The sequence below is a fragment of the Rudaea sp. genome, from assembly GCF_057139185.1.
Window position 1 is genome coordinate 1 of the sequence record NZ_DBNHDN010000042.1, and the last position, 57671, is coordinate 57671.

At 64.5% G+C, this 57671-nt stretch carries 40 protein-coding genes and 1 pseudogene (1 of these 41 running past the window's edge); 30 read left to right on the plus strand and 11 right to left on the minus strand.

The window, feature by feature from the left end; all coding sequences use genetic code 11:
- Positions 1-499: recombinase family protein (locus AC16HO_RS14065; RefSeq protein ID WP_484335559.1), on the minus strand; the 499-nt coding region annotated here is incomplete at its 3' end.
- Positions 500-512: 13 nt separating this feature from the next.
- Here AC16HO_RS14065 and AC16HO_RS14070 point away from each other — a divergent pair.
- Both AC16HO_RS14070 and AC16HO_RS14075 read left to right on the plus strand, forming a co-directional pair.
- A pseudogene (locus AC16HO_RS14070) lies at positions 513-1421 on the plus strand (YifB family Mg chelatase-like AAA ATPase); the annotation flags it as partial.
- A gap of 120 nt (positions 1422-1541) precedes the next feature.
- On the plus strand, positions 1542-2429 hold the full coding sequence (locus tag AC16HO_RS14075) for a diguanylate cyclase (protein ID WP_395641252.1): 888 nt from the start codon (positions 1542-1544) through the stop codon (positions 2427-2429).
- Between the two features lie 3 nt (positions 2430-2432).
- Here the strand turns inward: AC16HO_RS14075 and AC16HO_RS14080 are convergent, their stop codons facing one another.
- Entirely contained in the window at positions 2433-4835 is a 2403-nt protein-coding gene (locus AC16HO_RS14080; RefSeq protein ID WP_395641253.1) for a serine/threonine-protein kinase, read from the minus strand.
- A gap of 440 nt (positions 4836-5275) precedes the next feature.
- Positions 5276-8449, minus strand: a complete 3174-nt coding sequence (gene putA, locus AC16HO_RS14085; RefSeq protein ID WP_395641660.1) for a bifunctional proline dehydrogenase/L-glutamate gamma-semialdehyde dehydrogenase PutA — start codon at positions 8447-8449, stop codon at positions 5276-5278.
- Between the two features lie 207 nt (positions 8450-8656).
- On the opposite strand from putA, the gene AC16HO_RS14090 reads away from it, so the two are divergent.
- The 3 genes from AC16HO_RS14090 to AC16HO_RS14100 all read left to right on the plus strand — a co-directional run bounded on the left by AC16HO_RS14090 (position 8657) and on the right by AC16HO_RS14100 (position 13904).
- Positions 8657-9658 (plus strand): LacI family DNA-binding transcriptional regulator, encoded by a 1002-nt coding sequence (locus AC16HO_RS14090; RefSeq protein WP_395641254.1) that lies wholly within the window; start codon positions 8657-8659, stop codon positions 9656-9658.
- Between the two features lie 235 nt (positions 9659-9893).
- Positions 9894-13145 carry an alpha-amylase family glycosyl hydrolase gene (locus AC16HO_RS14095; protein WP_395641255.1) on the plus strand — a complete coding sequence of 1084 codons (3252 nt, stop codon included), beginning with the start codon at positions 9894-9896 and terminating at the stop codon, positions 13143-13145.
- Positions 13146-13172: 27 nt separating this feature from the next.
- On the plus strand, positions 13173-13904 hold the full coding sequence (locus AC16HO_RS14100; RefSeq protein ID WP_395641256.1) for a DUF6445 family protein: 732 nt from the start codon (positions 13173-13175) through the stop codon (positions 13902-13904).
- Between the two features lie 33 nt (positions 13905-13937).
- Here AC16HO_RS14100 and AC16HO_RS14105 read toward each other — a convergent pair whose 3' ends face one another.
- Positions 13938-15149 carry a cation:proton antiporter gene (locus AC16HO_RS14105; protein WP_395641257.1) on the minus strand — a complete coding sequence of 404 codons (1212 nt, stop codon included), beginning with the start codon at positions 15147-15149 and terminating at the stop codon, positions 13938-13940.
- A gap of 139 nt (positions 15150-15288) precedes the next feature.
- Positions 15289-18105, minus strand: a complete 2817-nt coding sequence (locus AC16HO_RS14110; RefSeq protein ID WP_395641258.1) for a TonB-dependent receptor — start codon at positions 18103-18105, stop codon at positions 15289-15291.
- A 285-nt stretch (positions 18106-18390) separates the two neighbouring features.
- Here AC16HO_RS14110 and AC16HO_RS14115 point away from each other — a divergent pair, with 285 nt between their 5' ends.
- Positions 18391-20826, plus strand: a complete 2436-nt coding sequence (locus AC16HO_RS14115; protein ID WP_484335560.1) for a glycoside hydrolase family 31 protein — start codon at positions 18391-18393, stop codon at positions 20824-20826.
- Positions 20827-20834: 8 nt separating this feature from the next.
- Here the strand turns inward: AC16HO_RS14115 and AC16HO_RS14120 are convergent, their stop codons facing one another.
- From AC16HO_RS14120 to AC16HO_RS14130, 3 genes are all read right to left on the minus strand, one after another.
- Positions 20835-22301 (minus strand): MFS transporter, encoded by a 1467-nt coding sequence (locus tag AC16HO_RS14120; RefSeq protein ID WP_395641260.1) that lies wholly within the window; start codon positions 22299-22301, stop codon positions 20835-20837.
- A 64-nt stretch (positions 22302-22365) separates the two neighbouring features.
- On the minus strand, positions 22366-24576 hold the full coding sequence (locus AC16HO_RS14125; protein ID WP_395641261.1) for an alpha-L-rhamnosidase-related protein: 2211 nt from the start codon (positions 24574-24576) through the stop codon (positions 22366-22368).
- A 24-nt stretch (positions 24577-24600) separates the two neighbouring features.
- Positions 24601-26223 (minus strand): alpha-glucosidase family protein, encoded by a 1623-nt coding sequence (locus tag AC16HO_RS14130; protein ID WP_395641262.1) that lies wholly within the window; start codon positions 26221-26223, stop codon positions 24601-24603.
- 300 nt (positions 26224-26523) lie between these two features.
- On the opposite strand from AC16HO_RS14130, the gene AC16HO_RS14135 reads away from it, so the two are divergent.
- The 7 genes from AC16HO_RS14135 to AC16HO_RS14165 all read left to right on the plus strand — a co-directional run bounded on the left by AC16HO_RS14135 (position 26524) and on the right by AC16HO_RS14165 (position 31990).
- Positions 26524-27039 (plus strand): DUF2244 domain-containing protein, encoded by a 516-nt coding sequence (locus AC16HO_RS14135; protein WP_395641263.1) that lies wholly within the window; start codon positions 26524-26526, stop codon positions 27037-27039.
- A gap of 78 nt (positions 27040-27117) precedes the next feature.
- Positions 27118-28029, plus strand: a complete 912-nt coding sequence (gene coxB / locus AC16HO_RS14140) for a cytochrome c oxidase subunit II (protein ID WP_395641264.1) — start codon at positions 27118-27120, stop codon at positions 28027-28029.
- 87 nt (positions 28030-28116) lie between these two features.
- Positions 28117-29742: a cytochrome c oxidase subunit I gene (gene ctaD, locus AC16HO_RS14145; RefSeq protein ID WP_395641265.1), complete on the plus strand. Its 1626-nt coding sequence runs from the start codon at positions 28117-28119 to the stop codon at positions 29740-29742.
- A 98-nt stretch (positions 29743-29840) separates the two neighbouring features.
- Positions 29841-29972, plus strand: coding sequence for a hypothetical protein (locus tag AC16HO_RS14150; protein WP_395641266.1), 132 nt, complete (start codon positions 29841-29843; stop codon positions 29970-29972).
- A complete protein-coding gene (locus AC16HO_RS14155) occupies positions 29969-30556 on the plus strand; it encodes a cytochrome c oxidase assembly protein (RefSeq protein WP_395641267.1) in 588 nt (195 codons plus the stop codon). Before AC16HO_RS14150 ends, AC16HO_RS14155 begins: the two co-directional genes overlap by 4 nt.
- Positions 30557-30720: 164 nt before the next feature.
- Positions 30721-31599 (plus strand): cytochrome c oxidase subunit 3, encoded by an 879-nt coding sequence (locus AC16HO_RS14160; RefSeq protein WP_395641268.1) that lies wholly within the window; start codon positions 30721-30723, stop codon positions 31597-31599.
- A gap of 139 nt (positions 31600-31738) precedes the next feature.
- Positions 31739-31990, plus strand: a complete 252-nt coding sequence (locus tag AC16HO_RS14165) for a hypothetical protein (RefSeq protein ID WP_395641269.1) — start codon at positions 31739-31741, stop codon at positions 31988-31990.
- Between the two features lie 269 nt (positions 31991-32259).
- Here the strand turns inward: AC16HO_RS14165 and AC16HO_RS14170 are convergent, their stop codons facing one another.
- Entirely contained in the window at positions 32260-33480 is a 1221-nt protein-coding gene (locus AC16HO_RS14170) for a CaiB/BaiF CoA transferase family protein (RefSeq protein ID WP_395641270.1), read from the minus strand.
- Between the two features lie 134 nt (positions 33481-33614).
- On the opposite strand from AC16HO_RS14170, the gene gabT reads away from it, so the two are divergent.
- The 8 genes from gabT to AC16HO_RS14210 all read left to right on the plus strand — a co-directional run bounded on the left by gabT (position 33615) and on the right by AC16HO_RS14210 (position 46046).
- Positions 33615-34898: a 4-aminobutyrate--2-oxoglutarate transaminase gene (gene gabT, locus AC16HO_RS14175; protein WP_395641271.1), complete on the plus strand. Its 1284-nt coding sequence runs from the start codon at positions 33615-33617 to the stop codon at positions 34896-34898.
- 49 nt (positions 34899-34947) lie between these two features.
- On the plus strand, positions 34948-36747 hold the full coding sequence (locus AC16HO_RS14180; protein ID WP_395641272.1) for an aminotransferase-like domain-containing protein: 1800 nt from the start codon (positions 34948-34950) through the stop codon (positions 36745-36747).
- 107 nt (positions 36748-36854) lie between these two features.
- The gene (locus AC16HO_RS14185) at positions 36855-37760 is read left to right on the plus strand and encodes a carbon-nitrogen hydrolase family protein (RefSeq protein WP_395641273.1); all 906 of its coding nucleotides are present in this window, start codon (positions 36855-36857) and stop codon (positions 37758-37760) included.
- A gap of 3 nt (positions 37761-37763) precedes the next feature.
- Entirely contained in the window at positions 37764-40187 is a 2424-nt protein-coding gene (locus AC16HO_RS14190; RefSeq protein ID WP_395641274.1) for a TonB-dependent receptor, read from the plus strand.
- Between the two features lie 25 nt (positions 40188-40212).
- Positions 40213-41622, plus strand: a complete 1410-nt coding sequence (locus AC16HO_RS14195; RefSeq protein WP_395641275.1) for a tetratricopeptide repeat-containing sulfotransferase family protein — start codon at positions 40213-40215, stop codon at positions 41620-41622.
- Positions 41623-41628: 6 nt separating this feature from the next.
- On the plus strand, positions 41629-42819 hold the full coding sequence (locus AC16HO_RS14200; protein ID WP_395641276.1) for an MFS transporter: 1191 nt from the start codon (positions 41629-41631) through the stop codon (positions 42817-42819).
- Positions 42816-44306: an NAD-dependent succinate-semialdehyde dehydrogenase gene (locus tag AC16HO_RS14205; protein ID WP_395641277.1), complete on the plus strand. Its 1491-nt coding sequence runs from the start codon at positions 42816-42818 to the stop codon at positions 44304-44306. Before AC16HO_RS14200 ends, AC16HO_RS14205 begins: the two co-directional genes overlap by 4 nt.
- Positions 44307-46046: a serine hydrolase family protein gene (locus AC16HO_RS14210; protein ID WP_395641278.1), complete on the plus strand. Its 1740-nt coding sequence runs from the start codon at positions 44307-44309 to the stop codon at positions 46044-46046. It begins immediately after the preceding gene.
- A gap of 58 nt (positions 46047-46104) precedes the next feature.
- On the opposite strand, the gene AC16HO_RS14215 is transcribed toward AC16HO_RS14210, so the two are convergent.
- Entirely contained in the window at positions 46105-48258 is a 2154-nt protein-coding gene (locus tag AC16HO_RS14215) for a serine hydrolase domain-containing protein (RefSeq protein ID WP_484335561.1), read from the minus strand.
- 524 nt (positions 48259-48782) lie between these two features.
- On the opposite strand from AC16HO_RS14215, the gene AC16HO_RS14220 reads away from it, so the two are divergent.
- Positions 48783-50597 (plus strand): hypothetical protein, encoded by a 1815-nt coding sequence (locus AC16HO_RS14220; RefSeq protein WP_395641280.1) that lies wholly within the window; start codon positions 48783-48785, stop codon positions 50595-50597.
- 100 nt (positions 50598-50697) lie between these two features.
- Here the strand turns inward: AC16HO_RS14220 and AC16HO_RS14225 are convergent, their stop codons facing one another.
- Positions 50698-50907 carry a twin transmembrane helix small protein gene (locus tag AC16HO_RS14225; protein WP_395641281.1) on the minus strand — a complete coding sequence of 70 codons (210 nt, stop codon included), beginning with the start codon at positions 50905-50907 and terminating at the stop codon, positions 50698-50700.
- A gap of 71 nt (positions 50908-50978) precedes the next feature.
- On the opposite strand from AC16HO_RS14225, the gene AC16HO_RS14230 reads away from it, so the two are divergent.
- From AC16HO_RS14230 to AC16HO_RS14265, 8 genes are all read left to right on the plus strand, one after another.
- On the plus strand, positions 50979-51704 hold the full coding sequence (locus tag AC16HO_RS14230) for an SURF1 family protein (protein WP_395641282.1): 726 nt from the start codon (positions 50979-50981) through the stop codon (positions 51702-51704).
- Positions 51705-51710: 6 nt separating this feature from the next.
- The gene (locus AC16HO_RS14235) at positions 51711-52292 is read left to right on the plus strand and encodes a hypothetical protein (RefSeq protein ID WP_395641283.1); all 582 of its coding nucleotides are present in this window, start codon (positions 51711-51713) and stop codon (positions 52290-52292) included.
- Positions 52292-53305 (plus strand): COX15/CtaA family protein, encoded by a 1014-nt coding sequence (locus AC16HO_RS14240; protein WP_395641284.1) that lies wholly within the window; start codon positions 52292-52294, stop codon positions 53303-53305. Before AC16HO_RS14235 ends, AC16HO_RS14240 begins: the two co-directional genes overlap by 1 nt.
- A gap of 10 nt (positions 53306-53315) precedes the next feature.
- Positions 53316-54221 (plus strand): heme o synthase, encoded by a 906-nt coding sequence (gene cyoE / locus AC16HO_RS14245; protein WP_395641285.1) that lies wholly within the window; start codon positions 53316-53318, stop codon positions 54219-54221.
- A gap of 163 nt (positions 54222-54384) precedes the next feature.
- Positions 54385-56037: an alpha/beta hydrolase gene (locus AC16HO_RS14250; RefSeq protein WP_395641286.1), complete on the plus strand. Its 1653-nt coding sequence runs from the start codon at positions 54385-54387 to the stop codon at positions 56035-56037.
- A gap of 114 nt (positions 56038-56151) precedes the next feature.
- The gene (locus AC16HO_RS14255; RefSeq protein ID WP_395641287.1) at positions 56152-56553 is read left to right on the plus strand and encodes a DUF2501 domain-containing protein; all 402 of its coding nucleotides are present in this window, start codon (positions 56152-56154) and stop codon (positions 56551-56553) included.
- A gap of 68 nt (positions 56554-56621) precedes the next feature.
- Positions 56622-57101, plus strand: a complete 480-nt coding sequence (locus AC16HO_RS14260) for a glutathione peroxidase (RefSeq protein WP_395641288.1) — start codon at positions 56622-56624, stop codon at positions 57099-57101.
- A 61-nt stretch (positions 57102-57162) separates the two neighbouring features.
- Positions 57163-57671 carry the start of an MFS transporter gene (locus AC16HO_RS14265; protein WP_395641289.1) on the plus strand. The gene runs 781 nt beyond the window's last position, so only the first 509 of its 1290 coding nucleotides appear in the window; its start codon is at positions 57163-57165; its stop codon lies beyond the right edge, outside the window.

A 57671-nucleotide genomic window follows, 5' to 3' on the forward strand; every position in this document is an offset into this window, starting at 1 on the left:
GTCGGGATTCTTCATGGGCTCGCGACATCGCACCGAGTGCGATGAATAGCTTGAAAGTCTCATTGCCCAAAATCTGCTTGGAATAGACTTGCTGATCGTCGAGCGTGACCAAGGTGATTCCTTTCCCGACGATGTCGGCGAGAAGTAGGAATGCATCCATGACCTTCTGGCGACTGAGCCTGTCCATTGACTCAACGATCAGGTAGCTGCCCGGTTCTATCTCCCCCTGATCTACGAGATTTTTGAATTGGGCGAGTGCCCCAAGCTCGGCATTTCTACCTCGGAAGCCCGATACTCCAAGGTCGTTGAAGCTTTCGATCAACTCCAAGCCATGCCGCTCGGCGTATTCGCGCGATCTTGCCAACTGACGCCGCAACGAATCGCCCTTGAGCTGGTCGGGCGTGGACATGCGGATGTAGGAATACGCTTTTGGCTTGGCCTCCGCTTGGGGCTGTGCGCCGCCCCCTGCCTTGCCTTCTACCTTCTTCTGGATCGCCATAGGTACCGACCTCAAACCGCACTACCAAACCACTTTATTCATATATTATAGGCTGTTCGCCGGCCCGCCCGGCGCCGGCAAGACCATGCTCGCAAGCCGCCTGCCCGGCATTCTGCCGCCGCTGAGCGAGGCCGAGGCGCTCGAGTCCGCGGCGGTGCGCTCGGTCGCAGGTCAAGCCATGGATTGCGACAAGTGGCGGATGCGACCGTTCCGCCAGCCGCACCACACCGCCTCCGCCGTCGCGCTGGTCGGCGGCGGTTCGATTCCACGGCCGGGCGAAATCTCGCTCGCCCATCACGGCGTGCTGTTTCTCGATGAGCTTCCCGAATTCGACCGGCGCGTGCTCGAAGTGCTGCGCGAACCGCTCGAGTCGGGCCGCGTCGCGATTTCGCGCGCCGCGCGCCAGGCGGAATTTCCGGCGGCGTTCCAGCTGGTCGCGGCGATGAATCCGTGTCCGTGCGGCTATGCCGGCGATCCGTCGGGGCGTTGCGCCTGCACCCCCGAGGCCATCCGCCGCTATCGCGCGCGCATTTCCGGGCCACTGCTCGATCGCATCGACCTGCAGGTCGAGGTGCCGCGCGTGCCGCTGGTCGAGCTGGGCGACGCCGCGCCGCCCGGCGAAACCAGCGCCGTCGTGCGCGCGCGCGTCGTCGCCGCGCGCGCACGGCAGATGGCGCGTGCGGGGCGGCCGAACGCGGCGCTGAACTCGCGCGAACTGCGCCGCGACTGCGTGCTGCGCGATCGCGACCATGCCCTGCTCGAACGCGCTCTGGACAAGCTCGGGCTGTCCGCGCGTTCCTATCACCGCATCCTGCGCGTCGCGCGCACGATCGCCGATCTGGCCGGGGCCGATGCCATTGCCGCGCCGCATCTGGGCGAGGCGATCCAGTACCGGCGCTTGCACGCACCGGATTCGCTCTGAGCCGCCGGTTTCGGCAAGCATCGTTCGGTTGCCGTCACCGCCGAGTCACGCCGGCGGCTTGCCTCGTCTTGCGCGAAAGTGCGCTGCGCTACAATCGCCACTCACGCTCGGAATTGCCTCGTGCCGCAGAGCAAAGATCAGAACTCCAATACCGATCGCGCCACCGTGCTCGAATCCACGCGCGGCGAACGGGACGAGCACGTTCCCCGTGTGATCGTGGTCAGCGGCATGATGCTGGGTCTGCAGGTGGAGCTCGGCGAAACCGCGGTGACCATCGGCCGCGCCAGCGAATGCGAACTGACGCTGCCGCATCCAAGCGTATCGCGCCAGCATTGCCGCATCTGGCGCGAGGGCGGCCGCTATCTGGTCGAGGACCTGGGCTCGACCAACCGCACCTATCTCAACGGCAAGGTGGTCGAGCGCGCCGAGCTGAGCGACGGCGACCAGATCAGCATCGGCAGCAACGCGATCAAATTCTTCCTCGGTGCCAGCGTGGAGGCGCGCTATCACCATGAGCTGATCGACTTGGCCATCTACGACAGCCTGACCGGCTTCTTCAATCGCCGCCACTTCCGCGGCTTGCTCGACGAAGAGGCGGAAAAAGCCGGGCGCAGCAAACCGTTGGCGCTGATGATGATGGATCTGGACCACTTCAAGCGGATCAACGATCGCCATGGCCACCTGGTCGGCGACCAGGTTCTGGCGGGCATCGCCAGGGTGATTCGCGGTCACGTTGCCGCGGGCGCACCCATCGGGCGACTGGGCGGCGAAGAATTCGCCGTGGCCTTGCGCGCGACGACCCTGCAGGCGGCAGCGGCAATCGCCGAAACCCTGCGTGCGGCCGTTGAGGAGCGGGCTATCGATGTGCGCGAGCAGTGCCTGCCGGTGACGCTGAGCATCGGCGTGGCGGAAAGCCGCGGCGAGGCCTCCGCGGCCGAACTGCTCCGCCTCGCCGACGCCCAGCTCTATCGCGCCAAGCAGGAAGGGCGCAATCGCGTCTGCAGTTGAAGTTCACGCCGCGTCCGGCGGCTTCGGCGGCAGCGCCGCCCGTTGTTTCCGCCATTGCGCTGCTTGCTCGGGCTTGCCCCACCGAGTATACAAATCCACCAGCGCGCCGACGTATTCGGCCATGCGCCAGTGGTTGGCGCCGAGTTCGCTCGCCTTCTGCGCATCACCGGACAGCAGCAGAGGTTCCGCTTCGGCATAACGAGCCGTCCGCGTCAGCAAGCGGCCGAGCTGATAGTCGATCTCGCCCTTGATTTGCGGCAATTCGCCGTGCCGGGCGATGGCGGCCAATGCCTGTTCGTCCAGTTCGATCGCTTTTTGCACATCGCCGGTGTCGGCGAAATAGTTGGCTTCATTGCTCTGCGCGATGATCGTGTTGGGATGATCCGGACCGTAGCGGCGCGAGGCGTACGCATAAGCGCGGTCGTAGTATTGGCCCGATTCGGCGATCTTCTCGGGCGTGCCTTGCTGGCGCAGCGCGCCGGCCAGATTGGAAACCACGTTGTTGGCCACTGCGCTGTCGGTGCCGTACATTTCGATTTCCAGCGGCAGCAGCTGCTTGAGAATTTTCTCGCCTTGCGCGTAGCGCTGCGATTCCAGATACAACACCGCGAAATCGTTCATCGTGTCCAGCGTCTTCGGCGCCTTGTCCCCGTACAAGCGCCGTTCGCTCGCCAGCACCCGCTCGAACAGCGGCTCGGCCTCGGCGTAGTGGCCGGTTTCGCCGAGCAGCACGGCATGGACGTTCAAGGCATCGATGGTGGAAGGGTCATCCGCCCCGAGCACGCGCTCGATCCGCGGCAGCAGTGTCTTCATCTCGGCCAGGGCCTTGGAGCTGTCGCCGGCGTACCAGATGTACTGAACGCGGTCCAGGTTGCTGATCAGCGTCTTGCGGCCGTCCGCGCCTTGGCGCCGGGTCCAGGCCGCGATGTTCTTGTCGATGTTCGTCGCCGCCGCCGCATAGTCGCCATTTTCACTCCAGGCCCGCGCGAGCTGGCGTTGCAGGTCCAGGCTCAACTCCGCATCCGCGCCCAATGTCGACGCCGCCAACGCGTAGGCCTGGCGCAGCAAGTCGAGTTCGGTCTTGAAATCGCTCAGCGCGCGGTAGCTGACGCCGATCGTGCCCTTGATGTCGGCCAGCACTTCGGGCTGGCGGGCCAGCTTCGCGTCGGCATTTTTTGCCGCATCGCCCAGGATCAGGGTCAGCAGGGACTTGTCCATGCCGCGGGCTTTTTCCGGATCCACGCCCGAGAGCACCTGGGTGAGGAAGTCCGATATCTGCCGGCTCTTCGCCGCTTCGATGCGCGCGCGCTGCATGTTGAGCGATGCCGCGGTCGTGCCGGCGATCAGCGCGGCCGCGACCAGCGCCGCGGCCAGTATCGCGCCGCGGTTGCGCCGCGCGAATTCGCGCAGGCGATAGGCGCGCGTGGCCGGCACTGCGGCCAGCGGATAGTGGCGCAGATAGCGGTCGAGATCGTCGGCCATCGCCTGCGCCGACGCATAGCGGCGCGCGCGCTGCGGGTCGATGGCGCGTGCGAGCAGCCAGCGCAAAGGCGAAGGAATCGCAGCCAACGCGCGCACGCTGGCGGCGTCCGCATCCACGCGCTGTCCGAGCGAGGCCCGCAGCGCTGCGTGCAGCGCGGACGGCTGCGCGTCGAGCAAGGCGACGCGTTCGAACAATTGCGCCGGCGCAACGAACTCCAGCAGCATCATGCCGAGTGCGTAGATGTCGGTGCGGATGTCGATTCCGGCAGCCTTGCCCGAGACCTGCTCCGGACTCATGTAGCCGCGCGTGCCCGCGCGCTGCGCCTGTGCCGCGTCGCTGTTGCTGCGCGCCGCGCCGATGGCGATGCCGAAATCGATGATTTTCGGCGCCGCCTGGCCGTCCACGCTCGCGATCAGCACGTTGCCGGGTTTCAGATCGCGATGGATGACACCTTTCTGGTGGGCATGCTGCACGCCCTTGCAGATGGCTATGAACAGTGCGAGCAACTCGCGCAACGGCGGCTTGTGCTGCGCGTACCACGCGGCCAGCGTGAGTCCGTCGATCCACTCCATCGCGAAGAACGGATAGCCCTGGGGCGTGGTCCCGGCATCGTATACTTTTGCAATCGCTGGATGGTCCATGCGCGCCAGCGCCTGCCGCTCGACCAGGAAATACGCCTCGGCCAGGCCGCCGCGCAACTGACTGCGGACCAGCTTGAGCGCAACTGGTCGCTCGATCGGCTCGATCTGCTCGGCCAGATACACCGCGCCCATGCCGCCCTCGCCGAGCAGGCGGTCGATGCGGTACGGGCCGACGCGCTGACCGGCCGCGAACATCTGCGTGCCGCCGCTCACCGCGGCGTCGATGTCCAGTACGGTGGGCTGGTCGGATGCGCTGATGCGGGAACCGGCAGACTGCGACATGCAAAGAGCCCCGCTGATGCTGATGCGGGCGATGCTAACCACATCCCGTCCCGCGATCCACCACGCGCATGGCGCGGGCCTTGCGGCGCGCCGTCGGCGCCAGGTGACGGCTCAGCGCGGCATGCGCGAAAATCCTGGCTGCGATGAATGCGCCGGATCGCATTCAACCCGGTGACGCGCGATCATGCGTCACCCGCCGCGGATTGGCCGTTTTCGTCGATACATCGTTGGATTCGCTCGGGCGATTTGCCGGAGGATTGGGCAGCGGAGTCGGATTGACGATGCGAATTGATGTTGGGGTTCGCTGCGCTCACCCCAACCTACGGGCTACGGGCTCAAATACAACACCGCCCCTGCTGCACCGGCTTCGTTCTGCTTTTCAAGGAAATCTGCTGCGACTACAACTCTTTCCGCAACCGGAAGATTGTACTCAGGCATTTTTACTCGCCCAGAGTCAGCAACGATGCGTTGCCCCCCGCCGCCGTCGTATTGATCGTCAATGTCCGTTCGGTGACGAAGCGCGTGAGGTAGTGCGGGCCGCCGGCCTTGGGGCCGGTGCCCGACAAGCCTTCGCCGCCGAACGGCTGCACGCCGACGACGGCGCCGATCTGGTTGCGGTTGACGTAGCAGTTGCCGACCTTGGCGCGCTGGGCGATGTGGGCGATCGTCGAGTCGATGCGGCTGTGGATGCCGAGGGTCAGGCCGAAGCCGGTGGCGTTGATCGCGTCGATGACTTGATCCAACTCAGCGGACTTCCAGCGGATCACGTGCAGGATCGGGCCGAAGACTTCTTTCGTCAGCTGCGAGAGCGACTTCAGTTCGTACGCGCGCGGGGCGAGGAAGGTGCCGCTCAAAGTGTCGTCGCCGAGTTTCACCTGCTTGATCAGCTTGGCTTCGGCGTCCATGCGCGCGGCATGGTCGGCAAGGCTCTTGCGCGAGGGTTCGTCGATCACCGGGCCGACGTCGGTCGAGAGCAGGGCGGGATCGCCGACCTTCAATTCGTCCATCGCGCCGGCGAGCATGTGGATCACCTTGTCGGCGATGTCCTCCTGCACGAACAGCACGCGCGCGGCCGAGCAGCGCTGGCCGGCGGAATCGAACGCGGAGGCGACGACGTCTTTCACCAGCTGCTCGGGCAGCGCGGAGGAGTCGGCGATCAGCGCGTTCTGGCCGCCGGTTTCGGCGATCAGTGCAGCGATCTGCGCGTTGCGCGCGGCGAGCGTGCGGTTGATCGTCCACGCGGTTTCGGTCGAGCCGGTCATGCACACGCCGGCGATCTCCGGTTGGGTCAGCAGTGCGTTGCCGATCATCGAGCCCTTGCCGGGCAGGAACTGCAGCACGCCGTCGGGCACGCCGGCTTCGTGCAGCAGCTTCACCGCGGCGTGGCCGATCAGCACGGTCTGGTCGGCGGGCTTGGCGATCACGGCGTTGCCCGCGGCGAGCGCGGCGGCGACCTGGCCGGTGAAGATCGCGAGCGGGAAGTTCCACGGGCTGATGCAGACGAATACGCCGCGGCCGTGCAGCGAGAGTTGGTTGGATTCGCCGGTGGGGCCGGGCAGGTTCTCGGGCTGGAACAGCTTGCGTGCGATCGCCGCGTAGTAGCGGCACATGTCGGCGGCTTCGCGCACTTCGGAGATCGCCGCAGGCAACGTCTTGCCGGCTTCGCGCACGAGCAGCGCGACGAACTGCGCGCGGCGCTGTTCGAGCAGGTCGGCGGCGTGTTCGAGGATCGCTGCGCGCGAGGCGGCGGGCAGCGCGTCCCAGGCCGGCTGCGCGGCGACGGCGTTGGTCAGCGATCGATCGATCGTCGCGGCGTCGGCCTGCTGCTTGGTGCCGATTCTCTGGCGCCGATCGGCGGGGTTGTTCACCTCCTGCAGCGGCTCGGCGGACTTTGCGCCGGGCACGAGCGGCGTCGCATTCCAATCCGCCTTCACCGTGCCGACCGCGTCGGCCAGTGCCTTCAATTCGTTGTCGTTGCCGAAGTTCACGCCCATGGAATTCTTCCTACGAATGGATTGCGAATACTGCGAGGGCGCAGAATTCGAGTCGCCAAACAAGCCGACCGGCTGGGGAATGCGGGGATGCGGTTTGCTGGTGAAGCCGCGTACGACCTCAACCGGATCGGCGACCAGGTCCTTGATCGGTGTCGATTCGTCGACGATGCGGTTGACGAACGAAGTGTTCGCCCCGTTTTCGAGCAGGCGGCGCACGAGGTACGGCAGCAGGTCCTCGTGCGAGCCGACCGGCGCGTAGACGCGGCAAGGCACATCGAGATTCTTCTCGCCGATCACTTCGTCGTAGAGATCGGCGCCCATGCCGTGCAGGCGCTGGAACTCGAACGGACGGCCTTTGGCGATGTGGTGAATCGCCGCGATCGTGTGCGCGTTGTGCGTGGCGAATGCGGGATAGAAAGCGGCCTGGCCGTGCTCGAACAGACGCTTGGCGCAGGCGAGATAGGAGACGTCGGTGTTCGGCTTGCGCGTGTACACCGGATAGCCGGCGTGGCCGCCTTCCTGTGCGCGCTTGATTTCCGAATCCCAGTACGCGCCTTTCACGAGGCGCACGCAGAAGCGGCGGCCGGTTGTTTTCGCCTGCTCGGCGAGCCAGTCGATCACGAACGGCGCGCGCTTCTGGTAGGCCTGTACGGCGAGGCCGAAACCCTGATAGCCGTCCAATGAAGGATCGGCATGCACCGCGGCGATCAGGGCCAGCGAGAGTTCGAGGCGATCGGCTTCCTCGGCATCGACGGTCAGGCAGATGCCTTGTGCCTTCGCCAGTTGTGCAAGCGCAAGCAGCTTCGGTTGGAGTTCCGCGTGCACGCGCGCGCGCTTGCCGACTTCGTAGCGCGGATGCAGCGCGGAGAGCTTGATCGAGATCGACGGCGCGTCGAGGATGTCATTGAACGGTCCGCGTGCACCCAAAGCCTTGATCGCATCGACGTAGGCCTGGTAGTAACGCTCGCCGTCGGGCGTGGTCAGCGCGCCTTCGCCGAGCATGTCGTAGGAGTAGCGGTAGGCGCGGTTCTCCTTCTCCTGCGCGCGGTCGAGGCCTTCCTTGATCGTGCGGCCCATGACGAACTGATGGCCCATGATGCGCATCGCCTGGCGCACGGCGAGGCGGATCACCGGCTCGCCCGCGCGGCCGACGAGACGCTTGAATGCGCCGGTGAAATTGCGCTGGGTTTCGTCGGCGAGCGAGATGAATTTGCCGGTCAGCATCAGGCCCCAGGTGCCGGCGTTGACGAACAGCGAATCGCTCTTGCCGAGATGCGATTCCCAATTCGCCTCGCCCAGCTTGTCCGAGATCAGCTTGTCGGCCGTGTCCTTGTCCGGAATGCGCAGCAGCGCCTCGGCCACGCACATCAGCAGCACGCCTTCCTCCGAGGAAAGATCGTACTGGCGCATGAATGCTTCGACCGCTGAAGCGTCCTGTGCCTTGGCGCGCACGCGCGCGACGAGCTCGGTTGCGCGCGCGAGGACGAGGTCGCGCTCTGGTTGAGGCAGTGCGGCCTGGTCGAGCAACTCGTTCATCGCCTCGGTTTCGTCGCGGCAATACGCCGCCGTCATCAGGGCGTGCGCCGCGTCGGGCGGCGGCGGGAGTTCGGGGCTGAGGATTTCGCTCACGGGCGCATCGCAAGGGCAGCTTCAAGGCCATACATTCTATCAGCGCATCGAAGCGCGGAAAGCGGGGGCGGGCACCACTTTGTCGCAATCGGGCGGTGCCTTCGTTGTGCGCCCGACCTTGCCCCTTGCTCGCCGGCCTGCCTATGCTCGGCCGAGGAGGGCCGCGCCATTCGCAGCAAACAGAAAGCGACTTCGCTCGTGATCGCACACTTGGCCGGCGTCTCCCAGCCGACCGTGTCGCGCGCATTGCGCGGCAGCAGCATGGTCAACGAGGCGACCCGCCGACGCATCCTCAAGATCGCGAACGAACTCAACTACAAGGTCGACAAGCACGCCTCGAGCCTGCGCAGCCAGCACAGCGGCACGCTCGCGCTGCTGTTCTTCGAGGATCCGGCGCCGGACGATTCGCTGATCAATCCGTTCTTCGTCTCGATGCTCGCCTCGATCACGCGCGCCTGCGCGCAGCGCGGCTACGATTTGTTGATCTCGTTCCAGCAGCCGAACAACCACGACTGGCAGGCGAGCTACGAGGAATCGAAGAAGGCCGACGGCATCATCCTGCTCGGCTACGGCGACTATCTCGACTACCGCGAACGACTCAAATTCATGGTCGAACGCGGCACGCATTTCGTGCGCTGGGGTGCGATCGCGCCGGACCAGCCCGAGGTCTCGGTCGGCTGCGACAATTTCCAGGGCGGGCGCGACATCGTGCGCCACCTGATCGAGCGCGGCGCGAAGCGCATCGCGTTCCTCGGCGACGCAACCGATTCTTCGCCCGAGTTTCTCGAACGCTACCGTGGTTATTGCGAAGCGATCCGCGAGGGCGGCGGAACGGTCGACGCGAAACTGCAGGCGCGCGCCATTTCCTCGGAACAATCCGGGTTCGATGCCGCGACGGCCTTGTTCGCGCGCAAGGCGAAGTTCGACGCGATCTTCGCCGCCAGCGACCTGATCGCGATCGGCGCGATCAAGGCGCTGCGCGAGCGCGGCCTGCGCGTGCCCGACGATGTACTCGTCGCCGGCTTCGACGACATTCCGCTGGCGGGCTTCGTCGATCCGGGCTTGACCACGGCGCAGCAGGATACCAAGCGCGCCGGCGTCGTCCTCGTCGACACGCTGCTTAAGCTGGTCCACGATGAAGCCGTGGAAAACCAGGTGATTCCGGTGTCGCTCGTGCTGCGCAGGTCGACGCAGCGCTGAGCCTTGCTTCCCTTTTTCCGCCGGGAGAAGGTGCCCGACGGGCGGATGAGGGAAAGGCTTACTACACCCAAAGTGTCGTTGACAAGTGCGAGGCGCTTCCCTCATCCGGCGCTGTGGTTCTCGCGGCTTCTCCCGGTGGGAGAAGAAGGGAAGGGGATGAATTCGTATGCAACGGCTTCCTTGTGCGCTTGCGCATGACTACGCTTGAACGTTCTCGCCGCAGAGAGGGAAGGCAATGCGCAAGATCCTGTTTTTCACCGCCGCTGCGACCGCGGCGCTGGGCCTCGCCGCCATCCTGACCGGCTGCGCGACGCCGCACCTTGACGCCAAGGCGACGGCCACGAATTGCCCCCCGGCGCCGTACAAGGAAACCTTGTTCCTGCGCGGCGCGATGAACGATGGAACCCCGCGCGAGGATTACGCTTTCCAGTGGCGCTGCAATGCGTATTTCCTCAACGTCGATCTCGATGGCGAGCAGAAGTTCCGCATCAACGATGCCAGGCTCGGCGGCGGCATCGCCTTCGGCGGACCTGCGTCCGCGACGACCGCGCTGCGCACGGGCGAGCCATTCGTGCTGAGTGGAGGCGAGCGTACCGCCACGGGCGAGTTGAAGTACGCGTTCGCCGGACCGGCCACGATCAAGCTGGATTTCGGCGCGCGTGCGGCGGGTAAGCCGAGCCTGACGATCGGGCCGAAGAGTTTCGTCGACATCGACGAGAAACCGATCGACGATCCGGTCGCGCGCAGCGTGAAGTTCGACTCGCGCGATCTCATGTACAAATTCCCGTTCGGCGCGGTCACGGCCGGCGAAGAGATCCAGTTCAATCTGGCCGCACAGCCCGGCATCGCGAACCTGACCCTGGTGATCGAGAAGCGTCGCCTCGAAGGCTGGCAGGAAGTGCTCGAATACGCCGAAATCGCGCGCGTGCCGCTGACCAGCGCCAAATACACCGATGCGGCTGGCAAACCGGGCGACTACTGGACCGGCCGCTATCGCTTCGATGCTATCGGCGTCTACGCCTATTACTTCGAATTCGAGGCCGGCGGACGCAGATACCTGTACACCAACAACGCCGATCCGATTCCGTTCACGCGCGAAGTCGGCTCGCAAGGATTGGGTACTGTGGTCAATCCGCCGTCGGATTCCACACGCATCCGTCGCTATCGGCAGACCGTCTACCGCGCCGATTACAAGGTGCCCGGCTGGGCACGCGATGCGGTGTACTACTACATCTTCCCCGACCGCTTCCGCAACGGCGATCCGGGCAACGATCCGAAGCCCGGCGTCGACAAGTTCCACGAGGGCACGGTCGAGTTCCACAAGAACTGGCTCGACAAGCCGTGGGTACCGAAGTCCGGCGACGGTTCGGACGATCTATACAGCAACGACTTCTTCGGCGGCGATCTCAAAGGCATCACCGACAAGCTCGACTACATCAAATCGGTCGGCGCGAACACGCTCTACATCAACCCGATCTTCCGCGCATCGAGCAACCACAAGTACGACACCGCCGACTACCGCGAGATCGATCCGCATTTCGGCACGACCGCGGAGTTCGAGAAGCTCAATCGCGAAGCGGCGCAGCGCGGCATCCGCGTCATCCTCGACACCTCGCTCAACCACGTCGGCCGCGATTCGCTCTACTTCAACCGCTACGGCAATTTTCCCGAGCTCGGCGCCTTCGATCGCGACAGGATCCACCCCGAGTCGAAATATTACCCGTGGTTCACGTTCTATCCCAACGAGAAGAATCCCGACCTGCAGTACAAGGGCTGGGCCGGCATTGCCGACCTGCCCGAACTCGACAAGTCGCAGCGCTCGCTGCGCGACTACTTCTACGGCGGCAGCGACGCGGTGATGCAGCACTGGCTCGGCAAGGGGCTGTCCGGCTGGCGCATGGACGTGGCGCCGTGGGTGCCGGACGATTTCTGGCGCGAGTGGCGCACGGCCGTAAAGACGGCCAAGCCGGATGCGGTGACCGTGGCCGAGACGTTTTTCGACGCGTCGAAATTCTTCCTCGGCGACGAGTTCGATTCGACGATGAACTACATCTTCCGCAGCACCGTCGTCGCCTACGCCAATGGCGCGAAGGCGCGCGACGTCTGGCGCAACATCGAACTGATGCGCGAGAACTATCCGCCGCAGGCATTCTCGGCGCTGATGAACCTGATTGACTCGCACGACTCCGCGCGCGCGCTGTACGACTTCGGCTGGAAGGACGAGCACGCCGATGCGGCGACCGTCGCGCTCGCGAAACAGCGCCTGCGTCTTGCCGTGTTCCTGCAGATGACGATGCCCGGCGCGCCGGCGATCTACTACGGCGACGAAGTCGGCGTGACCGGCGGTGACGATCCGTTCGACCGCGGCACCTATCCGTGGCCCGACCTCGGTGGCAAGCCCGATGAGGCGATGCTCGCCGAATACAAGACATTGACCAAGCTGCGCCACGACAACCCCGTACTGCGCCACGGTTCGCTCGAGGCGCCCGGCTATCTCGACGATCACGTCGTGGTCGTGGTCCGCCACGACGAAGGCCAATGGGCGATCGTTGCGACGAACAACGCCCGTGCGACGCGCACGGTGAAAGTACATTTGCCCGGCCCGATCGCGGTGAGCACGTTCACCGATGCGCTGACCGGCGCCAACCTCGCCGCCGCCGCCGACGGCACGCTCGAATTTGCCGTGCCGGCGATGTTCGGCAGCGTGCTGATCGCGCACGGCACCGCGCAGCCGAACGTGCACGTGCTGGCGCAGAAACTGGCGATGACGGAGCTCGGCCGCGAACGCACGATCCGCATCTACCTGCCGCCGGGCTACGAGAAATCGAACAAGCGCTTTCCGGTGCTGTACATGCACGACGGCCAGAACCTGTTCGACGCCGCGACCTCGTACTCGGGCGAGTGGGGCGTCGACGAAACGCTCAACGAACTGGCGAAGACCAAGGGCCTCGAACTGATCGTCGTCGGCATCGACAACGGCGGCGCCGATCGCATCCACGAACTCAACGCCTGGGACAACGCGCAGTTCGGCAAGGGCGAAGGCCGGCAGTACATGGATTTCCTCGTCGACACGGTCAAGCCGTACATCGACCGTCACTACCGCACGAAATCCGATCGCGCGAACACCGCGATCATGGGCAGCTCGATGGGCGGGCTGATTTCGCAATACGCGATCGAGCAGTATCCGCAGGTGTTTTCCAAGGCCGGCATCTTCTCGCCGGCGTACTGGCTCGCGAAGCCCGCCGTGTTCGACTTCGCCAAGGCGCAACCGCCGCGCAAGGACGCGAAGCTGTATTTCTACGCCGGCGGCAAGGAAGGCGACTCGATGCTGCCCGACATGCAGCGCATGGTCGACCAGTTGCGCGCCGAGGGTCATCCACAGGGCAAGATCGACGTCGTCGTCGATCCCGAGGCGAAGCACCATGAATCCGCCTGGCGCGCGCAGTTCGCGCGTGCGGTGCTATGGTTGTTCGGCCGCAACGGATAGTTCGCTTCGAACGACGGGTTTCGCCTCATGCAGACGCTGGACAAGGTCGCGCTGTTCAACCCGCGGCCACGCATCGAACGGGTGCGTTTGCTCAATGGCCGTTTTTGTTACGTGATCGACGATGCGCTGGTCGATGCGGACGCGCTCGTGCAATTCGCAGTCATGAATCGCGCCGCGTTCCATCCGGTCAATTTCAGTGCCTATCCGGGCCGCTATCTCGGCATGCCCGCGCCGATTGCCCGCCGCCTCGATGAATTTTTCGCCGAGCATTTGCGCTGCGACTTCGATGCGCGTCGTACGGTGCGGATGCAATGCCGGCTGTCGATGGTGACGCTGGCGCCGACCGAGCTGCGGCCATTCCAGTCGATCTGCCACACCGACGGGCAGCACGTCGACGAACGGCACAGCATCCAGGCGTCGGTGCTCTATCTGTTCAAGGACGAGGCTCTCGGCGGCACGAGCTTCTACGAGCCCGCGCGGCCCGTGCAGGAGATGGTCGAACTGTTCCGCGACTCGCAGCAATTGACGGCGCGGGAATTCACGCGGAAATACGGTATCGCGCAAAGCTACCTGTGCGCGTCGAACGACTGGTTCACCCAGGTCGGCCGCATCGCTGCGCGGTGGAACCGAATCGTCTTTTACGACGGGCGCATGCTGCATTCCGGCGATATTTTCGCTCCCGAAAAGTTGAGTGACGACCCAACTGCCGGCCGCCTCACCCTGAACGGTTTTTTTACTTCGAGGCGCAACGCGAGCTAGCGTTGCTTCTCCCCGGCGAAGCTGCCAGACGGGTTACGCGGATTTGAAGATGAGCTCGCGCATGCGTTGCAGCCGGGGTGCGACGATCGGCACGGTCAGCATCGTGCTCGCGATCGCCATCAGCAGCAGGGCGGTGAAGGTCGCGTTCGATATCAACTCCTTGTCGAGCAGGATGTTGACGAAGATGATCATGATCAGGGCTTTGGTCTGCAGTAGCCAACCGATGATCGAGGCTTCTGCGCGCGGCCAACCGAGTGCTTTGCCGGCGGCATGAATGCCGAGCAGCTTGCCGCCGACCGAGGCGGCAAGCAGCACACCCGCGGCGAGGAACACCGCCACACCGCCGACATCCCATTGCGTGCGCAGCCCGGTGGAGAGGAAGAACACCGGCATGAACGCGAGCAACACGTAACGGCGGAACGAATCCATCGCCTCCTGATCGAACCATTCGGCATCCATCACCGCGCCGGCGAGGAAGGCGCCGACCATGTAGTGCAGGCCCGACCAGTCCGCGCCCCAGGTGCAGGCGACGAGCCAGATCAAGGCGACATGCCAGCGGTCGCGCTCCGGCAATGCGCGCATCAGCCTGCGAAACGCGAGCGTCACCAGCGCGAACACGACGAGGAACCCGGCCTGCTTGCCGACGCGCGCCCAGTCCATGAGGATCACCGCGAGCACGCCCCAGATCGCCACGTCATCGAGACTTGCGTAGCGCAGGATGCGCTGGCCGATCGGCTGGCGCAGGATCTCGAGTTTCTCCATCAGCAGGATCAGGATCGGCAGCGCGGTCACCGCGCAGGCCATGCCGACGCCGAGCACGAATTGCCAGTCCAGAGCGCGCGCGCCGATCCAGCCCGGGAACGCCAGCAGACCGATCGCGGCCACACTGCCGAGCACGAGCGGCGTGCCGAGTGCCAGCCCGGCGGTGATGCCCGATTCAACGCGGTGCTCCCAGACCTTTTTCAAATTGAGTTCGATGCCGGCGATGCAGACGAACAGCATCACCGCCCACCAGGCAATGCCGTTGAGCGATTGCACGACCTGCGAGTTGAACACGAAGGCGTAGTAGTCGGCGAAGGCTCTGCCAAGGATGCCGGGGCCGAGCAGGATGCCGGCGATGATCTGCACGACGACCAGTGGCGCGTAGTAGTCGGTGCGACCCACGCGCCAGATCAGGTAAGGCACGCCGAGGATGATCCCCATCGCGATGAGAAAGATTTCGGTCGTGCTGATCGTCGCGTGCATCGGCTCCCCAAATGGCAAATTCACCCCGCGCGAAGTGTCGTTCAATCCGGCTGCGGCGCACAACCCACGGTTTTCGAGGAAAAAAAACCCGCCCGGCACCGGCCGGACGGGGGTTGGAGGGGCGTCAGGGGTAACGCCGTCAGAACTTGTAGTTGACGCCGAGCAGGACGCGGCGGCCGTACACGGTGTATTGGCGCGGCTGTCCGGGGCCGTACGATTCGCGATAGGGCTCGTTGAACAGGTTCTGCACCTGCAGGAGGAAGTTCAGCCCCTCGTAGTTGCCGCTGGGAATCGTGTAGCCGAGCTGGAAATCCGCCACGGTTTCCTTGTCAATCGGGTGCAGCTCGCGGTCGGCGCCGAACGCCTGTACTTCGCCGAGGTACGAAGAGCGATGCGTCGCTGCCATGCGCACGGAGAAGCCAGCCTTCTCGTAGTAGACCGTCGCCTGCGAGACGTACTTCGACAGACCGGGGAACGGCCCGCAACTGCCGGGACCGCCGGGGCAGATGCTGCTGTGCGTATTGGCGTAGCTTGCCAGCACGCCGAAACCCTCCAGCGGCTCCCAGAGGATGTCGAGCGGCATCGAGGCGGTCAGTTCGTAACCGCGCATGTAGCCGCCCGTGCCGTTTTGCGGCACTGAAGCAATACCCTGGTACGAACCCGGCACGATGCCGTTGAACGAGCTGGTCGGCAGACCGGTATAGTCGAACAGGACATTCTGGTTGTAGACGTAGCTCTTGAGCGACTTGAAGAAGTAGGTCGCCGAAACGTAGGCCTTGGTCTCCCAGTATTTCTCGTACGAGAGATCGTAGGCGTCGGCGAGGAACGGCTTCAGCTTCGGATTGCCGCCGCTGCCTTCGATGCGGCAGTGCGGATGGACGATGCCGCTGGATTCGGTGCAGGGGAAAACATTGATGCTGCCGCTGGACTGCGTATTGATGCCGTAGTCGAAATTCGCGCGCATGTAGTCCATGCGCGGGCGCGCGATTTCGCGGCCGGCACCGAAGCGCAGGTAATTGTCCTGGGGCATCGTGAGCACGAGGTTCAGGCTCGGCAGAAAATTGCTGTAGCTCGTTCCGGCATGCACGGGGTTGGCGACGACCGAGCCGGAAGCCTCGGTAGTGGCGGTCGCGTCCGCATGCTGCTTGACGTGGACGTACTGCGCGCCGACGTTGCCGCGCAATGGCATGCCTGCCACTTCGGTATCGATGTCGAACTTGAGGTAGGCGGTGCCGACCTTCTCGTTGACCGTCCAGTCCTTGTTGTAGATGTCCTTGTGGGTGAACTGCTGCAGCGAGTACGTCTGGTGGTAGGCGCAGTCCGGATCCCAGCTGACGATGCTGGGGAAGCCGACGTAGCCAAGGAAGGTCGACGAGGTGAGGCAGCTCGACGGCACGCTGACCGCGACGCCCGTGTGGCCCTGCGAACTGCCGGGCAAGCTCATGAAGTACTCGTCGGAATGACGGGATTTCGTGCGCTCATTGTAGTTGATGCCGACCGCGGCCTTGCTGATCGGGCTGTTGATTTCGCGGCTCAGGTCGACACGCGCGGCCTTCAGCTCGTCGCTGGTTTTCGGAAACTTGAGGTAGCCATCCTGGCCCCAGCCGCCCGAGTCGGTGAGCTTGATCAGGTTCGGATCGGCGTAGTTCAGGCCGACGCCGAAATGCGGCAAGCCCGTGCTCGGATCGACGCTGAAATTCCAGGTGTCGGTCGCGCCGCCGTTCTTCGGGGTGCCGGCATATTCCTCCATCAGCGACTGCGAGCTGTTGGCCTTGCCGTAGCTCAAATCGGCCGAGGCCTCCCAGCCGTCGCCGAAGCGCAGCTTGTTGTTCCAGCCGATCGAGCGGATCTTGTCGTCGTGGTGATCGACTTCCTCGCGCAGCACCGGCTTCACCTTCGCCCACGTTCCGCCAACGAGCTGGCCGTTGGAAACTACCGGGTTGCTCAGCACGGTGCCGTTGCCCCAGGGCAGACCGGCCTCGAATCCGCCGTAGACGAGTTTCTGGTTGAACTTCGAGTAGTACAGGTCGAGCGTGCTGGTGAACTGCTCGTTCGGACGCCATTCGACCGTGGTCATCAACGCATCGCGCGTGCCTTCGGTGGAGTCCGCGTAGACCTTGGTGCCGCCGAGTGCCTGCACCGTACCGCCGGCCGTCATGCCCGGCGTGCCTGCGGGCACCGTGACGCCGGTGTAGCCCCAGGATTCCCAGCGCGTGTCCTGCGTCGGTGATTGCAGGCGCGCGTAGCCGATGGCGAGGCCGAGGGTGTGATCGAGGTACTGATCGATGTACGAGGCGTTCAGGCGATAGCCCTTGGAATCGGTGTTGGCATTCACGCTGCTGTTCGACAATGCTTCGCCGCGCGCGCCGACCTGGACCGTGCGCTTGTTGTAGTCGAGTGGACGCACGGATTGCATCGCGATCGTGCCGGCGATGCCTTGGCCGACCAGCGAGGCTTCCGGCGTCTTGTACACGACCACGCCGCTGAGCAGTTCGGACGGATATTGGTCGAACTCGATCGCGCGGTTGTCGCCCGTCGACACCTGCTCGCGGCCGTTGAGCAGGGTGCCGGAGAAGTCGCCGGAGAAGCCGCGCAGGCTCACCGTCGAGGCGCGACCGGCAACGCGTTGTGCGGCGAGGCCGGGCAGACGCGCGAGCGACTCGGCGATCGAGTTGTCCGGCAGCTTGCCGATGTCCTCGGCCGAGATGACCTCGACGATCTCGTTCGAATTCTGTTTGACCGAGATGGCGCGCTCGATCGCCGCGCGCACGCCGGTGACCGTGATCGTGCCGAGCTCGGCGGAGCTGTCCTCTTTTTTCTTCGCTGCGTCGTCCGTGCCCGGCGTGGTGCTCGTCTGTTGGTCCGGGGCGGGGGCATCCGCCGCATGGACGGAATGCATGCCGCTGACCAGAACCGATGCGACAGCGAGCGTCAGCAGATTGCGTTTGAGTTTCATGTGTTCTCCCCGGAGTTGTCGAGATGGTCGCGGTAGGGTCCGCGCCGTCGTTTTCTGTCGATTTCGTCGATCCGCGTGAACGCCAGTCGCCGGACCATGTTTACGCTTGCTTAACCTCGGCTAGCCTAGTCGCGCCATGGCGGGCTTACAATTTTTTGCATACGTATTCATTGTGTCTGCGCATTCGTATGCGGCAGCTTTCGCCGGGCGGCTGGGCCATCATTCGGGCACGAAAAACGTCGGGGAGAGAGAACAATGCGCGGCAGGAAATGGGGAAGGGCAAGCGTGCCCCTGCTGTGGCTGCTCGTGGCCTGCCCGGTGCAGGCGGCGTGGCAGAGTGTGGGCGCGGCGGCGCAGGCGAAACGATCAGGCGACCACGTATCCTTTGCCACCACGGGCGGCGCGCAGGTGGTCGTGAGTTTCGTCACGCCGGACGTGGTGCGCGTACGCATGGGCGGCGGAGAGTTGGGTCGTGATTTTTCCTACGCGTGGGCTGATGCCGCGCCGGCATCGACAAAATTCGCGTTCGAGGACAACGCCGAGCGCAGCGAGATGCGCGCGGACGGCGGCGCGCGCGTGGTCGTGCAGAAGCGGCCGGCGCTGGCCATCACGATCTACGACGCGCAAGGCCGTGTCGTAGCGGCCGATGATCCGGCACGCCCGATGGCATTCGATGCGGACACGGGCGCGGTCGAGGCATCCAAGCAGCGCGGCGCCTACGAGCTGTACTACGGCTTCGGCGAGCAGGGCCTGGCGCCGATCTCGCGCGAGGGCCAGTTCCTGGTCAACTGGAATACCGACTCGTACAAGTATCCGGTCGGCACCAACCCGCTGTACCAGACGATTCCGTTCTTCATCGCGCTGCGCGACGGCTTGAGTTACGGCCTGTTCTTCGACAACACGTACCGCAGCCATTTCGACATGGGCAAGAGCGATCCGCGCCGCTACAGCTTCGGCGCCGACGGCGGCGAGTTGAACTACTACGTGTTCACCGGCGGTGCGCAGCGCGCGCCGGCGAATGTGCTGCGCGACTACACCGCGCTCACCGGCCGCACCGCGCTGCCGCCGCGGTGGGCGCTCGGTTACCAGCAGTCGCGTTATTCGTACCTGTCGCAGGCCAAGGTCGAGGAGATCGCGCGCACCTTCCGCGAAAAGAAGATCCCGGCCGACGTGATCCATCTCGACATCGATTACATGGACGGCTATCGCGTCTTCACCTGGAATCCGCAGACGTTTGCCGAGCCGAAGAAGATGCTCGCGGACCTGCACGGCGAAGGCTTTCACGTCGTCACGATCGTCGATCCGGGGGTGAAGCTCGATGAGAACTATTCCGTCTACCGCAGCGGCCGCGAGGCCGGCATCTACGTGCGCGACGCGGCCGGCAAGGAACTGCACGAGAAGGTCTGGCCCGGCATCTGCGCGTTTCCCGATTTCACCGACGCCAAGGCGCGCGCCTGGTGGGGCGAGTTGTACCGGAAACCGCTCGGCGAAGGCGTCGACGGATTCTGGAACGACATGAACGAGCCGGCCGTGTTCTCGCCCGACGATTTCAAGCAGCCGGCGCTCACCCAGGGGCCGCAGAAGACCTTCGCGCTCGATGTGCGCCACGACGGCGACGGCGATCCGGGCACGCATGCGCGCTACCACAACGTGTTCGGCATGCAGATGGTGCGCGCCACGTTCGAGGGCCTGCGCAAGCTCGCGCCGGACAAGCGTCCGTTCGCGATCACGCGCGCGGGCTACGCGGGCGTGCAGCGCTACGCGGCGGTGTGGAGCGGCGACAACGACGCCAGCTGGGACCATCTCGCGCTGACCATCCCGCTGCTGACCAACCTGTCGATTTCGGGTGTGAGTTTCGTCGGTGCCGACGTCGGCGGTTTCGCCGCGACCACCACGCCCGAACTCTACACGCGCTGGATGCAGGCCGCCGCGCTGACCCCGTTCTACCGCACGCACTCGGCCGTCGACACCGACCCGCGCGAACCGTGGACCTACGGCGGCGAGTACGAGCGCAGCAATCGCGCCGCGATCGAGCTGCGCTATCGCCTGCTGCCCTACCTGTACACGTTGTTCGCGCAGAACGAGAAGACGGGTGCGCCACCGCTGCGTCCGCTGGCCTTTGACTATCCGCACGACGTCGAGGCGCTGCTGGTCGCCGACGAGTACCTCGTGGGCCGCGATCTGTTGGTGGCGCCTGTCGTGGTCCAGAACCAGCGCGCGCGCAGCGTCTATTTCCCCAAGGGCGAGGCGTGGGTCGACTGGTGGAACGGGACGCGCTACGAGGGCGGCAGGAGCGTGAAGATCGACGCGCCGCTCGATCGCCTGCCACTGTTCGTGCGCGCCGGCGCGAGCGTGCCGACCCAGCCCGTGATCCAGCACACCGGCGAAATGAACAACGTGCCGCTGACGATCGCGGTCGCCGTGGGTGCCGCCGGGACCAGTGAAATCTATCAGGATGCGGGTGATGGCTACGCCTATCGCAAGGGCGCGTCGCGCACGATCAGGGCGACCCTCTCCGCCGACAGGGTGAAGTTGGATATTCCGCCGTCAGCTGCGTACCAGCGCGTCGCCGCAATCGAACTGCTCGGCCTCGATGCGGTGCCGGCGAAGGTCGCGATCGACGGCAAGGCGGTGCATGACATCGTATTCGATGCGGCGAGCAGGCGTTTGCGCATCGCGTTGCCGAGCGAGCACGTCAAGGAAATTTCGTTCGTGCGGTAGATCGCGTCCTACGCAGGTTCCTTCACCCGCAACGTGCACAGCCCGGCGACGATCAGGCTCGCGCCGCCGATCGCGAACGCGCCGATCGGCGCGCCGTCGAAAAAAGTCCTGAGCAGGAAGCCGAGCAGGCTCGCCGCGCAAAGCTGCGGGATGACGATGAAGAAATTGAAGATGCCCATGTACACGCCCATTTTCTTCGCCGGCACGCTGTCTGCAAGCAGGGCATAGGGAATGGCCAGGATCGAGGCCCAGGCGAAGCCGATGCCGACCATCGAGGCGAGCAGCCAGCGCGGGTCGCGGATGACGAGAAACGAGAGCAGGCCGAGGCCGCCGAGGACGAGGTTGATCAGGTGCGTGACGCGCAGGCCGAGGCGCCGCGCCATCGGCGGAATCAGGATCGCCGCGATCGCGGCGAAGCCGTTGTAGGCGGCGAACAGCACGCCGACCCAGTTCGCGCCCTCGTTGTAGGCGGCGCTCGCGGCATCGCGTGTGGCGTAGTGCACCGAGGTGACCGCGCTCGTCGCAAACAGCCACATCGCGAACAGCGCGAACCAGGAAAAGAACTGCACCACGGCGAGCTGGCGCATCGCCGCCGGCATCGCGCGCAGATCGGCGAGCACGTCGACGAGGAAACCGCCGCGCCGCGCGCTCGCGACCAGTTGGATCAGGCCGTAGGCGGCGATCATGCCCGCGATCAGGTAGAGCTGCTTGTCGATGCCCAGATACCACACCACGGCCGCGACGATTGCGCCGGCCAGCGTCCAGACCAGGCCGGTCGAGGCGGAGCGCGCGGAATCGGTGGGGGATGCGTCTTCGTCCGCGGGCCGGGCGTCGGAAAATGCGTGAAGTGCTTCGGGCGGATACTCGCGCGTCGACAGCACGGTCCAGGCGATCGCGCCGAACAGCACGGCCGCGCCGGCGTAGAACGAATACTTGACCGTGTCGGGTACCGCACCCGCCGTGGCCGTGTTGGCGATGCCGAAATGCGCGAATACATAAGGCAACACGCTGGCGACGATCGAGCCGGCGCCGATGAAGAAACTCTGCATCGCGTAACCGGCCGGACGCTGCGGCGTCGGCAACTGGTCGCCGACGAAGGCGCGGAACGGCTCCATCGAGACATTGATCGAGGCGTCGAGGATCCAGAGCAGACCGGCGGCGATCCACAGCGTCGGCGAATTCGGCATCGCCAGCAGCGCCAGGGTGGCGAGGATCGCGCCGAGGAGAAAATACGGCCGGCGCCGGCCGAGCCGCGTCCAGGTGCGGTCGGAGAGATAGCCGATGATGGGCTGCACGATGAGGCCCGTCAGCGGAGCGGCGATCCACAGCACCGGGATATCGTCCACACCGGCACCGAGCGTCTGGAAGATGCGGCTGACGTTGGCGTTCTGCAGGGCAAAGCCGAACTGGATGCCGAGAAATCCGAAACACATGTTCCAGATTTGCCAGAAGCTCAGGGTGGGTTTTGTGGTCATGGTTTGGCGGCAGGCGACAGGGGAGGTCTCCTTCCCTTCTCCCGGTGGGAGAAGGGATCAAGAGCTACGGCAGCGGCACGATGCGCAATTCGCCGTAGTCGGCCTCGTTGAGCGGACCGCTTTCCCCGCCCTGCTCGCCGGTGTAGAGCTTGTTGCGCGACAGGAAGCTCATGTTGAAACCCTGTTCGAGAGTAAAAGTACACTTTTTCCCGGCCTTGGCCGCGAACGCGACGGCGGTGGAGAGTTCCCTGGCGACACTGTGCGGCATCACGATCGGCGCGCTCTGTTTCGCCGCGCCTTCGCAGTCGATCGCGAGCATCTTCACCGCGGCGGTGATGCCGGTGTTGATCGGCCCGTGCTTGTTCTCGTAGTCGAGGCGCAGCTGGTAGCGACCGTCGCGTTTGGCCGTCCAGGTGCGTGGCCAGGCGCCGCCGACATCTTCGAACTGACCCAGATGGACGATCGGCCCCGGCAGCGATTCGAGCAGGGTCGACGGATCGATGCGCGTCGTCCACAGGCTTTGCAGCATGTCGGTGTCGGCGATCTCGATGCTTTTCAGCGCCTGCGCGCCGCCCGGCTTCCAGGTTTGCGCGATCTTGCCGTCGAGCCAGAAGCGCACGGGCGCGTAGCTGCCGTCAGAAATTTTCGGAGCCGTCGGAATGAGTGCTGGTGTATCGGGCGCGAACTCTGACGCACTGAGTTTCAGCGGAGCAGAATCGACATGTATGCCGCGCAGTGAGACGTGAATGAACTTGCCTTTCGTTTCCACCTTGTCGGCGACGAGCAGGTTGGCGTCCTTCGGCAATTCATGCGGCTGCGCCAGCGTAATCGTGCGATCCCGCAAATGCAGGACAATGGAGTCGTCCTCAGCGAACAGCATCGGCACGATTTCCAGCGGAATCTTCGGCTCGACCTTGTCGCCTTCGACGCCGAACACGCCTTCGACGACCGCATCGAGCATCGCCGCGACCGACCAGAGCTGGCGCGGCGAGTTGACCACGGGCCCGCTCCATTTGCCGTCCTCGACGTGCACGGCGCCGCTGACCAGCTCGTAGTTCTCGTAGTTCGATCCGGACAGCGCCGCGCCCTGCAGGATCGAGCGCAGCTCGTGGGCGATGCGGTCGGGATCGTCGAGCTTGCGCGCGGCGCGCAGCGCATAGGCGCTGACGAACGGCCAGATCGCGCGGTTGTGGTAGATCGCGGCGTCGCGGTGCTCGGGCCAGACCACCGGGCTGCCCGCCGGCCAGGTCGGATAGTTGGCCAGCGCCTTGCGCGCGCGCTCGGGCGCGGGAATGTCGGCGAGGATCGCGAGCGCGGTGCCGAGCAGGTCGTAGGCTTCGATCGTATGCGGCCCGTCCGCGGCGCCGATATAGCTCATGTAGAGGCCGCGGTCTTCGCGCCAGAAGTGTTTGTCGATCGCCGCACGCAGTGCATCGGCTTCGCCCTGATACTGCGTGGCAACCGCGGAATCGTTGCGCGATTTGGCCATCTTTACCGCCAGACGCAAGGCCTCGTAGTGCAGCACATTGGTCGACAACGCGAACGATTCGGCGATGAAGCGCACGTCTTTCTCGGTCCATACCGGATAGGTCTGCTCGCGCCAGTCGAGGAACGAGGTTTCGCCGCGATACAGACCGAGTTGCGCGTCGAACGCGTATTGCTTGTCTTGCGCGAGTGTGTCCTTCAGCGCTTTATACGTCTTGTCGGCGAAGGCCTTGTCGTCGAGCAGGCCGCGCGCGCCGAGGAACCAGACGACGCGATCGGTGGAAACCGGCCAGCTGCCGCCCGAGCCCGTGTCCTGCACGACATACAACCCCTGCGGCGCGGACGCCTCGCGCACGTCGGAAAGCTTGAACTCCAGCGTGCGCCGCGCGCGTGCCGGGTCGAGCCAACCCAAAGCCAGGTCGATCGAGTAGGCCGAGTCGCGCGTCCACACGAACGGCCATTTCACCCCGGTGACGAAGCAGTCGCAGGGGATCGGCTTGCCGTGGTTGTAGGCACCGTCGGTGAGTTGTCTGGTCTTCGCCTGGTTCGCCTCGTCTTGGGCCAGCGCGAACAGCGCATCGACGAGCGGACTCGCGGTGTCGCTGCGCAGCGGCTGCGCCGCGATCGTGCGCGGGTGGCCGTCGGAGCCGAGGCGGTAGCCACCCTTCTCGACGGCAGCCGTTGCGCTGCGGTTATCGAAATTCAACGAGGTCCGCCAGTCGGAATCGGCGGCCGCGGCGGATGTCGCCAGGGTCAAGGTGGCGAGGAACAGGGCGGAAGCAAATGTCATGGCAGCACGCCTCTCGGCTACGACTCAAGAGACACGAGCATAGACCACGGCGTGAGCGGGCAACACCAAGTTCGCGGCCTCGATGCGGCCGTTGCGCGGGCCGGGGCAGTCGAGCTGTTCGAGGCGCAGTCCGGAAGGAGCGGGCACGAAAACCTCGCCGGCGCCGAGATTGAGCGCGATCAGCAGCGTCTCGTCGGCGTACGTGCGCGTGAACATCAATACCGGCTCGTCCGCGTCGAGAAAACGGATGCCGCCGAGCACGAGCGCGGCCTGCGTCTTGCGCCAGCGCAGGAAACGGCGGAACGCGTTGAGCGGCGAGGCGGCATCGGCGTCCTGGCGGGAGACGGCGAGCGCGCGATGCGCGGCCGGAATCGGCAGCCAGGGCTTTTCCGCGCTGGTGAATCCCGTGCCGTTGCCGTCGTCGATCCACGGCATCGGCGTGCGGCAACCGTCACGGCCTTTGAAGTTCGGCCAGAAGGCGATGCCGTAGGGGTCCTGCAACGCCTCGAACGGCACCTCCGCTTCAGGCAAGCCGAGTTCCTCGCCTTGGTAGAAGCACACCGAGCCGCGCAGCGAGCCAACCAGTGCAGCCAGCAGCTTGACGAAATCCGGCGACGGTTGCGCTCCGCCCCAGCGGCTGGCCGCGCGCATGACGTCGTGGTTGGACACGGCCCAGCAGGGCCAGCCTTCGTCGACCTTGGCCTCGAGTGTTTCCACCGTGCGCCGGATGTAGCCGGCCGAGAAGTCGTCGACCAGAAGCTCGAAGCTGTAGCCCATGTGCAGGCGACCGGCGCGCGTGTACTCGGCCGTGGTCGCCAGCGAATCTTCGGAGGAGATCTCGCCCAGCGTCGCCACGCCCGGGTATTCGTCGATCAGCCGGCGCAGGTCTTCGAGAAAACCCAGGTTTTCCGGGCGCGTGTTGTTGTACCAGTGGTACTGGAATGCGTAGGGATTGTCGGGCGAGAAGCCGCGGCCAACGCGCATTGCCGGCGGCTTTGCGGGGTTGTCGCGCAGTTGCGCGTCGTGGAAGCAGAAATTGATGGCGTCGAGACGGAATGCATCAACGCCCTTGTCGAGCCAGAAGCGCAGGTTATCCAGCGTGGCCCGGCGTACGTCCGGATTGTGGAAGTTCAGATCGGGCTGCGCGGCGAGGAAGTTGTGCAGGTAGTACTGGCCGCGCCGCGACTCCCAGCGCCAGGCAACGCCGCCGAACAGGCTCATCCAGTTGTTTGGCGGAGTGCCGTCGTCGCGCGCGTCGGCCCAGACGTACCAGTCGGCTTTGGCGTTCGTTCGGCCCTCGCGGCTTTCGCGGAACCAGGCGTGAGCGTTCGAAGTATGGCTGAGCACCTGGTCGATCATGACCTTGAGGCCAAGCGCGTGCGCGCGGGCGAGCAGGCGGTCGAAATCGGCCATCGTGCCGAACAGTGGATCGACCGCACGGTAGTCGGCGATGTCGTAGCCGAAATCGGCCATCGGCGAGGCGAAGAACGGGCTGATCCAGATCGCATCGACGCCGAGACTGGCGACATAGTCGAGCTTTTCGATGATTCCGGGCAGGTCGCCGACGCCGTTGCCGTCGGTGTCGAGGAAGCTGCGCGGATAAATCTGATAGATGACGGCGCCGCGCCACCAGGCTGGATCGGACATGAAAATTCGGCTCCCCGCGGCGGTTCGCGCGCGGCGCGCGCTTCGCCTTGTCGTTGGCTTTGAAGCTTAGCGTGCGCTGCGCGTCAGCGAAGGACACTGCATACGTATTCGATGCATTTCGGCGAAATTTCGACTCGGCGGCCGGATCCCGAATGCGTTGCGTCGCGGGACAAAGTGCCGTGGTCCAGGCGCGCCCGGGACGCATGCGCGACCGCGCTCGATGCCCCGGAAGCGTATCGTCTCTTGCCCGGCTTCGGTGCGCTCACTATCATTGATAGGCTGTAAAGGTTCGAGCGCACCATGGGCGAGACGCTGCCAGCGACGCTGTCGACTTTGCCGGCGAGACTGCTGGTCCTGCCGCATCGCTCGCTGTCACGCGCCGGTCTGTGGCTGTTTCTCGCGCTGCAAGGCATGGCGATGGCCGCGTTCGCCGGGCTCGCCGCGTGGCGCGGCAATGTGTTCGCACCTTGGTTTGCGGTGCTGGATTGGTGTGTGGTCGCGTGTGTCCTGAGCCGCGTATGGCGCCGCAGCGCCGCGGGCGAGGTGATTGCGCTGGGTGTCTCGGGGCTGGAAGTGACGCGCATGGATGGCTCGGCGCCGCCGGTACGGTTCCATCCGTACTGGGTGCGCGCGGAGTTGCGGCCGGGCCGCCATTTTGGTTGGGCGAGCCGGTTGTTGCTGCGCTCGCATGGCCGCGAGGTGGAGGTCGGCAAGTTCTTGAACGAGGCCGAGCGTGCTGTTTTGGCGCGGCAGCTGGATGAATTGCTCGCGCAGGCCAGGTTGGATGGGTCTGTGAGTGCTGACGGGCAGGGCTGATTTTGTCGGGAAGTGCGGTCAGGATGACCGCTTCGTGATCTTCGCAATCAGGGACGAGAGCAAAAATACAGGTGAAGAATGAATCGAGTCTTGGGCAAGTGGGGATTGGGAGCCGTGCTGGCGGCAGGCTGGTCGATGGCTCTCGCGGCGCCCGAGCGCGCCCCGTGGCAGCTCAACATGCATCCGGGTGTGACCCAGTCATCGCATGAGGCCTATGACCTGCACATGCTCGCGCTGTGGATCTGCGTCGTCATCGGCCTGATCGTGTTCGGCGCGATGTTCTATGCGATGTTCAAGTTCCGCAAGTCGAAGGGGGCCGTCGCCGCGACCTGGTCGCACAACACCCTCGCCGAAACGATCTGGACAATCGTGCCGATCCTGCTCCTCGTCGTCATGGCCTATCCCGCGACCAAGGTGCTGATCAACGAGGCCTACACCAACGAGTCGCAGATGACGGTGAAGATCACCGGCTACCAGTGGAAGTGGGGCTACGACTACGTCAACTGGGGCGACAAGGCCTATCACGTGCGTTTCATCTCCAAGCTCGAAGGCACGAGCGATCGCACGCGCCAACTTCGCTCGGGGCTCAATCCGGCCGACGTGAAGAACGCGCAGGGCGAAAACACCTATCTGCTCGATGTCGACAAGCCGCTCGTGTTGCCGACCAACACCAAGGTGCGCTTCGTCATCACCGGCGACGACGTGATCCATTCCTGGTGGGTGCCGGCGCTGGGCTGGAAGTCCGACGCGATCCCCGGAATCATCAACGACACGTGGACCAAGATCTCCGAGCCCGGCATCTACCGCGGTCAATGCGCGGAGCTGTGCGGCCAGGACCACGGCTTCATGCCGATCGTGGTCAAGGCCGTGCCGCCCGAGGAGTTCAAGACCTGGCTCGACCAGCAGGAGGCGGCGCAGAACCCACCTGCGGCACCTGCCGCTGCGCCGGTCGCGCAACAGGCTTCCATCGCCGCGCCGTCGAACGGCTAGGCAATATCACGCCGTCATGCCCGCGAAAGCGGAAATGACGGCAAAGTAGAGAAGAACGCAACACGCGAATCGCAACGAGACTAGATCATGGCCAACCACGCCGCGCACGCAGACGACCACGCCCACGACGATCACGACCACAAGCCCGAGGGCTTTCTCGATCGCTGGCTGTTCACGACCAACCACAAGGACATCGGTACGCTGTACCTGGTTTTCGCGTTCACGATGGCGATCATCGGCGCGGGAATGTCGGTGGTGATCCGCACGGAATTGGCTGCGCCCGGGCTGCAGCACGTGCAGCCGTACTTCTTCAACCAGATGACCACGCTGCACGCGCTGGTGATGATCTTCGGCGCGATCATGCCGGCCTTCGTCGGCCTCGCCAACTGGATGATCCCGCTGCAGATCGGCGCACCCGACATGGCGCTGCCGCGCATGAACAACTGGTCGTTCTGGATCATGCCATTCGCCTTCCTCATGCTGCTCGGCACGCTGTTCATGCCCGGCGGCGGCCCGGCCGGTGGCTGGACGATGTACCCGCCGCTCGCGCTGCAGGGCGGCGCCTCCGTGGCCTTCATGGTGTTCGCGATCCACATGATGGGCATTTCCTCGATCATGGGCGCGATCAATATCATCGCGACGATCCTCAACCTGCGCGCGCCGGGTGTCGATCTGCTGAAGATGCCGCTGTTCACCTGGAGTTGGCTGATCACCGCGTTCCTGTTGATCGCGGTGATGCCGGTGCTCGCCGGCGCGGTGACGATGCTGCTCACCGACAAGTTTTTCGGCACGAGTTTCTTCAACGCCGCGGGCGGCGGCGACCCGGTGATGTTCCAGCACATCTTCTGGTTCTTCGGCCACCCCGAGGTCTACATCATGATCCTGCCGGCGTTCGGCATCGTGTCGGAGATCATCCCGACCTTCAGTCGCAAGCCGCTGTTCGGTTATCAGGCGATGGTGTACGCGATCGCGTCGATCGCGTTCCTGTCGTTCATCGTCTGGGCGCACCACATGTTCACGGTCGGCATGCCGCTCGGCGGCGAGCTGTTCTTCATGTACTCGACGATGCTGATCGCGATTCCGACCGGGGTGAAGGTGTTCAACTGGGTGTCGACGATGTGGAAAGGCTCGTTGACGTTCGAGACGCCGATGCTGTGGGCGATCGGCTTCGTCGTGCTGTTCACGATCGGCGGTTTCTCGGGCCTCATGCTCGCGATCGTTCCGGCCGACTTCCAGTACCACGACACCTACTTCGTCGTCGCGCACTTCCACTATGTGCTGGTGACCGGCGCGCTGTTCTCGATCATCGCCGCGATCTACTACTGGTGGCCGAAGTGGACTGGCCGCATGGTCAACGAGACCTGGGGCAAGGTTCATTTCTGGTGGACGATCGTGTTCGTCAACCTGACCTTCTTCCCGCAGCACTTCCTCGGCCTTGCCGGCATGCCGCGCCGCATCCCCGACTACAACGTCGCCTTTGCCGACTGGAACCTCGTTTCCTCGATCGGCGCGTTCGGCATGTTCGTCACGCCGTGGATGATGATCGCAATCTTCGCCATGTCGAAGAAGAAGGGCGCGGTCGCGTCGCAGCGCCCGTGGGAAGGCGCGCATGGCCTCGAGTGGGAAGTGCCTTCGCCGGCGCCGCACCACACCTTCACGACGCCGCCGGTGATCAAGCCGGGCATGCTCGCGCATGGTGATGTGAGTCATTGATTTTTGTGCCCGCCCCTGATCGCGAGGATCCAGGGGCGGCGATCCGCGGCCGCACTTTCCGACCAAGCCCGCTGTTTTCGAAAACACTGAACTGGACCATGCTGCAAGTACCCGCCAATGACCTCGACCGTCGCCGCGCCGCCGCGCGCCGTACGGCGTGGATCGTCGCGGGCGTGGCGTTCGCGATCTTCGTTCTGTTCTTCATCCAGGCAGTGAGTACGCACCGATGAGCGCAGACGAGCAAAAGAAGAATTGGCGCGTGGTGAAGATCGCGCTGATTGTCTGCGTCGCCTCGTTCCTGTTCGGCTTTCGCGTGATGCCGCCGATCTATCGCATCGCCTGCGAGCACATCTTCGGCATCAAGTACGAAAACAAGGTTGCCGACGGCGCCAAGGTCGCGGCGTTCAAGGAAGACGATGCGCGCCTCGTCGAGGTGCAGTTCATCGGCACCGTCAACAGCGCGCTGAAGTGGACGTTCGCGCCCGAGGTATTCAGCATCAAGGTGCATCCAGGTGTGTTGACCGAAGCCTGGTTCGATGCGAGCAACCTCGCGCCCGACGCGATCGTCGGCAACGCCGTGCCGAGCATCGCGCCGAACCGCGCCTCGCTCTACTTCAACAAGACCGAATGTTTCTGCTTCACCGAACAGACGCTCAAGGCCGGCGAGTCGCGGCGCATGCCGGTGCGCTTCGTCGTCGACCCGAAGCTGCCGACGGACATCAAGCAGCTGACCCTGTCGTATACTTTTTACAACAACGAAATCGCCACCAAACGCCTCGCGGCGCAGGGTGCGGAGTCGAAACCCTCTTCCTGAAAATAAAGATTCGCCACCAAGGCACGAAGATCACGAAGGAATAGCCACGAAGAAAGGCATGTTGATCGTTGCTCCGCTAGCTCTGCTCGTCTTCGTGATCTTCGTGCCTTCGTGGCAACTTTTTTGATCTTCCCTGTTTCGGCAAAAACTCAACGGAATTCATCATGTCAGACGCCGCCCACGCAGACCCCAACGCCTATTACGTCCCCCACGGCACGAAGTGGCCGATTGTCGGTTCGTTCGGCCTGCTGTTCACGCTCGGCGGCGCGGCGTTCTGGCTCAACGAGCATCCGGCCGGGAAGGTGGCGATGCCGCTCGGCATCGCCATCATCCTGTTCATGGTGTTCGGCTGGTTCGGCACGGTGATCCGTGAATCGGTGTCCGGCACCTACAACAAGCAGGTCGATACCTCGTTCCGCATGGGCATGATGTGGTTCATCTTTTCCGAGGTGATGTTCTTCGCCGCGTTCTTCGGCGCACTGTTCTACGCGCGCGCGCTGTCGGTACCGTGGATCGGCGGCGAGGGTGACGGCGCGCTGACCAATTTCTTCCTGTGGAAGGGCTATGCGCCGGCGTGGCCGACCAACGGCCCGTCCGCAATCGGCGGAGCGTTCGAGACGATTCCGGCCTGGGGCGTGCCGCTGCTCAACACGCTGATCCTGCTGTCCTCGGGCGTGACCATCACCATCGCGCACCACGCCCTGCGTGCGGGCAAGCGCACCCAGCTCATGATCTTTCTCGGCCTGACCATCCTGCTCGGCGCCACGTTCCTGTGGTATCAGGCACACGAGTACATCGAGGCCTACCAGCAGCTCAACCTGACCCTCGGCAGCGGCGTCTACGGCTCGACCTTCTTCATGCTGACCGGCTTCCACGGCCTGCACGTCACCCTCGGCACGATCATGCTGATCGTGATCTGGCTGCGCTGCGCGCGTGGCCACTTCGACCGCGACCACCACTTCGGCTTCGAGGCGGTCGCGTGGTACTGGCACTTCGTCGACGTGGTTTGGCTGGGCCTGTTCCTGTTCGTCTACGTCTTGTAAGCCCGATCGCAGATTCAGCAGGACGTTTATTGGACGTCTGAAATCGATTCCTGATTCGCGCTGATTCCCCGCTCACAGCCGCAGGATCTGCGATGAGCGAGGCCGATGACCGCTCCACCTCATCCGCTGGGGCGTCATCATGGCCATGAATCCGATCTCGTTCCAGCCTGGCTTGTCGATGGTCGAGTTTGTTGCAGACTACGGCACCAAAGCCAAATGCCGTCGTGTCCTGGATCGCGCGCGCTGTTCACGCCACCAAGCTGCCGCTGTGCACCGGGTGCGTCGCGATCTGTGCCTTGACCACGGCCAGGACCAACGCCACGGCACGGGAATTGATATGCGGCGAGTTGCTGTCGCGACTGGCGCGCGCGATGATGCTCCGCGCGCCTAGTCCGGAGCGGTCTCTGCGCCTGGCGGGAAATTTTGCTCGCCGCAAATCAGCGCGAATCAGGTCCGAAAATAAGCACAACCATATGTGAGCACGGTTGCCTGATTTGCAGTTCCATGGAGACAGCGAAGATGGGTCGGTCGGTGCCGTGCTTGCGACATCGGATGCAGAGCGCGCTGAGTTGAAAGCGCGCTTGAATCCGGCGACCGCGGGGCGGATGCTCTCAAGAACTCTCCAAATGACCCGTGCCTTGTGCTCGCGCAGTACGAAGCTTATCCAATGATGCCGTCATGTCTCAATGTTTCCAGCTGCGCTGCGTCGAGATGCAGCAGGTCGGCGAGCACAGCATCAGTGTCTGCACCGAGTTGCGGAGGAACGAACCGGTATTCGATCTGGCTAATGGAAAAACGTACAGGGTTGCGTACGCTTTTTACGCTTCCGCTGGTCGGCAGAACCTGCTCGATCCTTAGACCGCGAGCACGCACCTGTGGATCCGCGAACACTTCGTCGATGCGATTGATCGGGCTTGCCGGCACCGCTTGCTCGGCCAGCGCCGCCAGCCAGTGCGAAGTCGGTTTTGCCGCGAGCAGCGGCTCGATCACGCCGAGCAGGGCATCGCGATGGACGACGCGTTGGGCGTTCGTCGCAAAACGTGCGTCGGAGGCGAGGCATTCGGCGCCGGTCACGCGTGCGAAGCGCGCGAACTGCGCATCGTTGCCGACCGCGAGCATGAGATGTCCGTCCGCCGTGCGCAGTACCTGGTACGGCACGATGCTCGGATGTGCCGTGCCGAGGCGGCCGGGCAGCTCGCCGGCGTTGAGCCAGTTGCTGGCCTGATTGGCGAGCCAGGCGACTTGCGTGTCGAGCAAGGCCAGGTCGATGTGCTGGCCCTGTCCGGTCGCGTCGCGATGGCGCAGCGCGGCAAGGATCGCCGTCGCCGCATACATTCCCGTCATCAGGTCGGCCACCGCGACGCCGACCTTCTGCGGCCCGGCGCCGGGCTCGCCGTCGGCGGGACCGGTGATGCTCATCAGTCCGCCCATCGCCTGGATCGCGGCGTCGTAACCGGCGCGCTGCGCATACGGTCCGTCCTGGCCGAAGCCTGTAATGGAACAGTAGACCAGGCGCGGCAGCGAGGCGCTCAGGCTCGCGTAGTCGAGACCGTATTTCTTCAGGCCGCCGACCTTGTAGTTCTCGATCAGCACGTCGCTGCGCGCAGCGAGATCGCACACCAGAGCCTGGCCGCGTTCGCTGGCGATATCAATCGCGAGCGAGCGCTTGTTGCGGTTCGCGCACAGATAGTACGCGGACTCCGCCATCTCGTCGTCGTCGCCCTTGCGCCAGGGCGGCCCCCAGTGGCGCGTGTCGTCGCCCGTACCGGGCTTCTCGACCTTGATCACGTCCGCGCCGAAATCGCCGAGCAGCTGCGTCGCCCATGGCCCGGCAAGGATGCGGCTCAGGTCGAGTATGCGAATGCCTTGCAACGGCCCCATCGTTTCCATTCCTCTGCGTCGAATCCGACGATAGCGATAACGTGCACTGGTCTGGCACTAACAAAGCAAATATTCTGGCTCTACTGTGGATGTCGGCGGCGGCGAAACTGGCGGTCGGATTTCAGGAGAATATCGTGACGACCAACGACAGCTTATTGCAACGCCGCCAGACGGCGGTTCCACGCGGCATCGCCACGGCGATGAATGTGTTCGCCGCGCGCGCGCAGAACGCGGAATTGTGGGACGTCGAGGGGCGCCGCCATATCGACTTCGCCGGCGGCATCGCCGTGCTCAACGTCGGCCACCGCCATCCGCGCGTGATTGCCGCGGTTGAGGAACAGCTTGGCCGCTACACGCATACCGCGTTCCAGGTGACCGCATACGAACCGTACATCGCGCTGTGCGAAAAACTCAATGCACTCGCACCGATCGCGGGTATGGCCAAATCGATTCTGTTTTCCACCGGCGCGGAGGCCGTGGAGAACGCGGTGAAGATCGCGCGCACGGCGACGAAGCGGCGCGCGGTCGTCGCCTTCGGCGGTGGCTTCCACGGGCGCAGCTTCATGGCGATGGCGCTGACCGGAAAGACGCAGCCGTACAAGCGCGGCTTCGGGCCGTTGCCGGGCGACGTTTTCCATTTGCCGTTTCCGATTCCGCATCACGGCATCGGCATCGATCGCAGCCTCGATGTCTTGCATCGCCTGTTCCAGGCCGACGTCGCCGCCGACGAGGTTGCCGCGATCATCATCGAGCCGGTGCAGGGCGAGGGCGGCTTCCACCCGGCGCCGCACGAGCTGCTGCGCGCCTTGCGCGAGATCGCCGACCGCCACGGCATCGTCCTGATCGCCGACGAAGTGCAGACCGGATTCGCGCGCACGGGCCGCTGGTTCGGCATTGAGCATTCCGGCGTGAAGCCCGACCTGATTACCACGGCCAAATCTCTCGGCGGCGGCCTCCCGCTGTCTGCCGTGATCGGCCGCGCCGAGCTGATGGATGCCGTCGAACCGGGCGGCCTTGGCGGCACCTACGCCGGCTCGCCGGTAGCCTGCGCCGCTGCGCTCGCTGTGCTCGAAGTGATCGAATCGGAACGTCTCAACACACGCGCGGCGACGCTCGGCGAGCGCACGCGTGAATGCCTTGAGCGCTTCGCCGCACGCGAGGATCTGCTGCCGATCGGCCATGTCCGCGGCATCGGTGCGATGCTCGCGTTCGACCTGCTGAAGGAGCGCGGCGGCGACGAGGTCGATCCGGCGCGGACGCAAGGCGTCATCCGCCGGGCGCACTCACTCGGCCTGATCGTGCTCGGCTGCGGCACGCAGGGGGAGGCGATACGCCTGCTGTTTCCGCTGACGATCGCGGATGCGACCTTCGACGAAGGCATGACCCTGCTCGAACAGGCGCTGCGAATACCGGCATGACGGATCGGGCGGTGCGCATCGAACTCGCGAGCGGCGTCGGGACATGCCGATGACGCGTCACGCCCGCGTCAAGGAAGGATTCAATTTCGTGCTCGACTCGTCGAGCAGGCTGAGCCTGCAGCGCCAGGTGCGCCAGCGCATCGTCGACTGCATCCATCGCGGCGTGTTGCGTCCGGCGCGGCGCATGCCGTCTTCGCGTGCGCTGGCGGCACGCCTCGGCGTGTCGCGCAACACCGTGTCGCTGGCCTACGATGCGCTGCTCGCGGAAGGCTTCCTCGTCAGCCGCGCGCGCAGCGGCGTCTTCGTCGCGCCCGACCCGCCGCGCAGCCGCATCGCCGCGCATCGCCGCGTCGTCAATCCGTATTCGCCACTGGCCTCGCGCCTGCCGGCGCCGTTCGGCGAGGCGCGCTTCCGCTGCCCGGCGAACTGGCACCAGTATCCTTATCCGTTCCTCGACGGCCGCATCGGCCCCGACTTGCTACCGTTGGCCGAATGGCGCGAGGCGATGCGGCTGGCCTGCGCGCGCCAGGACGCGGCGCAATGGAATGCCGGCACCGATGATGCCGACGACGCCATGCTGCTCGAGGAACTGCGCTCGAAGGTGCTGCCCGTGCGCGGCATCGATGCCGGCTCCGACGAACTGCTCGTGCTCACCTCGCAGCGCCATGCACTGCATCTTTCGATCGATCTGCTCGTACGCAAGGGTACGGCGGTCGTCGTCGAGGAACCTTGTGATGAGGAACTGCATCGCCAGCTCGCCGACCGGCAGGCAGAAATTTCCGTGCTCGATCCGGAACTCGGCAGGGTGCTGCCGCAAGGTGCGATCGTGGTCACCAGCGCGCGCCGGTTCCACGCCGCGCTCGCTTCGGCGCCGGGACGCCTGCTCGCCGCGGTCGCCGCGGCCGAAGGCGTGTTGATCGAGCTCGATCCGGGGCCGGAAGTGCGCGACGGCGGGCGTCAGCAACCGTCGCTGTTCGCCCTCGACGGCGAGGACCGTGTCATCTACATCGGGCACCTCGCCGCTGCGGTGTCGAGTGGCGAGCCGCCGGGCCTGCTCGTGGCGGACGCGGCGTTCATCGAACGGGCGCGCGAACTGCGTCGCCACCAAGGCGTGATGATCGCGCCGCCGATGCAGCGCAGTTGGGCCTATTTCATCGGCCTCGGCCACTATTCGGCGGGGCTCGCACGCAACGGTCGCATTCTCGAACGGCGCCGCGACGCGTTGCGTGATGCGCTGAACCACTACATGCACGAGTCGGTCGAGATTCACAATCTGCCAGGCACGAGCGCCTACTGGGTCAGCGTGCCGCCCGGTTTCAACGCGCGCGAACTCGCGCAGGCCGCCGCGGCGAAAGGCGTACTGCTCGAGCTCGTTGAAGTTGGCGGCAGCGATGTATTGCTGATGGGCGTCACCGGTCTGAACGAAGCGCAGATCCGCGCCGGCGTGCACGCGTTGGCCTCGATCACGCGCCGACAGCGTCCGGCTGCTTCGCGCGGCGCGAACGAAGCGCCGTCGACGCTGCGTGGCCGTGCACTGCGCGAAACGATGGCGGGCGTCACCCTGCTCTACGATACCGTCTATGGCGAGCCGTGCACGTTGTGCTTTCATCGCAACGGCGAAATGTCCGGCACCGCCGGTTACGCGAACGAGGATAGCGACAGCGGCCGCTGGTGGATCGAAGGCGATCACTGGTTCCGACAATGGCAGCGCTGGGCCTATGGCGAGATCAGCAGTTTCTCCATCGTCGTCGATGGCGACCAGATGCATTGGTACGACGACGCCGGACTGCTCGCCGATTCGGCGTTGATCGTGCGCAAGCCTGCTAGCCGACGCAAAGAAAGAGCCTGAAAGCCTCGCTGTCGAACTGGCACCATCGATCTTCCTCAACTGGCCATCTGCGCGATGCAACGCCGCGGCTACCGTTGCGTCTGGCTCCACTCGTCACGGTATCCGTCTTGACCACGTCCAGCGTTCCCGCCGCAATCACGCCGCAGACGAACTTCGGCATTGCCGGTTTGCAGCTCGCCCTCGGCCACGAGGACAACCTCGTCCGCATCGAAACCGAAATCCGCTCGCTGGCGCGACGCATGCCGTGGGTACGCATGATCATGCTGGGTGAGCTGGCCACGTTCGGTAACAAGCTGTCCGCGGCACAGCCGATGCCCGGAGCGGCGGAGAATTTCTACTGCGGGCTTGCGCGCGAACTCGACCTCTGGGTCATACCAGGTTCGCTCTACGAATCGTGCGATGGCGCGACCTTCAACACGACGCCAGTGATAGACCCGAAAGGCAAGGTCATTGGCCGCTATCGCAAGATATTTCCGTTCCTGCCGTACGAACGCGGTGTCGCCTGCGGCAGCGACTTCCTCGTTTTCGACGTGCCCGAAGCCGGCCGCTTCGGTGTATCGATCTGCTACGACATGTGGTTTCCGGAAACGACGCGCTCGCTCGCCAGCCTCGGCGCCGAGGTGATCCTGCATCCGACGATGACCAATACGATCGATCGCGATATCGAATTGTCGCTCGCGCGCACGAACGCGATCGTCGGCCAGTGCTACTTCGTCGACATCAACGTGGCCGGTGACCAGGGGGTCGGCCGCTCGCTGGTCTGCGGCCCCGGTGGCGAGGTGATCTACCAGGCGGGCGGTGGACGCGAAGTGATCGCGTTCGAGGCCGACTTCGGCTACGTGCGCCGCTGCCGCGAGCGCGGCTGGCACGCGCTCGGGCAGACGCTCAAGAGTTTCCGCGACAACCGCGTGGTGTTTCCCGCCTACGCTGCGCCCGCAGCGCCTTCCGCAGCCTTGTCGGCGCTCGGCCCGCTCGAACTTCCACAGAGTCCATATCACAACAACGGGGAGTGACTCATGTTCAATCCGATCTCGCAAACGCATCGCCATCGCAGCATGGCTTCACTTCATCGAATCCGGCGACGCACGCTCGTCGCCTCGATCCTGATCGCGTTGCCGATCGCACATTCCGCCCACGCCCAGCAGCAGGCGCAGGCCGCACAGGACCCCGGCAAGGTGGTCGACTTGGGCACAGTCACGGTCACCGCGCAGGGGCGCAAAGAAAACATCCTCGCCGTGCCGTACAACATCAGCGCAGTATCGGGCGAGAAGATCGAGCAGGCCGGCATCCTCGACAACGCCGAACTGCTGCGCAGCGTGCCCGGCATCGGTGTCATCGATAGCGGAGCGCGCAATTCCAGCGTGGTCAACGGCATCCGCATCCGCGGCCTCAACGTCGACAGTTCCGCGCTCGGCGACTACGCGGTCGCTGCCGCCTCGACCGTCGCCACCTACGTCGACAACACGCCGCTGTTCGCGAACTTCCTCTTGTCCGACATCGACCGCGTCGAAGTGTTGCGCGGCCCGCAGGGCACGCTGTACGGCTCGGGCGCGCTCGGCGGCGCGGTGCGCTACATCCTGCGCAAGCCGGAACTCGACGGATTCAACGGCCGCGCCAGCCTGACCGCATCGAGCGTGGATCATTCCGATGGCATCGGCGGCTCCGGCTCGGTGACGCTGAACGTGCCGCTCGCCGAGACCTGGGCGCTGCGCGTCAACGGCACGCTCAACCACTATCCGGGCGTGACCGACTATCGCAACGTCTACGTGCTCGACGGCAAGGGCACGCCGGCTGCACCCGACGGCGTGCTCGCGAGCACCGCGCAGTACCGCGACGTCAAGGACGCCGACTTTGTCCACCAGAAGTACGGGCGCGCGGCGCTGCTGTGGAAGCCGAACGACACGGTCGACTTCACCCTGAGCTACATGGCCCAGGCCGATCGCATGGGCGGCCGCCGCGGCACGAGCCTCGGCAACGACGGCTGGGGCAAACCCTATGGCGACCTCGAAGTCGGCTCGGTCCAGCTCGAACCGGCCGACCGCCATGTGCATCTGACCAGTTTGGAGGCGAACATCGATCTCGGTTTCGCCACGCTCACCTCGAGCAGTTCCGACTACAACCACGCCGGCGACATCGTAAGCGAGAACACCGGCTTCTACGCGCAGAACGGCTGGCTCGGTGCGTTCTACTACAACTATCCGCGGCCGATGGCCTCGGCCGTGCGTGACTACGGTGATCGCGCGTTCGTGCAGGAATTCCGCCTCGTCTCCAAACAGGGCGGCAAACTCGACTACGTGGTCGGCTTCTACTATCAGAACGAACAGCGCCGATCGAGCCAGGACAGCTATCTGCGTGGCTTCAAACAATGGTGGGATGCTGCGTATCCCGGCGCCAAGGACGCGGTCGTCAACGACAACGATTTCCAGTACCGCCAGCACGACCGGCAGAAGGAAACCGCGCTCTACGGCGAGCTGACCTGGCATGCTACGGATACACTGCAGGCGACCTTCGGCATGCGCGCGTTCCGCGACGAGATGAAGACCACGGTCGACCAGGTCACCGGCCTATATTCGTCGATCATCGACGGCTCGCATTCGCAGAACAAACGCGATGATGACCGCACGCTGTTCAAGGGCAACGTGTCATGGTCGTTCCAGCCGGACAACCAGCTCTATGCCACCATCTCGGAAGGCTATCGCCGCGGCGGCACCAACGGCACGCCGACGACCGGACCGTTCAAGGAATCGCCGGCCTGGCAGGACTACGAGGCCGACACCGTCACCAACTACGAGCTCGGCATCAAGGGCCGCCAGGGCAGCCTCACCTACAACGCCGACGTGTTCTACGACGACTGGAAGCATCCGCAGATCAACAGTTCGACCACGAACTGGGGATTCTTCGCCGTGCAGAACGCACCGAAGGCCAGCTCGAAAGGCGTCGAGCTGGAACTGTCGGGACAAGTCGGCACCGCGTTCACCTACGGTCTCGGCTACACCTACACCGACGCAACACTGAGCAGCGACGCGCGCGCGGTCGACGGAGCCTATCTCATCGGCCACAATGGCGACCAACTGCCCGGCGTCGCGCGCAATCGCTTCAACGCCAATGCCAGTTACACCTGGCAGGTCGGCGCCGGCTGGCTGACGCTGCGCGGCGACGCGTACCATCAGTCCGAGTCGCAGAACGCGTTGAGCCTGAGCCCGAAGTTCCGCTATACGCTGCCGGACTTCAGCATCTTCAACTTGTCCGCGACTTACAGCCTGAACAATTGGGACACGACACTGTGGTTGAAGAACCTCACCAATACCGATGCCGTCACCGGCATCTATACGCCGCTGTACATGGGTACCTCGCCTGCGCAGAACTACTACGGCAACGGCTCCAAGGCGCTCGTCACCCTTCCGAGAACGATCGGCGTCACCGTGAGCTACCGGTTCTGAGCGCGGCGCAGCGGAGCGCGGTTCGATGAGCACGGCGCAGCCGCCGGTGAACTCCGTGAACGCCGGCGCGGCGCTGGCGCGCATCGACGCGTTGCAGCGCATCGACGCGTTGCAGCGCAGCGGCGCGGCGCAGGAATGCCGCGCCGCGCTGGACGACCTGGCCGTCAGCGCAGCACAGGACAACGACGACACTTTGCTGCAGGAAATCGCCCGACGCAACATCGCGCTCGGCCGACACATCGAAGCCGAGCGTTGCAGCGCGATCGCGTTGGCGCTGCGGCCCGACGATGCGGCGTTTCTCTACAATCACGCCACGGCGCTGATCGCGCTGGGCCGCATGGATGAAGCCGAAGCGACGCTCGACCGGGTGATCGCGCTCGATCCAGCCGACGGCGATGCCTGGTACAACCGCGCGACGCTGCGCCGGCAGACGCCGCAGCGCAATCACATTGCCGCCGTCCGCGCACAGTTGTCCAAACCTCCGCGCACGCAGGGCGACGCGATCGCCCTGCACTACGCTCTGGCCAAGGAGCTCGAGGATATCGACGATTTCACGGCCTCGTTCGCCGTGCTGCAAGCTGGCGCCGCGTTGCGCCGTCGAGCACTAAGCTATTGCGTCGAGGACGATCTCGAAACGATGCAGATGATCGCGCAAGTCTTCGATGCGGGTTTCTTTTCCGCAGCGCACGCAGGCCATGCCGACGCGCGGCCGCTGTTCATCGTCGGTCTGCCGCGCAGTGGCACGACCCTGGTCGACCGTGTCCTGAGTTCGCACAGCGCCGTCGTCAGTCGCGGCGAAGCGAGCGACCTGGTCATGGCCATCGTCCATGCCACCGGGGGAGTAGCGAGCAAACGGGAGCGCGTGCGACGCGCGGCGCGGATCGATCTCGCAGCACTCGGCGCACGCTACTGCGCCGCGCTGCCGCGGGATACGCAAGTGGCGCGCTGGATCGACAAGACGCCGAATCATTTCCTCTACCTCGGCATCGTCGCCGCGGCGCTGCCCGAAGCGCGCATCGTGCACGTGCGGCGCCGGCCGATGGATGCCTGTTACGCGATGTACAAGACCCTGTTCCGCATGGCCTATCCATTTTCCTACGATCTCGAAGACCTCGGCCGCTACTGGCTCGGCTATGACGCGCTGATGGCGCACTGGCGGCGCGTGCTGCCGCCGGACCGCCTGGTCGAAATCGACTACGAGGAACTGGTAGAAAATCAGGAGACCACGACCCGCCGCCTGCTCGGTGCACTCGATCTAGACTGGCAGGATGCCTGCCTGCATTTCGAGCGCAACGAGGAGCCGTCGCTGACTGCGAGCGCAGCGCAAGTGCGCCAGCCGATCTATCGCAGTTCGGTCGGACTGTGGCGCCGCTACGCAACACAACTCGAACCGCTGGCACGGCGCTTGCGCGGCACCGGCGTTCGCATCGATTGAGCCGCCATGTCCGATACCTTGTCTCTTGCCAGCGAACACCCGCTTTCGAACATGGGCCGGTGGTGGCGCTACGCCGGGTTCGCGATCGTCGCCACCGCGGGATTCTTCTACATCAACATCATGTCGGCGATCGTCGACGGTCTCGTCGTCGGTCTGCACTTCGACAATGCACAGGCCGGGCTGGTCGGCTCGGCCAACATCTACGGCGCCAGTGTCGGCGCGTTACTTGCCGTGTTGATCGTACGCCACGTGCGTTGGCGGCCGACTCTGTTTGCGCTGCTGATCATCCTGCTCGCAATCGATCTTGCATCGATGCTGGTCAGTGCACCGCTCGCGCTCGCTGCAATCCGGGCCGTACACGGCCTCGTCGGCGGCACGATCGTCGGCGTGACCTACTCGGCAATGGCGCGCCTGCCCGTACCTCAGCGCGCGTTCGGCATGTTGTTGTTCGTCCAGTTCGGACTCGGCGGTCTCGGCGTGATGTTCCTGCCCAAGCTGGTGCCATTCTACGGCGTGACGGTCCTGTTCCTGACTCTGGCCGTGCTCACACTCGCCGCGTTGTTGATTCTGCTGACGCTGCGGGAGCAGTCGGTCACTGACGCAGTGGGTGCAACCCGCGCCAACCTCAGCCGTGCGCAATGGCGCTCCGCGCTGTTCCTGCTACTCGCGCTGTTCCTGTTCCAGGGCGGCAACATGGGGCTCACCGCGTTCATCGTGCGCCTCGGCGAGCACTACGGCCTCACACGCGAATTCATCAGCGACACGCTCGGCTGGGCAACCTGGATCGGCGCCTCGGGGGCCGTGCTCGTCATGGTCCTCGACGATCGTTTCGGCGCATGGAAGCCGACCGTGCTCGCCGCGCTGACGACGCTGCTCGGCTGTGCGCTGTTCTTGCGCAGCGATTCACCCGCCGCATTTTTTCTCGGCAACGCGCTCGGCGCACTCGCGTGGTCGTTCGTCGTGCCGTATCTGTTCGGCTTCATTTCGCGCCTCGATGCGAGCGGGCATCTCGCCGCGCTCGGCGGCCTCGCCTCCAAGCTCGGCCTCGCTTCGGGGCCGCTCGCCGCCGGTTTCCTGCTGCACCACGATGATCGCTACGTCACCCTGATCGTGCTGTCGCTGATCGCCATCGGCGCGGCGATGGCAGCGGCATTCATCGGAATCCATCGCGTACGAACGGCAGGCCCATCCTCATGACTTCCACCAACACTTCCAACGAACTCGCGCGTCTGGCTCTGCGCGATCCCGACCTGTTGCGCGATCGCAGCCTGATCGCCGGCGTCTGGCGCTGCGCCGACGACGGCAGCGAATGCGTCGTGTCGAATCCCGCTACCGGCGCGCGGATCGGCAGCGTGCCCGACATGGGCGGCGCCGAAACGCGCGCCGCGATCGATGCGGCCGCCGCGGCGCTTCCCGCGTGGGCGCGGCGCACGGCGAAGGAGCGCGCAGGCATCCTGTTGCGCCTGCACCGCCTGATGCTCGAAAACCAGGACGACCTCGCCCGTCTGATGACCGCCGAGCAGGGCAAGCCGCTGGCGGAAGCCAAGGGCGAGATCGCCTACTCAGCGGCGTTCTTCGAATGGTTCGCCGAAGAAGCCAAGCGCATGTACGGCGACGTGATCCCCGCCACCAGTACGGACAAGCGCATCCTCGTGCTGCGCCAGCCGGTCGGCGTCGTCGCCGCGATCACGCCGTGGAATTTCCCTTCCGCGATGCTCGGCCGCAAGATCGCGCCCGCGCTCGCCGCGGGCTGCACGATCGTGTGCAAGCCTGCGGTGCAGACGCCGCTGTCCGCACTCGCGCTCGGCGTACTCGCCGAACGCGCGGGCGTGCCCGCCGGCGTGCTCAACCTCGTCACCGGTGACGACGCGCAGGCGATCGGTGCCGAAATGACCTCGCATACGGCCGTGCGCAAGCTCAGCTTCACCGGCTCGACCGCGGTCGGCAAGAAACTCATGGCGCAATGCGCCGACGGCGTGAAGCGCGTGTCGCTGGAACTCGGCGGCAACGCACCGTTCATCGTCTTCGACGACGCCGATCTCGATGCAGCCGTCAGCGGCGCGATCGCGAGCAAATACCGCAACTCGGGACAGACCTGCGTCTGCGCCAACCGCCTTTTCGTGCAGGCTGGCGTCTACTCCGAATTCGCAAAGCGGCTCGTGCACGCCGTCGCGCGCCTGCGCGTAGGCGACGGCCTCGCCGGCGTCACCGAGCAGGGTCCGCTGATCGACGCCAAAGCGTTGGCCAAGGTGCAGGCGCACGTGGACGACGCGCAGGCCAGGGGTGCGCGTATCGCCATCGGCGGCAGGTCGCACGCGCTCGGCGGCACGTTCTTCGAGCCGACCGTGCTACTCGACGTCGACGCGGGCATGCGCGTCGCGCAGGAGGAAACCTTCGGCCCGGTTGCCCCGCTATTTCGTTTCGAAGACGAGGCCGAAGCGATCGCGCTAGCGAATGCGACGAACGCGGGCCTCGCCGGCTACTTCTACACACGCGATCTCGCGCGCAGCTGGCGCGTCGCCGAGGCGCTCGAATGCGGCATGGTTGGCATCAACAGCGGGTTGATCTCGACCGAGGTCGCGCCGTTCGGCGGCGTCAAGCAGTCGGGCTTCGGCCGCGAAGGCTCACGCTACGGACTCGACGACTACACCGAACTCAAGTACGTCTGCGTCGGAGGTCTCTGAATGCCGCGTGCGCGCCGTGTGCTGTTCGTCTTCGCCGCGTTCGTTTCAACCTCGGCAGCGGCGCGCAACGAACTGGGTTTCGCGGATTTCGTCGCTGCCCGTTATCCGGACAGCGTCGATATGTCGGCTTACGCAGCCGACACCGTGGCGCAGCCACCCGCGAACCGTTTCGAAGGGCGCTTGATCCTTTCCGGTCAGCCGCGAGTGCGTATGCTCGTCGCCGATGCAGAGTTCGTCTCCAGGCGCGATGCCGAACTCGCAGGGACGTTTCCCGCCGACTTCGATTTCGAATTCGTGCAGGACGGCGACACACTGATCCCGCTGCGCCGCGGCCCGATCGCGGGGCGGCACGGCTGGTGGGAATTCGCGCTAGAACCGGGCCGCGTGTGGAACGAGGCTGACGACCAAGGCTACACGCGCGCCGCGATCCCGTTCGCGCTCGTGCAGAAGAACGCGAACTGCACGCACAACGGCGTGCTGATGCTGCTGTTCAAGGCCGACGGCGCGGTCGCGCACGCGGCGATGCAGATCTCGAGCGAGACTTGCAAGTATCTGCAGCTCGACATGTGGGGCATGCTGAAAGCACGATACGTTCCCGAACCTGTGGCGCGCAGGGCCGAGGCGATCGCGGCTTGGCGCAAGGAAAGCGCGGCGCGTCTGCCGGTGCGGACGATGGAACAGCTCGGCATCGATCATCCAGACATCGACATCGAGAATTTCTTCATCGGCGACGCGGCCGGGCGCACGCTTACCGGACTCGTTGTCGACGGCATCCACTATCGTTCCGGCTGTGCGACTCGGCATGGCGATTTTCCCTATTGCGATTCGCTGGACCTGCCGTCCTTCTCGCTGGCGAAAACTGTCGTCGCGGGACTCGCCCTGATGCGCCTGCAGCGCTTGTATCCCGGCGCGAGCGATCTCGATGTGAGTCGTTACGCAGGCGCTCCGTGCCGCGCGCCATCCTGGCAAGGCGCGCGCGCGATCGATCTGCTCGACATGGCGTCGGGCCACTACGATTCTCCGGCCTACATGGCCGACGAGGATGCGGCGAAGGTCGCGCGCTTCTTCGATGCGACGGGTTACGCCGACAAGCTCGCCTTCGCCTGTACGGCTTATCCGCGCAAGGAAACGCCGCACGGCCGCTGGGTCTATCGCACCTCCGACACGTTTCTGCTCGGTGCGACGCTGACGAACTGGTTTCGATCGTTGCCGGGGCACGAGCACGGCGACGTGTTCGATGATGTCGTCGTGCGCGACCTGTACGCTCCGCTCGATCTGAGCCCAACCGCGCGCGTCAGCCGGCGTACTTACGATGCGCGTGCACAGCCGTTCTTCGGCTGGGGGCTGACGTTGCTCGGCGACGACGTCGCCAAGCTCGCGCGCTTTCTCGGTCCCCAGCGCGGGATGATCGGTGAGACTTCACCGCTCGACCGTACCTTGCTCGATCAGGCCATGCAGCGCGACGAGGGCCATCGTGGCCTGGTCGCGGCGCATCTGACGCAGTTCCGATATCAGCACGGATTGTGGGCGCGCAACGTGCAGAAGGAAATCGGCTGTGCCGCTCCGGCATGGGTGCCGTTCATGGCCGGCTTCGGCGGCATCACCGTGGCGATGTTTCCGAACGGCGTCGTCTGGTACAACTTCGCCGACGACGGCCAGTTGAAGTCCATCGATTTCGCCCGGCCGGCGATCGAGGCGAACAAGCTATCGGGGTTCTGTCCGATCCGATCGACAAAATGAACACAGCGAGCAGCGGTTCGAAGCCCGGCGGAGTCGATACTCCGCCGGGCGATCGGCGTCACGGGCAGAGCGCCGCAATCTTGTCCAACTCGACCGCAGTCTTCAGCCACGTGTACTCGTCGTTATCACTGAAGTTGTAGTACACCATGCCGTTCGGCATCAGCACGACGCTGATGCCGCCGTAGCCGGACATGTACGGAATCCATTTCGCCCCGCTGCAGGAGAAATTGTGGCTGGTGGACTGGTGCAGATCGTAGTACCAGAAACCATTGTTGTAGCGGTCGGCCGCGGTACCGGCCTGCAAGCCGCCGCTGCCGAGGTTCAAGGTCGCGGCGACCATGCTGCTGTCGAGGGTCTGCGTGCCCTGGATCTTGCCCTGCGCCTTGCCCATGAACTCGGCGAGCTTCACCACGTCGTCGCGAACGTAGATCAGGCCGAACCCGGTATGCGCCTGCGCCGCCGAATCCTGCGTGCGCAGAGTCGTGTAAGTGGTAGGGCTCAGGCCGAGGGGCTTGTAGATCTCGCCCACGACCACGTCGTTGAAGAAGTCCGCGCTGCTGCCCGCCTGTGCCTTGTAATACATGTTCATGGCACGGCCGAGCAGGTACGTGTCGGAGGTGTGATAGACGAACGTCGTGCCCGGCGTGCTCTTGTTCGTGTAGCCGCAGGCGAAGCTCACCTTCTGCGCATGCGTCGTGACCAGGAAGAAGCCGTTCAACATTGCGGTGGACGCTTCATCCGCATGCAGCGTCGACGAATCGTAGTTGCCGGTGGCCATGTCCATCGCGCTTTCTAGCGTGGCCATGTTCCACTGCGTGCCGCTGCACTCGCTGACGTAGTCGCGGATGCGCAGCGTGCGCTGGGTGCCGGTGTACTTCTGCTCCAGGCGCATCAGACCGTACGCGCCAAACACGGACTTCGCCGTCGAGTACGAAGGAACGTCGAGCACCTCGCAAAACGGGTACGTGCCGTAGCGGGTCTGGCAGCCGCCGACATAGTGCACGCCGTTGTAGGCGACGCCGTAGATGGTCATGTCCGCGGCAGTCACGTCGCTGCCGATATTGGCAACGACCACACCGCTGGCGGGATAGTCGGTCGCCAGCGCAGCGATCGGCTTCACCGGCATGCGCCGCGCGACCTCCGCCTCGTAGGCCGACTTGATCGCCGCGGCATTGGCGACGGTGGCGGGCACGTAGGTCGCGCCAAGCCGGCCCCAGAAATTCACCTTCAGGTATTTGCAGGTCTCTCCGGCGTTCTGGTACACGACGTTCGAAATCGATCCGTCGTTCTTGAACAGGAACGTCATCACGCCGTTCCAGACACAGTCCTGGTTGCGCTCCTGCAGCGAGAACGGAAGCGCGACGCGCGAGTAGCCGTTGTCGCCATTTTCGTTCCATACGCGCCCCGGTTCGAGTACCAGCGCCCACGACGGATGCGTACCCTCGATCTTGCCGCGCGTCACCGGAATGAAATGGGTACCGTCCTGGACGAAATCGAAGGCGAAACTCGGCAATTGCGCTGCCTGCGGATAGGCGGGCAGATTGTTGTTGCTGTCGACCTCGACCGCGTTGCCGCCGCTGGCCTGGCCGCTGAGCGTGAGCCGGCCCTGGAACGTGTTGGTCGGATTCGCCGCATTCGCCGGCAGCGCGTAGTGGCTGTAGTCGATCAGGCTCGGCGTGCCGCCCGTCGTGAGGAAGGTGTAAGTCAGCTGGGTGCGGCTGACGCTGCCGTTGCCCGTCAAAGGGTCGTAGACGCCGCTGCCGATCGGAGTGCCACTGAGGCTGACGTTGTCGCCGTAGCAGTAGTGGTTGTACAAGGTGTAGGCGCGAAAGCGCAGTTGCAGGTTCGGATTGTTTTCCAGTCCGCTGGAAACCGTCGCCGTGTGCATCGCACCCGTAGCGCTCGCCACGCCGAGCGAGTTCAGGATGTTCCAGCTGGTGCCGCCATTGGTCGAATATTCGGCGTAGCAGTAGTCGCCGCTGACCAGGTACAGCGCGGCCAGATCCATCGACAGCGATACGCTCGAGTAGCCTTGCGACGATACGGCAATCGTGCCCTGGCGCAGGCCGTCGAGGCGCATCGAATAGTTGCCGGCGTAGTAGTTGGCCGCGTCGTGGCCGTTGCCGCTCAGGGTCCAGCTTGGATAGCTGCCGCCCTGGAAGTTCTCGCTGAATATCGTATTGCCGTGCGCAAGCACGCTATTGAGCAACAATCCACACCATGCACACATCACCGTCAACCACGAGTGCCTGTTCCACATAGCTTCCCCCGACCTTATTGACGAACGAATTGAGCAACTATCTCCTTGAGCTGCCGATTCGCGGGCGCTTGGAGAATTCGAGTTCCATTCTGAGTACAATGCAGAGGGCCACGTCTGCGGAAACGTGGCAATAAACTTCTGGCAGTATCGCCATGGCGATTGGCGTGAAAGATGGCGAATGTGCAGGCTGCGGGCTAGCTCCACGACGCTACTTTCCATGGGGCCAGATGGGAGTGAAGAAATTGGCCCCGCCGTCAGATCGGCTCGATCTCGCCGGGCAAGCACAGCGAACACAACGGGCCCTGATTCGCGCTGATTCCCCGCTCACAGCCGCAGGATCTGCGACGAGCGAGGCCGATGACCGCTCCACCTCATCCGCTGGGGCGTCATCATGGCCATGAATCCGATCCCGTTCCAGCTCGGCTTGTCGATGGTCGAGTTTGTTGCAGACTACGGCACCAAAGCCAAATGCCGTCGTGTCCTGGATCGCGCGCGCTGTTCACGCCACCAAGCTGCCGCTGTGCACCGGATGCGTCGCGATCTGTGCCTTGACCACGGCCAGGACCAACGCCACGGCACGGGAATTGATACGCGGCGAGTTGCTGCCGCGACTGGCGCGCGCGATGATGCTCTGCGCGCCTTGTCCGGAGCGGTCTCTGCGCCTGGCGGGAAATTTTGCGCACCGAGAACCAGCGCGAATCAGGATAATGAATAGGGCTCGTAAGAAGTACTCCGCGTTGGTCGTGCTGAGCGCTGCAGTTCTGTACGTGTTCATCTGGCAGTGCTATGAGCGCCTTCCAATTCACGGGATCGTCACTGAAAATGCGGATATCCTCCTGATCGAGGAGGTTGCCCGGTATCTCAACGCTGGCGGAAATTTATTCGACTGGCGTCTTACTCAGGCGCCGTATTTGTTTCCCGATATTTTCGCCGCGCGATTGATGGCCGCAGCAGGCGTCGAGCGAGGCTTCGTCGCGATCTACTATCAATTTTGGTATGGGCTGGCGCTGTGCGGTGCGTTCTGTTTGTTTGCAAAGCTGGCGAAGGCATGCATTTTCAGAACGGCGGCGGCGACACTCTTGTTGTTCAGTTTGTCCTTCATTGGCTTGCTGGACGGCGATACCATTTCGTTGTACTTCGGATTGATTGGGTGTCATTCCGGTGCGGCACTTCTGGTGCTGACGGCGGTGCTGTCGATATGGCTTGGCGTAACCAGACCGAGTCTCGACATGTGGATGATTCCGTGCGTGTTCGCGTCGCTGTTCCTTGCCGCCATATCGGACAGTATCGCCATCGTCATCGTGCTGCCGGGGATGACGTTGTACCTATGGCTCGTGCTGCGGCGAAAAGAGCTGGAGCGTGCGCACGCGACGACTCTGCTCTGGGTGATCGCTGCTGCCGTATTGGCCGGCAAACTCTTCGGGGGTTTGAACCCGTTCCCCCAGGATCAGGAGTTCATCGGATACATCCTCAAGCAGTTCCCCCACCTTACACCCGCAGCGTTCTCGAATTTTTTTGCTGATCTCTGGAGATACTCGATACATAGCCGCATCTCTCTGCTCTTGCTCGTGCTGACTTTGTGGGGCTACGCAACCTGCGCAATGGTGATTGCCCGCGAAGTCAAAGCAGTCGACCCGGTTGCCGGCTCGCCACTGCTGCCTCTGTGCCTGGTGGTGATAGTCGCCTTGCCATTGGTGCTAGTCTTGCAGCTGTCGTTGGGAATGTATGTGGCAATCGATTCGTCCAGGCAGTGGGCGCCGATTGTTTTCTTGACGATAATTGCAGCGGTGATCGCGCGACTGCGCGATATTTCCGGCAATGGCCGCACGTTCGATCATCTTGTGATGCTGTCGTCGGTGCTGTGCTGCGTGTTTCTGGCAGTAACGTTCACCATGAGAAAAGGCGAGTTGACAGCAACAAACGAGTTCGAGCGCCTCGCCCAATGCATGAAGGACAAGTTGCCGTCCGGTGCCTACTACATCGCCGATTACTGGCTCGCACGACCTACGTCATTTTATTCGAACGGGCGTTTCGGAGTAGTGCCGATCCAGTTGGGCTTCGGCGTTTTCACCACTGCGGCGAACATCAAGGCCATTCGAAACGCAGAGCCCAGATATGCCATTACCGGATTGTCGATAAAGGTGGAAGAGTATGCGGCCAAGTATGGACCAGCCACCGCGAGTTTCTGCAAGATGCAATTTCCACAAGGATATTCGGTTGAGGTGCTTGATTACTCCCAGAACGAAGGTTTCAAGCAGGAAATGCGGCAAAAAGCACGCGTCGCTTATTAGTACCGAGAGCGCAGTGGCCTTCTTTCAACGTTGCGGTGCCGTACAAGACCCCCCGTTTGCTCGCCTTCGGCGTCTTCTCGCCAAGCAAGAAGGAAAAGCGTCACCGCCCGATATCGTGCGGTTTGATGATCCCGAGCCAGATGCCGAGGATCACGAGCAGAATCAGCAGCACGGAAAGGCCGATGCGTCGGGTCAGGGATTTGACCATGCGGTCGCTCTGACCCTTGTCGGTCATCAGGTAATACAGTCCCGCGCCGAGGTTGTAGACGATGACGGCGAGGAACGCGACGATGATCAGTTTGGTCCACATGGCGGCAGGTCCGATCGCGCTGCTACAATGACGAAGCAGTATAGCGCCGCCACGACGAAGCCGAGCGGGCCATGAGCGCGCGGCGCTGGCAACGGCCATCGTGGTTCGCGGTGGTTCTTACCCTGGTCGGCGTCGCGTCGTTCGTGCGGCTCGGTATCTGGCAGCTCGATCGCGCGCATCAGGCCGAGCGTCTGCTCGACGCCTTCGATGCGGCGCCGAAGGCGGCATTCGAGGATTTTGCCGCCGTGCGCCGCGTGCCGCCGGAGGACCGTTTCCCGCATGTGCGGGTGCGCGGGCAGTTCCTCGCCGATCGCGGCTGGCTGCGCGACGAGCAGGTGCGCGACGGCAAGCTCGGCGTCGAGGTCTATGCGGCATTCGCTTCGGAAGGGGACGATGTATTGCTGGTCGATCGCGGCTGGGTCGGCTGGTCGCACGAGCGTGGCACGCAGCCGATGCTGCCGCCATTGCCGCAAGACGAGGTGACTCTGTCGGGCGTGTACGCGCCGTTCCCCGGCAACGGGGTTCGCGTCGGCGGCAACGCGTTGACGCGGCAGACCGCATGGCCGAAGCTGACGCTGGCGATCGACGCGCGGGAAATCGCCGCCGATCTGGATCGCCCGCTGTTGCCGCGGGTGTTGTTGCTCGACAAGGAGCCAGCGTCCGGTTTCGTGCGCAGCTGGACGCCGAGCGTGATGCCGCCCGCGCGACATCGCGGCTACGCCGTCCAATGGTTCGCGTTCGCGGTCGCCGCGATCGTGATCTTCGTCTTGCTGCATTTCAAGAAAGTACGGAAGTAGATTTGCATGTCCGAACAACCTCTCGACACACACGCCGTGCGCGCTGTGCGCAATCGCAATCGCTGGATGCTGATCGGCGTCGTCGCCGTGTTCGTCGTGCCGATGCTGATCGCCTTCGTGCTCACGCGCGCGGGCTGGGAGCCCAAGGGCACGAAGGCCTATGGCACGCTGATCAATCCGCCGCGACAGGTCGATGCGGTGCCGGTGACGCTCGCGGGCGGCGACAAACTGGTCTGGCGCAACCCGCAATGGCAATGGACGCTGCTCGCTTTGCCCGGCGCGAACTGCGAGCAGCAATGCCGCAACGCGCTTGCCGACCTCGTGCGCATGCGCGCGACGCTGGGGCGCAACGCGGAACGCCTGCGCCTGGTCTATCTCGGTCCGGCGTTGCCCGCGGATGTGCTGACTGCGCTTGCGCCGCTGCAGGCAGGCCGCGACGACGCGAATGCGTTCGCCGACTTGTCCGCCGAGGCCGACGACGGGCTTGCTCTCGCACTGGTCGATCCGGGCGGTTATCTGATGATGCGCTACGCCGAAGGCTACGACCTCGGCGGTGTGCGCCGTGATTTGCCCAAGGTGGTGAACTGATGAGTACGAGAGGAATCGCAAGACTTGCGTGGATCGCAACGGCTTTCGCGCTGGTCGTGATCGTGTTCGGCGCATTCGTGCGTCTGTCGAATGCGGGTTTGTCATGCCCGGACTGGCCGACCTGCTACGGCAAGGTGACCTGGCCCAAGCACGAAACCGACATCGCCGCGGCCAACGCCGCGTTTCCCGATCGCCCGGTCGAGTCGGACAAGGCCTGGCGCGAGCAGGTGCATCGTTTCCTTGCCGGCGGCCTGATCCTGACCACGTTCGCGCTGGCGGTCTGGTCATGGCGCCGGCGTCGCGGACTGCGCGGGCTCGCCGCAGTACCGCTGGCGGCATCGGTCGTCATCCTGTTCCAGGCCCTGCTCGGCATGTGGACGGTGACCTGGAAACTGAAACCGGTCGTGGTCATGGGCCATCTGCTCGGCGGCATGACCACGTTCGCGCTGCTCGCCTACACCGCCTTGCGCCTGACGATCCCGCCCGTCGCCAATCCGCGGTTCGCCGTTGCGGAGCAGAACAAACTCTGGCGTTTGACGGCGGTCGGCATCGGCCTTGTCGCCGCGCAGATCGCGCTCGGCGGCTGGACCAGTTCGAACTATGCCGCGTTGGCCTGCGGCCTCGACTTTCCGAGCTGTCTAGGTCAATGGTGGCCGGCCAACATGGATTTTCACCAGGCATTCGTGCTCTGGCGCGGCATCGGGGTCAACTACGAGGGCGGCGTGCTCGACGGCTCGGCGCGCATCGCCATCCAGCTCGTGCACCGCATCGGCGCCGTGCTCGTGTTCGGTCACCTCGCCTTCGCTGTCGCCCAGCGCGCCGCGCGGCATGTGCAGACGCGGCCGTTCGCGGTAGCGATCGGCATCGCGCTGCTGCTGCAGGTCTCGCTCGGCATCGCCAACGTCAAGCTCGGCCTGCCGTTGCCGATCGCGACCGCGCACAACGGCGTCGCCGCCGTGCTGCTGCTTTCGCTGCTGGCCTTGCTGGTGCGAGTGCGCGTAGCCGCACGTTAAACTCTCGCGCATGTCCGTCGTCAGCCAATACCTCGAACTGACCAAGCCACGCGTGGTCGCGCTGATCGTGTTCACCGCGATCATCGGCATGTTCCTCGCCGTTCCCGGCTGGCCGCCGCTGCGCGAGTCGGTCGCGGGTTTCCTCGGCATCTGGCTGGCCGCAGCCTCGGCGGCGGCGATCAATCATCTGATCGACCAGCGCATCGACAAGTTGATGGCGCGCACCGCGCATCGGCCGCTGGCGACCGGCGCGCTGACCCCGGCCAAGGTGCTCGCGTTCGCGGTGTTCCTCGGCGCGCTGTCAATGACGATCCTGATCGCGCTGGTCAATCCGCTCACCGCGGCGCTGACGTTTGCTTCGCTGATCGGCTACGCCATCGTCTACACCGCCTGGCTCAAGCGCGCCACGCCGCAGAACATCGTCATCGGCGGCGTCGCCGGCGCCGCGCCGCCGCTGCTCGGCTGGACCGCGGTGACCGGGCACATCCACCCGCACGCCTGGTTGCTCGTGCTGATCATCTTCGTCTGGACACCGCCGCATTTCTGGGCGCTGGCGATCTTCCGCCGCGACGACTACGCGCGCGCGATGGTGCCGATGCTGCCGGTCACGCACGGCGTCGAATACACGCGCTGGCACGTGCTCTACTACACGATCCTGCTCGTCCTCGTCACCGTGTTGCCGTACCTGACCGGCATGAGCGGCCCGTTCTACCTCGGCGGCGCGCTCGTGCTCGGCGCGGGCTTTCTCTACTACGCGATCGTGCTGCTGGATCCGCCGTCCGAACGCTTTGCGATGAAGGTGTTCAACTATTCGATCATCTACCTGATGGCGCTGTTCGCGTTTCTGCTGATCGACCACTACATCGACACGCCGACGCTGCAGCGCACGGTGATGCCGTTGCAACGCATCGGCTGATCCTTGCGCGTTGCGTCCTCTCGAATTCGGTTAGCATCGCGGCTTCGAATCGGCGATGGGGATGGCGATGCGTATCGAGCGTTTTTGGCGGGCGTTGATACTGTCCGCTCTCGCGTGCGGTCCGGCTGCCGCCGCAGCGGCGAAAGCGGCAACGGATTTCAGCGTGCAACTGCCGGCGACGGCGGCGAAGACGCCGCAGCAGGGTCGTCTGATGCTGCTGTTCTCGAACGACTTCTCCGGTGAACCGCGCAATCAGGTAGACCACACGATCCAGTCGCAGGCCGCTTTCGGCCAGAACGTGAAGGACTGGAAGCCGGGCACGACGGTCGCGATCGATCCTGTCGCTGACGGTTATCCGGTCGTGCGTCTTGAGGACCTGCCTCCGGGCAGCTACAACGTGCAGGCGTTGCTCAACCGCTACGAGACCTTCCACCTCGCCGACGGGCGCGTGCTCGACCTGCCGCCCGACCAGGGCGAAGGCCAGCACTGGAACATCAAGCCGGGCAATTTCTACTCGAAGCCGCAGAAGGTCACGCTCGGCGCTGGCGGCAGGATCGAAGGCGCGGCGTCGTTGACGATCGCGCTCGATCAGATGATTCCGGCTATTGTTCCGCCGAAGGATACGCAGTACATCCGCCACATCCGCATCCAGAGCAAGCTGCTGTCGAAGTTCTGGGGCCGGCCGATGCTCCTGTCCGCGGCCGTGCTCGTGCCCGAAGGCTTCGACGCGCACCCGAAGTCGCGCTTCCCGCTGGTCGTCTTCCACGACCATTTCGTGCCCGACTTCGACGGTTTCCGCACCGAGCCGCCCGACCCGAACCTCAAGCCCGACTACAACGAGCGCTTCCACCTCGCCGGCTACAACCGCATCGAGCAGGAAGAGGCGTACAAGTTCTACCAAAAGTGGACGTCGAAGGATTTCCCGCGCGTGCTGATCGTGAAATTGCAGCACGCGAATCCGTACTACGACGATTCCTATGCGGTCGACTCGGCCAACGTCGGCCCGTACGGCAGCGCGATCGAGCAGGAGCTGATCCCGGCCATCGAGAAACAATTCCGCGGACTCGGTGCCGGCTGGTCGCGCTTCGTCTACGGAGGCTCGACCGGCGGCTGGGAGGCGCTGGCCGTGCAGATCTTCAATCCGGATTTTTACAACGGCGCGTTCGGCGCCTGTCCCGATCCGGTCGATTTCCACGCCTACACTCACATCAATCTCTACGACGACAAGAACGCGGTGTGGATGGATGGCCCGATGAAGCGCATTGCGCAGCCGGCGATGCGCGACTATCTCGGCCGCACCATCTGGGCGCTGCCCGACGCGATGAACTACGAGCTCATGCTCGGCAGCAACGGCCGCTCCACCGAGCAATGGGACATCTGGCAGGCGGTGTACTCGCCGGTCGGGCCGGACGGCTACCCGAAGCCGATCTTCGACAAGCGCACGGGCGTGATCGACCATGCCGTCGCCGACTACTGGCGCGAGCACTGGGACCTGACCGACTACCTCAAGCGCAACTGGCCTGCGATCGGCGAGAAGCTGCGTGGCAAGCTGCACGTCTACGTCGGCCTGTCGGACAACTACTTCCTCAACGACGCCGTGTATCGGATGCAGGCGGCGCTGGAGAGCTTCCGCGATCCGGTCTACGAGGGCGAGGTGAAGTACGGTCTGCGCGACGAACACTGCTGGAACGGCGATACGAACACGTCGAACGCGTACTCGCGCCTGCGCTACAACACGATGTACCTGCCCAAGATCGTCGAGCGCATCGAGAAGACCGCGCCGAAAGGCGCCGACCTGAGCAGCTGGCGCTACTGAACCGCGGGCGCGAGGGTGCGGGCCGTCCGTTAACGATTTCTTCCGATCGCGGGCGGTAGATTCCGCCCCATCGCGGCGATCGGTTGTCGCGATCCACCACAGGAGAATGAAACCATGAACGCGAACAAGATCGGCTTGGCGGTACTGGGCGGCATTGTTGCGGCATTTGGTCTGGTCGGCATCGCGGGTGCGCAACTGGGTGATTTGAAGGGGCTTGCCGGCGGTGGCGATGTGTCCTCGCTTGCCTCAGGTAGCGCCGGCAACGCGGCGGGCGTGGTCGAGTATTGCGTGAAGAACAACTATCTGGGCGGTGGCGCGGCCGGTCTCAAGGACAAGCTCATGGGCAAGATGGGCGGCGGCGACTCCGACAAGTCGGACTACGACGACGGCGCCAAGGGTCTGGTCAAGACCAGCGACGGCAAGTCCGTCGACATCGGCCAACTCGGCGCGATGAAGAAATCGATCACCAAGAAAGCCTGCTCGGCCGTGCTCGATCACGCCAAATCGCTGCTCTGACGAAGGGAGCTGGACTTTCCACCGCCGCATCCGCACATTAGCGGAATTCTCACTGTGCGGAGGCGGCCATGGCCAGTATCTACGACTTCAGCGCGAAAGACATCGACGGCAAGCAGCAGTCGCTGGCCGCCTACAAGGGCAAGGCGATGCTCGTGGTCAATGTCGCCAGCAAATGCGGGTTCACCCCGCAGTACACGGGGCTCGAGGCGTTGTACGAAAAGCTCAAGGACAAGGGGCTCGTCGTGCTCGGCTTCCCCTGCGACCAGTTCGGCCACCAGGAGCCGGGCGACGAGGCCGAAATCAAGAACTTCTGCTCTTTGACCTACGACGTCAGGTTTCCGCTGTTCTCCAAGATCGACGTCAACGGCGCGAACGCCGACCCGCTGTACAAATACCTCAAGCACGAGGCCAAGGGCCTGCTCGGCAGCGAGTCGATCAAGTGGAATTTCACCAAATTCCTCGTCGACAAGAACGGCAAGGTAGTCAAGCGCTACGCGCCGACCGATACGCCGGAATCGATCGAGAAGGAAATCGCGGCAGTGCTGTAAGTCCGACCTGCTCCATGACCGTGGTTTTTCTTCTGTCCGTGACGCGAGTCGAACAAAATCCATGAATTCCGCTTCAAGTACGTCGCTGTCCGGCAAGGATCTGAAAACCCTCACGCTCGCCGCGCTCGGTGGCGCCCTCGAGTTCTACGATTTCATCCTGTTCGTCTACCTTGCCGAGCAGATCGGCGCGTTGTTCTTCCCGGCATCGACCGCGCTGTGGCTGCGCGAACTGCAGACTTGGGGCGTGTTCGCCGCAGGCTATTTCGCGCGTCCGCTCGGCGGTGTGGTCCTCGCCCACTTCGGCGACCGCAGCGGGCGCAAGCGCATGTTCACGCTGAGCGTGTTCCTGATGGCCGTACCGACCTTGCTGATCGGTCTGCTGCCGACCTACGCGCAGGCGGGCGCCCTCGCGCCGCTCGCGCTGCTCGCGCTGCGCATCGTGCAGGGTGCGGCGGTCGGCGGCGAGGTGCCCGGCGCGTGGACCTTCGTCGCCGAACACGTGCCGGCGTCGCGCACGGCGTTCGCCTGCGGCACGCTGACCTCGGGCCTGACCCTCGGCATCCTCGCCGG

Excerpts from the sequence above, each read along its gene's own strand:
- AC16HO_RS14225 (WP_395641281.1), bottom strand. The coding sequence starts at position 50,907 with ATGTGGACCAAACTGATCATCGTCGCGTTCCTCGCCGTCATCGTCTAC.
- AC16HO_RS14235 (WP_395641283.1), top strand. The coding sequence starts at position 51,711 with ATGTCCGAACAACCTCTCGACACACACGCCGTGCGCGCTGTGCGCAAT.
- AC16HO_RS14125 (WP_395641261.1), bottom strand. The coding sequence starts at position 24,576 with ATGACATTTGCTTCCGCCCTGTTCCTCGCCACCTTGACCCTGGCGACA.
- AC16HO_RS14210 (WP_395641278.1), top strand. The coding sequence starts at position 44,307 with ATGCCGCGTGCGCGCCGTGTGCTGTTCGTCTTCGCCGCGTTCGTTTCA.
- AC16HO_RS14165 (WP_395641269.1), top strand. The coding sequence starts at position 31,739 with ATGGCCATGAATCCGATCTCGTTCCAGCCTGGCTTGTCGATGGTCGAG.
- AC16HO_RS14260 (WP_395641288.1), top strand. The coding sequence starts at position 56,622 with ATGGCCAGTATCTACGACTTCAGCGCGAAAGACATCGACGGCAAGCAG.
- AC16HO_RS14180 (WP_395641272.1), top strand. The coding sequence starts at position 34,948 with ATGACGCGTCACGCCCGCGTCAAGGAAGGATTCAATTTCGTGCTCGAC.
- AC16HO_RS14120 (WP_395641260.1), bottom strand. The coding sequence starts at position 22,301 with ATGACCACAAAACCCACCCTGAGCTTCTGGCAAATCTGGAACATGTGT.
- AC16HO_RS14095 (WP_395641255.1), top strand. The coding sequence starts at position 9,894 with ATGCGCAAGATCCTGTTTTTCACCGCCGCTGCGACCGCGGCGCTGGGC.
- cyoE (WP_395641285.1), top strand. The coding sequence starts at position 53,316 with ATGTCCGTCGTCAGCCAATACCTCGAACTGACCAAGCCACGCGTGGTC.
- AC16HO_RS14170 (WP_395641270.1), bottom strand. The coding sequence starts at position 33,480 with ATGGGGCCGTTGCAAGGCATTCGCATACTCGACCTGAGCCGCATCCTT.
- coxB (WP_395641264.1), top strand. The coding sequence starts at position 27,118 with ATGAATCGAGTCTTGGGCAAGTGGGGATTGGGAGCCGTGCTGGCGGCA.
- AC16HO_RS14150 (WP_395641266.1), top strand. The coding sequence starts at position 29,841 with ATGCTGCAAGTACCCGCCAATGACCTCGACCGTCGCCGCGCCGCCGCG.
- AC16HO_RS14100 (WP_395641256.1), top strand. The coding sequence starts at position 13,173 with ATGCAGACGCTGGACAAGGTCGCGCTGTTCAACCCGCGGCCACGCATC.
- AC16HO_RS14230 (WP_395641282.1), top strand. The coding sequence starts at position 50,979 with ATGAGCGCGCGGCGCTGGCAACGGCCATCGTGGTTCGCGGTGGTTCTT.
- AC16HO_RS14240 (WP_395641284.1), top strand. The coding sequence starts at position 52,292 with ATGAGTACGAGAGGAATCGCAAGACTTGCGTGGATCGCAACGGCTTTC.
- AC16HO_RS14110 (WP_395641258.1), bottom strand. The coding sequence starts at position 18,105 with ATGAAACTCAAACGCAATCTGCTGACGCTCGCTGTCGCATCGGTTCTG.
- AC16HO_RS14205 (WP_395641277.1), top strand. The coding sequence starts at position 42,816 with ATGACTTCCACCAACACTTCCAACGAACTCGCGCGTCTGGCTCTGCGC.
- ctaD (WP_395641265.1), top strand. The coding sequence starts at position 28,117 with ATGGCCAACCACGCCGCGCACGCAGACGACCACGCCCACGACGATCAC.
- AC16HO_RS14195 (WP_395641275.1), top strand. The coding sequence starts at position 40,213 with ATGAGCACGGCGCAGCCGCCGGTGAACTCCGTGAACGCCGGCGCGGCG.
- AC16HO_RS14190 (WP_395641274.1), top strand. The coding sequence starts at position 37,764 with ATGTTCAATCCGATCTCGCAAACGCATCGCCATCGCAGCATGGCTTCA.
- AC16HO_RS14080 (WP_395641253.1), bottom strand. The coding sequence starts at position 4,835 with ATGTCGCAGTCTGCCGGTTCCCGCATCAGCGCATCCGACCAGCCCACC.
- AC16HO_RS14135 (WP_395641263.1), top strand. The coding sequence starts at position 26,524 with ATGGGCGAGACGCTGCCAGCGACGCTGTCGACTTTGCCGGCGAGACTG.
- AC16HO_RS14155 (WP_395641267.1), top strand. The coding sequence starts at position 29,969 with ATGAGCGCAGACGAGCAAAAGAAGAATTGGCGCGTGGTGAAGATCGCG.
- AC16HO_RS14130 (WP_395641262.1), bottom strand. The coding sequence starts at position 26,223 with ATGTCCGATCCAGCCTGGTGGCGCGGCGCCGTCATCTATCAGATTTAT.
- AC16HO_RS14200 (WP_395641276.1), top strand. The coding sequence starts at position 41,629 with ATGTCCGATACCTTGTCTCTTGCCAGCGAACACCCGCTTTCGAACATG.
- AC16HO_RS14255 (WP_395641287.1), top strand. The coding sequence starts at position 56,152 with ATGAACGCGAACAAGATCGGCTTGGCGGTACTGGGCGGCATTGTTGCG.
- AC16HO_RS14105 (WP_395641257.1), bottom strand. The coding sequence starts at position 15,149 with ATGCACGCGACGATCAGCACGACCGAAATCTTTCTCATCGCGATGGGG.
- AC16HO_RS14160 (WP_395641268.1), top strand. The coding sequence starts at position 30,721 with ATGTCAGACGCCGCCCACGCAGACCCCAACGCCTATTACGTCCCCCAC.